The 57,671-nt window shown below is 30.4% G+C and carries 52 protein-coding genes (1 of these 52 running past the window's edge); 27 read left to right on the top strand and 25 right to left on the bottom strand.

The window, feature by feature from the left end:
- The 7 genes from DIS07_RS07460 to DIS07_RS07430 form a co-directional block, all read right to left on the bottom strand.
- On the bottom strand, window positions 1–2,106 hold the 5' portion of the coding sequence (locus tag DIS07_RS07460) for a RelA/SpoT family protein (protein ID WP_109404629.1). 120 nt of this gene lie to the left of the window's left edge; only the first 2,106 of its 2,226 coding nucleotides appear in the window; it begins with the start codon at window positions 2,104–2,106; the stop codon falls past the left edge of the window.
- Window positions 2,107–2,177: 71 nt separating this feature from the next.
- Window positions 2,178–3,410: a M48 family metallopeptidase gene (locus DIS07_RS07455; RefSeq protein ID WP_109404628.1), complete on the bottom strand. Its 1,233-nt coding sequence runs from the start codon at window positions 3,408–3,410 to the stop codon at window positions 2,178–2,180.
- 8 nt (window positions 3,411–3,418) lie between these two features.
- Entirely contained in the window at window positions 3,419–4,165 is a 747-nt protein-coding gene (gene ppgK / locus DIS07_RS07450; RefSeq protein WP_109404627.1) for a polyphosphate--glucose phosphotransferase, read from the bottom strand.
- A gap of 2 nt (window positions 4,166–4,167) precedes the next feature.
- Window positions 4,168–4,965, bottom strand: coding sequence for a TrmH family RNA methyltransferase (locus DIS07_RS07445; protein ID WP_109404626.1), 798 nt, complete (start codon window positions 4,963–4,965; stop codon window positions 4,168–4,170).
- 185 nt (window positions 4,966–5,150) lie between these two features.
- Window positions 5,151–6,446, bottom strand: coding sequence for an amidohydrolase family protein (locus DIS07_RS07440; protein WP_109405046.1), 1,296 nt, complete (start codon window positions 6,444–6,446; stop codon window positions 5,151–5,153).
- A 6-nt stretch (window positions 6,447–6,452) separates the two neighbouring features.
- Complete coding sequence (locus DIS07_RS07435) at window positions 6,453–9,413, bottom strand: amidohydrolase family protein (RefSeq protein WP_109404625.1); 2,961 nt, start codon at window positions 9,411–9,413, stop codon at window positions 6,453–6,455.
- 103 nt (window positions 9,414–9,516) lie between these two features.
- On the bottom strand, window positions 9,517–10,593 hold the full coding sequence (locus DIS07_RS07430; protein ID WP_109404624.1) for a DUF3810 domain-containing protein: 1,077 nt from the start codon (window positions 10,591–10,593) through the stop codon (window positions 9,517–9,519).
- A 138-nt stretch (window positions 10,594–10,731) separates the two neighbouring features.
- Here DIS07_RS07430 and dnaB point away from each other — a divergent pair, with 138 nt between their 5' ends.
- The 4 genes from dnaB to bshA all read left to right on the top strand — a co-directional run bounded on the left by dnaB (window position 10,732) and on the right by bshA (window position 15,914).
- Window positions 10,732–12,255 (top strand): replicative DNA helicase, encoded by a 1,524-nt coding sequence (gene dnaB / locus DIS07_RS07425; protein WP_109404623.1) that lies wholly within the window; start codon window positions 10,732–10,734, stop codon window positions 12,253–12,255.
- A gap of 146 nt (window positions 12,256–12,401) precedes the next feature.
- On the top strand, window positions 12,402–13,586 hold the full coding sequence (locus DIS07_RS07420) for an asparagine synthetase B (RefSeq protein WP_109405045.1): 1,185 nt from the start codon (window positions 12,402–12,404) through the stop codon (window positions 13,584–13,586).
- A gap of 174 nt (window positions 13,587–13,760) precedes the next feature.
- A complete protein-coding gene (locus tag DIS07_RS07415) occupies window positions 13,761–14,606 on the top strand; it encodes a transketolase (protein WP_109404622.1) in 846 nt (281 codons plus the stop codon).
- 174 nt (window positions 14,607–14,780) lie between these two features.
- Window positions 14,781–15,914 (top strand): N-acetyl-alpha-D-glucosaminyl L-malate synthase BshA, encoded by a 1,134-nt coding sequence (gene bshA / locus DIS07_RS07410; protein WP_109404621.1) that lies wholly within the window; start codon window positions 14,781–14,783, stop codon window positions 15,912–15,914.
- Window positions 15,915–15,967: 53 nt separating this feature from the next.
- Here the strand turns inward: bshA and DIS07_RS07405 are convergent, their stop codons facing one another.
- Window positions 15,968–16,606: a DUF937 domain-containing protein gene (locus tag DIS07_RS07405; protein WP_109404620.1), complete on the bottom strand. Its 639-nt coding sequence runs from the start codon at window positions 16,604–16,606 to the stop codon at window positions 15,968–15,970.
- 121 nt (window positions 16,607–16,727) lie between these two features.
- On the opposite strand from DIS07_RS07405, the gene DIS07_RS07400 reads away from it, so the two are divergent.
- From DIS07_RS07400 to DIS07_RS07375, 6 genes are all read left to right on the top strand, one after another.
- The gene (locus DIS07_RS07400) at window positions 16,728–18,053 is read left to right on the top strand and encodes a dicarboxylate/amino acid:cation symporter (RefSeq protein ID WP_109404619.1); all 1,326 of its coding nucleotides are present in this window, start codon (window positions 16,728–16,730) and stop codon (window positions 18,051–18,053) included.
- 85 nt (window positions 18,054–18,138) lie between these two features.
- Window positions 18,139–19,173, top strand: coding sequence for a glutathione synthase (gene gshB, locus DIS07_RS07395; RefSeq protein WP_109404618.1), 1,035 nt, complete (start codon window positions 18,139–18,141; stop codon window positions 19,171–19,173).
- 19 nt (window positions 19,174–19,192) lie between these two features.
- Window positions 19,193–20,035: a sulfurtransferase gene (locus tag DIS07_RS07390; RefSeq protein WP_235869107.1), complete on the top strand. Its 843-nt coding sequence runs from the start codon at window positions 19,193–19,195 to the stop codon at window positions 20,033–20,035.
- Window positions 20,036–20,037: 2 nt separating this feature from the next.
- On the top strand, window positions 20,038–20,364 hold the full coding sequence (locus tag DIS07_RS07385) for a hypothetical protein (protein ID WP_109404616.1): 327 nt from the start codon (window positions 20,038–20,040) through the stop codon (window positions 20,362–20,364).
- Window positions 20,365–20,366: 2 nt separating this feature from the next.
- The gene (locus DIS07_RS07380; RefSeq protein WP_109404615.1) at window positions 20,367–21,197 is read left to right on the top strand and encodes an N-formylglutamate amidohydrolase; all 831 of its coding nucleotides are present in this window, start codon (window positions 20,367–20,369) and stop codon (window positions 21,195–21,197) included.
- A 26-nt stretch (window positions 21,198–21,223) separates the two neighbouring features.
- Complete coding sequence (locus DIS07_RS07375) at window positions 21,224–22,387, top strand: flavohemoglobin expression-modulating QEGLA motif protein (RefSeq protein WP_317045906.1); 1,164 nt, start codon at window positions 21,224–21,226, stop codon at window positions 22,385–22,387.
- A gap of 280 nt (window positions 22,388–22,667) precedes the next feature.
- Here DIS07_RS07375 and DIS07_RS07370 read toward each other — a convergent pair whose 3' ends face one another.
- The 3 genes from DIS07_RS07370 to DIS07_RS07360 all read right to left on the bottom strand — a co-directional run bounded on the left by DIS07_RS07370 (window position 22,668) and on the right by DIS07_RS07360 (window position 25,286).
- A complete protein-coding gene (locus DIS07_RS07370) occupies window positions 22,668–23,966 on the bottom strand; it encodes a right-handed parallel beta-helix repeat-containing protein (RefSeq protein WP_181374565.1) in 1,299 nt (432 codons plus the stop codon).
- Window positions 23,967–24,211: 245 nt separating this feature from the next.
- The gene (locus DIS07_RS07365) at window positions 24,212–24,868 is read right to left on the bottom strand and encodes an HAD family hydrolase (RefSeq protein WP_109404612.1); all 657 of its coding nucleotides are present in this window, start codon (window positions 24,866–24,868) and stop codon (window positions 24,212–24,214) included.
- A 1-nt stretch (window position 24,869) separates the two neighbouring features.
- A complete protein-coding gene (locus tag DIS07_RS07360; protein ID WP_109404611.1) occupies window positions 24,870–25,286 on the bottom strand; it encodes a thiol-disulfide oxidoreductase DCC family protein in 417 nt (138 codons plus the stop codon).
- Window positions 25,287–25,465: 179 nt separating this feature from the next.
- Between DIS07_RS07360 and DIS07_RS07355 the strand changes: the two genes are divergently transcribed.
- The 4 genes from DIS07_RS07355 to DIS07_RS07340 are packed head-to-tail and all read left to right on the top strand — an operon-like array spanning window position 25,466 to window position 29,771.
- Window positions 25,466–26,158 carry an ABC transporter ATP-binding protein gene (locus DIS07_RS07355; protein WP_109404610.1) on the top strand — a complete coding sequence of 231 codons (693 nt, stop codon included), beginning with the start codon at window positions 25,466–25,468 and terminating at the stop codon, window positions 26,156–26,158.
- Between the two features lie 2 nt (window positions 26,159–26,160).
- Complete coding sequence (locus tag DIS07_RS07350) at window positions 26,161–27,396, top strand: ABC transporter permease (RefSeq protein ID WP_109404609.1); 1,236 nt, start codon at window positions 26,161–26,163, stop codon at window positions 27,394–27,396.
- 2 nt (window positions 27,397–27,398) lie between these two features.
- Window positions 27,399–28,643, top strand: coding sequence for an ABC transporter permease (locus tag DIS07_RS07345; protein WP_109404608.1), 1,245 nt, complete (start codon window positions 27,399–27,401; stop codon window positions 28,641–28,643).
- Between the two features lie 15 nt (window positions 28,644–28,658).
- Complete coding sequence (locus DIS07_RS07340) at window positions 28,659–29,771, top strand: efflux RND transporter periplasmic adaptor subunit (protein WP_109404607.1); 1,113 nt, start codon at window positions 28,659–28,661, stop codon at window positions 29,769–29,771.
- A gap of 55 nt (window positions 29,772–29,826) precedes the next feature.
- Here the strand turns inward: DIS07_RS07340 and DIS07_RS07335 are convergent, their stop codons facing one another.
- Window positions 29,827–30,639, bottom strand: a complete 813-nt coding sequence (locus DIS07_RS07335; protein WP_109404606.1) for a DUF1853 family protein — start codon at window positions 30,637–30,639, stop codon at window positions 29,827–29,829.
- Between the two features lie 55 nt (window positions 30,640–30,694).
- On the opposite strand from DIS07_RS07335, the gene DIS07_RS07330 reads away from it, so the two are divergent.
- The 4 genes from DIS07_RS07330 to DIS07_RS07315 are packed head-to-tail and all read left to right on the top strand — an operon-like array spanning window position 30,695 to window position 33,542.
- Entirely contained in the window at window positions 30,695–31,369 is a 675-nt protein-coding gene (locus tag DIS07_RS07330) for a DUF2461 domain-containing protein (protein ID WP_109404605.1), read from the top strand.
- Window positions 31,370–31,765: an acyl-CoA thioesterase gene (locus DIS07_RS07325; RefSeq protein WP_109404604.1), complete on the top strand. Its 396-nt coding sequence runs from the start codon at window positions 31,370–31,372 to the stop codon at window positions 31,763–31,765. It abuts the gene before it with no gap.
- A gap of 30 nt (window positions 31,766–31,795) precedes the next feature.
- A complete protein-coding gene (locus tag DIS07_RS07320; RefSeq protein ID WP_109404603.1) occupies window positions 31,796–32,917 on the top strand; it encodes a DEAD/DEAH box helicase in 1,122 nt (373 codons plus the stop codon).
- A 1-nt stretch (window position 32,918) separates the two neighbouring features.
- On the top strand, window positions 32,919–33,542 hold the full coding sequence (locus tag DIS07_RS07315; protein WP_109404602.1) for a trimeric intracellular cation channel family protein: 624 nt from the start codon (window positions 32,919–32,921) through the stop codon (window positions 33,540–33,542).
- A 50-nt stretch (window positions 33,543–33,592) separates the two neighbouring features.
- On the opposite strand, the gene DIS07_RS07310 is transcribed toward DIS07_RS07315, so the two are convergent.
- Window positions 33,593–36,835, bottom strand: a complete 3,243-nt coding sequence (locus DIS07_RS07310; protein ID WP_109404601.1) for a S41 family peptidase — start codon at window positions 36,833–36,835, stop codon at window positions 33,593–33,595.
- Between the two features lie 82 nt (window positions 36,836–36,917).
- On the opposite strand from DIS07_RS07310, the gene DIS07_RS07305 reads away from it, so the two are divergent.
- The gene (locus DIS07_RS07305; protein ID WP_235869106.1) at window positions 36,918–37,373 is read left to right on the top strand and encodes a MaoC family dehydratase; all 456 of its coding nucleotides are present in this window, start codon (window positions 36,918–36,920) and stop codon (window positions 37,371–37,373) included.
- A gap of 40 nt (window positions 37,374–37,413) precedes the next feature.
- Here DIS07_RS07305 and DIS07_RS07300 read toward each other — a convergent pair whose 3' ends face one another.
- Entirely contained in the window at window positions 37,414–37,845 is a 432-nt protein-coding gene (locus DIS07_RS07300) for a hypothetical protein (RefSeq protein WP_109404599.1), read from the bottom strand.
- 114 nt (window positions 37,846–37,959) lie between these two features.
- Between DIS07_RS07300 and DIS07_RS07295 the strand changes: the two genes are divergently transcribed.
- On the top strand, window positions 37,960–38,403 hold the full coding sequence (locus tag DIS07_RS07295) for a hypothetical protein (RefSeq protein ID WP_109404598.1): 444 nt from the start codon (window positions 37,960–37,962) through the stop codon (window positions 38,401–38,403).
- 1 nt (window position 38,404) lies between these two features.
- Window positions 38,405–38,605, top strand: coding sequence for a helix-turn-helix transcriptional regulator (locus DIS07_RS07290; RefSeq protein ID WP_109404597.1), 201 nt, complete (start codon window positions 38,405–38,407; stop codon window positions 38,603–38,605).
- A 50-nt stretch (window positions 38,606–38,655) separates the two neighbouring features.
- On the opposite strand, the gene DIS07_RS07285 is transcribed toward DIS07_RS07290, so the two are convergent.
- From DIS07_RS07285 to DIS07_RS07270, 4 genes are read right to left on the bottom strand one after another with little or no spacing between them, the layout of a single operon-like run.
- Complete coding sequence (locus DIS07_RS07285) at window positions 38,656–40,056, bottom strand: TolC family protein (protein WP_109404596.1); 1,401 nt, start codon at window positions 40,054–40,056, stop codon at window positions 38,656–38,658.
- Between the two features lie 21 nt (window positions 40,057–40,077).
- Window positions 40,078–41,445 (bottom strand): HlyD family secretion protein, encoded by a 1,368-nt coding sequence (locus tag DIS07_RS07280; RefSeq protein WP_109404595.1) that lies wholly within the window; start codon window positions 41,443–41,445, stop codon window positions 40,078–40,080.
- Window positions 41,446–41,451: 6 nt separating this feature from the next.
- The gene (locus DIS07_RS07275) at window positions 41,452–43,116 is read right to left on the bottom strand and encodes a peptidase domain-containing ABC transporter (RefSeq protein WP_109404594.1); all 1,665 of its coding nucleotides are present in this window, start codon (window positions 43,114–43,116) and stop codon (window positions 41,452–41,454) included.
- A gap of 4 nt (window positions 43,117–43,120) precedes the next feature.
- Window positions 43,121–43,792, bottom strand: coding sequence for a TetR/AcrR family transcriptional regulator (locus DIS07_RS07270; RefSeq protein WP_109404593.1), 672 nt, complete (start codon window positions 43,790–43,792; stop codon window positions 43,121–43,123).
- Between the two features lie 243 nt (window positions 43,793–44,035).
- Here DIS07_RS07270 and DIS07_RS07265 point away from each other — a divergent pair, with 243 nt between their 5' ends.
- A complete protein-coding gene (locus DIS07_RS07265; RefSeq protein WP_109404592.1) occupies window positions 44,036–44,488 on the top strand; it encodes a cold-shock protein in 453 nt (150 codons plus the stop codon).
- Window positions 44,489–44,661: 173 nt separating this feature from the next.
- Window positions 44,662–47,175, top strand: a complete 2,514-nt coding sequence (locus tag DIS07_RS07260; RefSeq protein ID WP_109404591.1) for an outer membrane beta-barrel protein — start codon at window positions 44,662–44,664, stop codon at window positions 47,173–47,175.
- 96 nt (window positions 47,176–47,271) lie between these two features.
- Here the strand turns inward: DIS07_RS07260 and aroB are convergent, their stop codons facing one another.
- Entirely contained in the window at window positions 47,272–48,330 is a 1,059-nt protein-coding gene (gene aroB / locus DIS07_RS07255) for a 3-dehydroquinate synthase (protein WP_109404590.1), read from the bottom strand.
- Between the two features lie 89 nt (window positions 48,331–48,419).
- Here aroB and DIS07_RS07250 point away from each other — a divergent pair, with 89 nt between their 5' ends.
- The 4 genes from DIS07_RS07250 to typA all read left to right on the top strand — a co-directional run bounded on the left by DIS07_RS07250 (window position 48,420) and on the right by typA (window position 53,106).
- Window positions 48,420–49,583 (top strand): proline dehydrogenase family protein, encoded by a 1,164-nt coding sequence (locus DIS07_RS07250; protein WP_109404589.1) that lies wholly within the window; start codon window positions 48,420–48,422, stop codon window positions 49,581–49,583.
- On the top strand, window positions 49,583–49,870 hold the full coding sequence (locus DIS07_RS07245; RefSeq protein ID WP_109404588.1) for an LETM1 domain-containing protein: 288 nt from the start codon (window positions 49,583–49,585) through the stop codon (window positions 49,868–49,870). Before DIS07_RS07250 ends, DIS07_RS07245 begins: the two co-directional genes overlap by 1 nt.
- A gap of 19 nt (window positions 49,871–49,889) precedes the next feature.
- Window positions 49,890–51,233, top strand: coding sequence for a TlpA family protein disulfide reductase (locus DIS07_RS07240; RefSeq protein WP_109404587.1), 1,344 nt, complete (start codon window positions 49,890–49,892; stop codon window positions 51,231–51,233).
- Between the two features lie 100 nt (window positions 51,234–51,333).
- Complete coding sequence (gene typA, locus DIS07_RS07235) at window positions 51,334–53,106, top strand: translational GTPase TypA (RefSeq protein ID WP_109404586.1); 1,773 nt, start codon at window positions 51,334–51,336, stop codon at window positions 53,104–53,106.
- On the opposite strand, the gene DIS07_RS07230 is transcribed toward typA, so the two are convergent.
- The 6 genes from DIS07_RS07230 to DIS07_RS07210 form a co-directional block, all read right to left on the bottom strand.
- The gene (locus DIS07_RS07230; protein ID WP_109404585.1) at window positions 53,096–53,494 is read right to left on the bottom strand and encodes a hypothetical protein; all 399 of its coding nucleotides are present in this window, start codon (window positions 53,492–53,494) and stop codon (window positions 53,096–53,098) included. The two genes, typA and DIS07_RS07230, sit on opposite strands and share 11 nt — an antisense overlap.
- Before the next feature lie 67 nt (window positions 53,495–53,561).
- A complete protein-coding gene (locus DIS07_RS07225) occupies window positions 53,562–54,440 on the bottom strand; it encodes an alpha/beta hydrolase (protein WP_109404584.1) in 879 nt (292 codons plus the stop codon).
- Between the two features lie 242 nt (window positions 54,441–54,682).
- Entirely contained in the window at window positions 54,683–54,838 is a 156-nt protein-coding gene (locus DIS07_RS15075; RefSeq protein ID WP_181374564.1) for a hypothetical protein, read from the bottom strand.
- A 159-nt stretch (window positions 54,839–54,997) separates the two neighbouring features.
- Entirely contained in the window at window positions 54,998–55,996 is a 999-nt protein-coding gene (gene yiaK, locus DIS07_RS07220; protein WP_109404583.1) for a 3-dehydro-L-gulonate 2-dehydrogenase, read from the bottom strand.
- 169 nt (window positions 55,997–56,165) lie between these two features.
- Entirely contained in the window at window positions 56,166–56,639 is a 474-nt protein-coding gene (locus DIS07_RS07215; RefSeq protein ID WP_109404582.1) for a hypothetical protein, read from the bottom strand.
- A gap of 156 nt (window positions 56,640–56,795) precedes the next feature.
- On the bottom strand, window positions 56,796–57,410 hold the full coding sequence (locus DIS07_RS07210; RefSeq protein WP_219930523.1) for a hypothetical protein: 615 nt from the start codon (window positions 57,408–57,410) through the stop codon (window positions 56,796–56,798).
- Between the last annotated feature and the right edge of the window lie 261 nt (window positions 57,411–57,671).

Below are 57,671 nucleotides of genomic sequence, written 5' to 3'. Positions count from 1 at the left end.
TTCATGACCTTTAATGTTTATGCTGTTTATAAAAACCCCCATATTATTAGATATTATTCTAGTAACATCATTTGCCATCCCTTGGTTATCTACACCAGCTAAATGCAAAATTGCTTTAAAATCTTGTTTTGTAGAATCAATCCATTTAGCCAACATAATTCGATATGCATAGTTGGATTGCAATGAAATAGCATTAGGACAGTTTTTTTTATGGACTTTTATGCCATCATTAATAGTTAAAAACCCAAAAACCTTATCACCAGGAATAGGATTACAACATTTAGACAACTTATAATCTAATTTTTCTTCTTCTTTACCAAAAACTAATGCATCGTATTTATTGGTAACTTCATCTTCAAGCTCTACAAATTGTTTCTCAGTGTTTGATGATCTTCTTAATTTTGTTTTAAAGAAATTTAAAATTTTACTATTTCTTTGGGCTACAAACGCTTTTAACTGAGTATTATCGATTGCGCCGTTACCGATTCTATAAAATAAATCAAAACTTGTTCTTAATTTAAAGTAATTAACTAATTCGTTTGTGTTTTTCTCATTGAAAGGTATTTTTAGATGACGCAACTTACGAAGTAAAACTGCTTTACCTTCCTCGGCTATCATTTTCTCTTCTTCTTTTAGAGCTGCTCTAATTTTTGCTTTTGCTCTAGCTGTAATCACAAAATCTAACCATCTGGAATTCGGCTTATTTGTTGCACTTGTAATAACTTCTATTTGGTCGCCGCTTTTTAGTTGATGACTTAAAGGCATTAATTTTCCATTAACTTTTGCGCCTCTACATTTTAAACCAACATCAGTATGAATCGAAAAAGCAAAATCTAAAGCAGTAGCATCTTTTGGAAGTGATTTTAAATCACCTTTAGGTGTAAAAACATAAATTTCTTTGGCATAAAGATTTAATTTAAAGTTTTCTACAAAATCAACAGCATTTAAATTCTGTGTTTCTAAAGTTTCCTTTAATTTATTTAACCAGTTTTCTAAACCTGAATCACCTTCTTCACCTTGTTTGTACTTAAAATGTGCTGCATAACCTTTTTCTGCAATTTCATTCATTCTCTTAGAACGAATCTGTACTTCTACCCACTTGGCATCTGGACCAACAACTGTTATGTGTAATGCTTCATAACCTGTAGATTTTGGCTGAGAAATCCAATCTCTTAATCTAGATGGATTGGGCTTAAAATAATCTGTAACAATGGTATATATTTTCCAAGCATCAAATTTATCATCTTTAGAATTGGGTTCATAGATAATTCGAATTGCATATTTATCATATACTTCATCGAAAGTTACATTCTGGTTAATCATTTTTCTACGAATAGAATAAATAGATTTGAATCGTCCTTTTATTTCATAGTTGAAATTTTCTTTATCAAGACCAGATTTTAAAGTATCTTCAAAACGTTTAAGATATTTTTGTTGATCTTCTTTACTTTCTTTAATTTTACTTAAAATTCCGCTGTAAGCTTCTGGTTCAGTATACTTTAGGCCTAAATCTTCTAATTCGGTTTTTATGTTGTACAAACCCAACCTATGTGCTAATGGGGCGTATATGTATAAAGTTTCTGATGCAATTTTTACTTGTTTATGAGAAGGCATAGCATCCATGGTTTGCATATTATGCAATCGATCTGCTATTTTTATTAAAATTACTCTTACATCATCATTTAATGTTAAGAGCATCTTTCTAAAATTCTCTGCCTGTATGGATGCATCTTGTTCTTTGTTTAAACGAGAAATTTTAGTAAGCCCATTGACAATTTTAGCAATGGTTTTACCAAAAAGATGTTCCATATCTTCTATAGTATATTCAGTATCTTCTACAACATCATGCAATAGTGCAGAGGCAATAGAAGTAGCATCCAAACCAATTTCATATGCTACAATTTTTGCAACAGCAATTGGATGAAAAATGTAAGGCTCTCCTGTTTTTCTTCGCTGTTTAGAGTGAGCATCTACAGCAATATCAAAAGCTTTTCTTATGAGATCTTTATCTTTTTTTGATAACACCTCATAAGTACCTTTTAACAAATCTTTGTAGCGATTTGCGATTTCTTTATTTTCTTCTTCTATGGTTGCTTTATACTCCATAAATTAGCTTAAAAAATAGGGCTATAATTAATAGAGTGAAAGTAGCAATAAGAATTTTAACAAACAAGAAATTAAGATTCTAAATTTTTAATTCTTTTAAGTAAAGTAGGATGTGAGTAATGTGCAATTACATAGGCTGGATGAGGTGTTAGATTGCTCAAACTATTTTTTGATAATTTTTTTAAAGATGAAATTAAAGACGCTGCTTCAAAAGTTTCTTTTGCGAAATTATCTGCTTGATATTCAAATTTTCTAGACATATAATTCATAAATAATCCTGTGATTTCAGAAATAGGAGAATATAAAATTCCGAATGCAATTAAACCAATATGAAAACTAGGAACCGATATTCCTAAAGCTTCTGATAAGACTGGAGAATTTACAAATAATGATAAAATGTATAGTGTAAGACCTGTTAACAATATGGATGAAATTAAGTTAAATATAATATGTTTTCGCTTATAATGCCCTACTTCGTGGGCTAAAACTGCTACAATTTCATCAGTTTCTAAATCGTTAATCAAAGTATCATAAAGTGTAATTCTTTTTTGCGAACCAAAACCAGAAAAGTAGGCGTTTGCTTTAGTTGAACGTTTAGAACCGTCAATAACAAATATATTATTTATTGTAAAACCTACTTTTTGGGCATAAGATTCTATAGCCTCTTTTAATTTTCCATCTTCTAAAGGACTTTGTTTATTAAAAAGAGGAACAATTAATTTTGCATGAAACATATTAATGAACAAAGAAAATAGAGCAACTAATACCCAGGCATAAACCCAGAAGTTTTTACCTGTTAACTGATAAAACCAAATGATTAATGCTAATATTCCACCACCTAAAAGTGCAGAAATAAATAGTCCTTTAATTTTGTCTAACCAAAATGTTTTTTTTGTTGATTTGTTAAAGCCAAACTTTTCTTCGATAACAAAAGTACTGTAATAGGATAGAGGAGTAGAAATAATCTCAGAGCCTAACATTATAATTCCAAAGAAAATTAACGCAATTAAAATAGGATGTTCTGTATAGCTTCTTGCAAAACTGTCTACATACTTAAAACCGTCAAAAAAAAAGAAAACCAAGGTTAAAATAGTTGTAAATAAAGAGGTTATATTAGAAAATTTAGCTGTTGTTTTTTTGTATAACTGTGATTTTTTATATTCATCTTCCTCATAAACATCTTTTAATTTATCTGGTATCTTATCATCAAAATGTTTTTCATTTAACGTATCTAATATTTTATCTACAATAAAATTCAAGATTAATATAAAGATAATGATATAAAAAAGTGTGGTTGGTTGCATTTCGTTATTTACTTTTTATGATTCTTTTCAGCAAAAATAGCAGCACCAATAATGCCTGCGTTATTCTTAAATTTGGCAACTTCAACAGGAACTTCAACCGTTAAGTGCTCTTTAAACCTATCGAACTTTTTACTAATTCCACCACCTAAAATGAATAACGATGGTGTGTGCAAAACTTTAACGTAATTCAAGAAAAAGTCAAATCTTTTTGCCCATTCAGATAATGATAATTCATCTCTTTTTCTTGCTGAATCAGAACAATTCAATTCAATAATTTCTCCATTGGTATGTAGTATTCTTCCTAATTCTACATTCGGTATTAACTTACCATTGTAAAATAATCCAGAACCAATTCCTGTACCAATTGTAACTACAATTACTTTTCCTTTAACTTTCTTCCCTGCTCCAAATTTTATTTCAGAGAAACCAGCTAAATCAGCATCATTACTTACATAAAATGTATTTCCGCACTCTTTCTTAAAGAGTTTGTCTATTTTTACATTTACCCAATCTGAATGTAAATTCCCGGGATGTTTACATACTCCATCAACAACAATAGTGGGAAAACAACATCCAACAGTACCTTTCCAATCAAAATGATTTACCATTTCTTTAATCACCTTAGAAACACTTTTTGGTAAAGCAGGTTTTGGTGTTGGTATTCTATGTCTTTCTGTAATGAGCTCTCCAGTTTTTGTATCTACAATGGCAGCTTTAATTCCAGTTCCACCAATATCTATACCTAATACTTTCATTTTTATGATTTAAATTCTCTTTGTCTTTTAGCTTCAAAGATAACAATTGCAGCAGCAACAGAAACATTCATAGAATCTATTTTACCTTGCATGGGGATATTTATATTTTGAGTTGCATTTTCTCTCCAAACTTCTGATAACCCTGAAGCTTCGGTTCCTACAACTATAGCAGAAGAATTTAAGTAATTCTCTTTATGATATTCGTTTGAGTTTTGAAGTGTTGCAGCATAGATATTTATATGATTTTCTTTTAAAAAAGCAATAATTTCTTTAGAACTACCTATTGCAATCTGGTTGGTAAATATACAGCCAACACTAGAACGAATAATGTTAGGGTTATACAAATCGCTTTTAGGATTAGCAATTAAAACAGCATCGACATTTGCGGCATCAGCAGTACGTAACAAGGCTCCAATATTACCTGGTTTTTCTATTCCTTCTGCAACTAAAACTAGCTGGGTTTTAGTGTTAAATGTAATGTTTTGTAATGAAAAATCTTTTATTTTTACGATAGCTATTATTCCTTCTGTAGAACTTCTATATGCTATTTTTTGATATACTTCCTTTGATATTTTGATGATGGAAACGTTATTTTTAAATTGATTATTTATTTCATCAAATGTAATTAAATCTTCAAAGAACAAAATAGAGTCAAATTCATAATCTGCCTCAATAGCTAAAGAAATTTCACGTTTCCCTTCAATTAAAAACAAACCCTGTTTTTTACGTTCACGAGCCTTTTCTTGAAGTTTAATGAGGTTCTTTATATACTGATTTTGAATACTTGTAATTTCTTTCATTATAGCAAATATACCTAATTGTAGGTATTGTATAAATTCTTATTTTAAACAATATTTGTATAACGATAAATTGAAATTTATTATTTGAATTAAAATTATCTGAAAAGGAAAAAGAAAATTTATTGTTAATTATTTTGAAAAAAAGGCTCGTTAAATGCGAGCCTTTTTTATGATAAAAACAAAAATTATTTTGAAGAAAACTTTTTAGAATAACGTTTCCAAAGCTTAGTTTGATGTGTTTCTAAACTAATATCTCGTCCTTGAATAAATGCTTTCGATATAATATTACTTCTCATATCTAAAGCATCACCATCGGAAATAAATAGTGTAGCATCTTTACCAATTTCTAAAGAACCAACAAAAGCATCTATTCCTAAAATTTTAGCATTATTTAAAGTAATTAAAGACAAAGCTTCTTCTTTTTTTAAACCATGTGCAGAAAAAGTGCCTGCATAAAAAGGTAGATTTCTTGTGTTCATTCTTTCCATCTGACCTTCCATACCTAAACCTACTAAAATACCTTTGTCTAGTAAAGTTTTTGCAATGGTATAGGTATAATCGTAAGCATTATCTTCGCTATCGGGATTTCTATGAGGTCTGTCTAAGATAACTGGAATATTGTGTTTTACGAGCAATTCAGAAACATATTCAGCACCATCACCATGAACAATAACTATATGTTTAATTTCTAGATCTTTAGAAACGATAATAGCATCAGTTATTTCTTTTTGACCACTAGCATGAATATATAATTTTTGAGAACCGTCAAACAAACCACTTGTAGCTTGATAAGGAAGGTGAGTTTTTTCTTTTTTACCTGCTAGATAATTTTTAGCATTGGTTAAATAGTTCTTTATTTTTATTATATTTTTAGTGTAATTTTTGTCAGGTTTTAAAGCAGGATCTTCACCTAGCCACCATCTACCACGAGTAAAACTCCCAGGCCAATTCATATGAATTCCTCCATCTACTTTAATGGCTGCATCTTCCCAATTCCAAGCATCTAATTGTGTAATTGAAGATGTTCCAGAAATTGTGCCACCTCTTGGAGTAATTTGCGCCATTAAAACCCCGTTTGGCCTCATAGATTCTATAACCTTACTTTCTGCATTATAAGCGATTATACTTCTTATGTGTGGGTTATATATGCCAACTTCATCAAAATCTCTAGATGCTTTTACGGCATCAATTTCTGCCAATCCTAGAGAAGCATTAGCAGCTATAAAACCAGGGTAAATATGTTTTCCTTTTGCATTAATGATGTTTCCTTGTCTTGCAATTTTTTGCATTGCACTGCCTACAAAAGTAATTTTACCATTGTTAAACATAATGAGTGAGTTTTCAATCACCTTTCCATTTCCTATATGGGCAGTAGCTCCTTCTATAGAAATTGCAGTTGTTTGTAAATCTGCTGGAGTTTGTTGTGCTAAACTATTTCCTATTAAGAAGAAAAATAGCATACTATATATAAATTTTTTCATCATTTTTTAGCTTTTAAGTTCTTCTAAAGTATCACAGTGAAAATTGCGATCACCTCTTTTTACAGGGACTTGAGTTTTACCTCCACCCATTTTTTCTTTCAACATCATATTAATGAGTTTGCTTTTTTCTTCCTTGATGGCTTGACGCTTTTTGATGTCTTTAGCTCTATCAAAAAATACTTTACCTTCTATAATTGTCTTTTCTGCTTTTGCATAAATGGACATTGGATGATGACTCCATAAAACAACATCAGCATCTTTACCGACTTTAATGCTTCCGACTTTATCATCAATGTGTAATAATTTAGCTGGATTAATAGTAACCATTTTCCAAGCTTCTAACTCAGACACTCCACCATATTTTACTGTTTTGGCTGCTTCTTGGTTTAACCTTCTTGACATTTCTCTATCATCAGAATTAATGGCAACAGTTACTCCAGCATTGTGCATAATTGCTGCATTAAAAGGAATAGCATCATTTACTTCGTATTTATAAGCCCACCAATCTGAGAAAGTAGAACCACCAACTCCGTGTTTTGCCATTTTATCTGCAACTTTATAACCTTCTAAAATATGTGTGAATGTATTAATGTTAAAGTTGAATCTCTCAGCAACTTTCATTAACATATTAATTTCTGATTGTACATATGAATGACAAGAAATAAAACGTTCTTTATTTAAAATTTCGGATAAAGTTTCCATTTCTAAATCCTTTCTGAAGGGTTTTCCACTTTTCTTTAACGCATCGTACTCTTTAGCTCTTGTAAAATAATCTACAAAAACCTGTTCAACTCCCATACGTGTTTGCGGAAAACGAACACCATTTGGACTACGTGATTGTTTTACATTTTCACCTAAAGCAAACTTTATAAATTTTGGGGTGTTTTTGTAAATCATATTGTCTGCATTTTCTCCCCATTTTAGTTTGATAATTGCAGAACGACCACCAATTGGATTTGCAGAGCCATGTAAAATTTGAGCTGATGTAGTTCCTCCAGAAAGATTTCTGTAAATATTAATATCATTAGGATCTACAACATCTTCTATTGTTACTTCTGCAGATGAGTTTTGTGCCCATTCGTTAATTGCTGAAGCTCCTATATGTGTATGTTCATCAACAATACCTGCAGTTAGATGTTTGCCAGTTCCGTCTATTACTGTTGCTCTTCGATCTCTTAAGTTTTTACCAATTTTAGCAATTTTCCCATCTTTTAATAAAACATCAGTGTTTTCTAGAATTCCATCAGATTCACTTGTCCAAACGGTTGTATTTTTAATTAATATAGTTTGAGTTTTTGGTAAAGTATAATTTCCAAAACCAACATTTGGATAAGAAACCGGTAAAACCGTTACAGGTGTATCTTTAGATTTTTTACCTTTTTTCTTAGAATTTTTTGTTTTTGATTTTTTTGTTGCTGTCCAAGTAGTTTTATTTCCTAAACTATCAAAAGCATTACCTTGAATTGTATTAGAATTGGCATCAACTTTTCCTAAAATACGAGTAAAATTACCGTTATCATTCATTGTTATTGTTATCCAATCGTATTTAAATGAAAATTTAGATTTTACTTTTTTGTCATTTAACTTAATACTACCAATTTGTTTTGCACCTTTTCCAGATACTGTTAATTGGTACGTTTTATTATTTACAGACAAATTGTAATTGCCAGTAATATCAGTAATATTCATAATATTGATAATATTTTGATCACCCTGAACCCAATTTTCATAAATTGTAGTTTTTGTGTCAAAAACATCACCAGAAGTAATGATAAAGTTTGCATGACTTCCGGCATTTAAATTCCCGATGGTATTATTTCCAATAATACTTGCAGGGATAGTAGTTAATGCTGCGAGAGCAGTTTTTTTATCCAATCCATAGGTAATAGCTTTTTGCAAATTTTTGTGAAAAGCTGTTATGGATTTTAATTTGTGAGTAGTTAAAGCAAATGTGACTCCATTTTTTGAAAGAACGCTTAAATTAGAAGGTTCTTGATTCCATTTTCGCATATCTCTTAATGAAATATGTTTCGCTAAAAGCGGATTAGAAACATCGTAAGCCATTTGAAAATTAATAGGGATAATAAATTTTGCGTTAGTTGCTTTTATATCATTAATTCTTTCATATTCATCACCGCTTCCGACAATGGTGTATTGAATTCCGAATTCATCTCCAACTTTATCTGCTCTTAGTGCATCGAGATGATTGTCTGTTTCAAAAATTTGAACTAAGTTATTCTTTTTATTTAATGCTTCTAGAGCCAAATCTTTATTTTTCATATTTCCTTTAGCGTACCAGTCTGCATCGTAATATACCTGACGTAATAAAGCCATAGCACCCATTCGTGAGCCCGGGTATAATTGTTTTGATTTGTTACTTTTAGAAAAAGATAAATACTGAGCAGACATATCGTCTAAAACTCTATATGAGTTTGTTTTATTAGGATTTAAGGCAATTAATAAACCATTTCCTCTAATGATCCCGTCGTGTAAATGAGTATTCACCACACCAAAACCAGCATTTAAATAACCTTTTGCTTTTCCTACGTCGAATTTAAATTCGTTTATGGGGTTGGTTTCAGGTCTAATATGATCATTCCAATAATAACCTTCTCGTTCTGCTGCGTATTGCGTACCGCCAAAACCTCCAGATTGTCTTTTAGGTTTTTTGATTCCAAAATCTGAATAAATATCTATAAAAGAAGGATAAATACTTTTTCCAGTTAAATCTATAATTTGAGTTCCAGAAGGAATTCTAACAGATTTTCCAACATCAACAACTTTACCATTTTTTATTAATAAAGTTCCTTTTTTTAATACCTGATTAGGTGTTACATGAATTGTTGCATTTGTAAAAGCAACAACTTCATTTTTAGTAGTTTTTACCCCTTTGTCAGTAGGGAAATAATCTTGTGCTTTTAGGGTACTAAGCGACAAGAAGAAAAGCAATAAAAATAGTTTTCTCATATCTAGTTTGAATTAATTGAATTGACTATAAATTTATAAATACCTTTTTTTAAAATTGTTAAATGTTATTATTTTAACATATTTTAACACATTTTTTAAGGATTTAGAAGTGATTGTCTTTATCGAAATGAGAGATAAGTAAATCTACAACATAATTGTAAGAAGCCAGGCCTTTATCTTGTTTGTTGGCTTTTAAGTATGCATTATACCCTTTTTTGACAAGTGGTTCAAAAGGATTTTTATATTGTTGCCAAAATAGATAACTATCATTAAAATCTTTAATAATTCCTTTGTTTACGATTTTCCAAAGTTGTTTAGATAAGCCTGAATCTCTTTTTCTTATTTCAGAAATACAATATCCAAAAGCCATTCGATAACTTGAATATTTAAAGTATAAATCATCATTATAATTTGCTGCTAAAAAACCGATAAAATTAGCTTCATTTTCAGCAGCAAAACCAATTTGGTGGGCCATTTCGTGACAGGTAGTAGTAGGGTAACTCGTTTTAGGTACTCTGTCATTAACCTGCGCTTCTCCAGTTAAAGGGTTCAAATAACCAGAAGTTCCATTATAGCTTTGTAACAAACTCATTAACGAACTTTTTACAGATTTAAATTGATATTTTAATTGTGGAAAATCTTTGGTTAAATTATCATAACCAGTAACAGCCATAATATACATTTCCTTTTGAGAATATGGATTTTCAACTTTTAAAGTATCATTTTTTGTGATTTTAAGTTGATAAGTATTCAATTGTTGAATAATATGTTCTGTAACCTTTTGAAGCTCTTCGGTTGTATACTTTTTTTGTTGATAATTCAAGTTTTTAGCCAAAGGTTCTCTGTAATAATTTAATCCCCAAAAAAGATAAAAGCAAAAGTAAATCACTGAAAAAATAGCTGTTAAATGAACAAGTTTGGGAATAAGGTTTCTGAATCTTGTTTTTATTAATCGATACAAAAATCGTAGAAAAACAAACAATCCAAATCCTAATAAAATATCACCTATAGAAAAAGGAATCCAACCTAAAATAATTCTAAAAAAAGATGAAATGTATGGATAAATTCCATTTGAATAATAGCTTTCTATCTTTTCAGGATTGTTTTCTGCCCATTGCATAAAAAACATTTGAATTGGTAAGAAAATAGACAGATAAATATGTTTTTTATTCCATTTCATTTGCGTAAAAATAGTAATTCATTTTAGAAGTTGCTTGGTTATTAACAAGATAATAACAATTTAGTTTACAATAATTGTCAACAAATAAAAGAGTAATTTTAACACCAAATTCATAACTAAAAAAGTACATTTGTGCCAATGGAAAAAACAACCCCCGTAGCAGGAAAAAAGATAGATAAATCAAGAATAATTAGTCTTGAAAAAGGTAAAATTCCCCCACAGGCAGTAGAATTAGAAGAAGCTGTCTTGGGTGCAATGATGATTGATAAAAAAGGGATAGATGATGTAATTGATATTTTACATTCTGATGCTTTTTATGATGCAAAACATCAAGAAATTTATGCCGCTATCTATGAATTATTTCAAAATTCACAACCAATTGACTTATTAACCGTTTCTAACTTGTTAAAAAAGAACGGAAAACTAGAAATGATTGGTGGCGATTTTTATTTGATTCGCTTAACACAAAAAGTAGCTTCATCTGCACATATCGAATTTCATGCAAGAATCATTTTACAAAAATACATCCAACGTAAATTAATTACTATTTCATCTGAAATTATAGAAAGTTCTTACGATGAATCTACGGATGTTTTTGATTTATTGGATGAAGCAGAGGGGAAGTTGTTCGAAGTTACGCAAGGAAACTTAAAAAAGAGTTCTGAAGATGCTGGATCTCTTGTAAAACAAGCCTTAAAAAAGATTCAAGAAATTGGAAATCAAGAAGGAATGTCTGGTTTGGCAACTGGTTTTACTAAATTAGACGCTTTAACTTCTGGTTGGCAACCATCCGATTTAATTATTATTGCTGCGCGTCCTGGTATGGGAAAAACAGCATTCGTAATTTCGATGGCAAAAAATATGGCAATCGATTTTAATCACGCTGTTGCTGTATTTTCTTTAGAGATGTCTTCTGTTCAGTTAATCACACGTATGATTTCTTCTGAAACAGGATTAACTTCAGAAAAATTAAGAAAAGGAAATTTAGAGCCACACGAATGGGAGCAGCTAAACGTAAAAGTAAAACGTTTGTCTGATGCGCCTATTTTTATTGATGATACACCATCACTTTCTATTTTCGATTTAAGAGCAAAAGCAAGACGTTTAGTTTCACAACACAACGTAAGAATTATTGTAATTGACTATTTACAGTTGATGACTGCTGGTGGAAATGGAAAAGGAGGAGGAAATCGTGAGCAAGAAATTTCTACAATTTCGAGAAACTTAAAAGCATTAGCAAAAGAATTGTCTGTGCCCGTAATTGCGCTTTCTCAGTTATCGCGTGCTGTGGAAACTCGTGGAGGATCTAAAAGACCCTTATTATCAGATTTACGTGAATCTGGAGCGATTGAACAAGATGCAGATATTGTATCCTTTATTTTCCGTCCAGAATATTATGGAATGACAGAATGGGATGATGACGAGCACACACCTTGTGAAGGACAAGGTGAGTTTATCGTAGCAAAACACAGAAATGGTGGTTTAGACAACATTCGTTTGAAGTTTACGGGTCATTTGGCTAAATTCTCGGATTTAGAAGAAGGTTTTAGTTCAGAATTCCAATCGTCTATGAACAATCCTTTTGATGACGATGATTTCTCACCAAACCAAAGAATTGAGCCAAAAGACGCTTTTGGTGACGATGATGATGTACCATTTTAAATACTAAAGATTTTATAAAATTATAGAATTACACAATTGCTTTGAAGTAATTGTGTATTTTAGTTTTTAATATGAAAAAACTACTTTTTTCTTTGGTTTTTATTTTCCTTTCAATCTCAACTTGGGCATCATTTATATATGTACCAATGAGTCATGATAATCAGAAAAACCACTTAAAAGCTTACGGAATTATCTATTTTTCTTTAGAAGCAGGATTAAAATCAAAATGGTTATTAAACTATGATGGTGGTGCTTTTCTTATTGAAAACAATAAAATTGTCGAGAATGAATGTAAAATTAGAGGCGTTTCTTATCAAGTAATTTCTGATGCCAAATCAAGTTTAATTTTACAAGAAATATCTTCTCCTTCATCAAATCAAGAAGCAGTAACATTAGAAAAAGCACCAAAAATCGCTGTTTATTCACCAAAAGACAAAATGCCTTGGGACGATGCAGTAACTATGGTTTTAACCTATGCAGAAATTCCTTTTGATGTAATTTATGACAAAGAAGTCTTAGAAGATAAATTGTTATTGTATGAATGGTTGCATTTGCACCATGAAGATTTCACAGGTCAATACGGAAGATTTTATGGAGCATTTAGAACTGCCCCTTGGTATATCGACGGAAAAAAAAGAGCCGAAAAACAAGCGAATGAATTGGGTTTTAGCAAAGTGTCTCAAGAAAAATTAGCAGTGGCGAAAAAAATTAGAGATTATGTAATTGGTGGTGGATTTATGTTTGCTATGTGTTCTGCTACAGATAGTTTTGATATCGCTTTATCAGCAGAAGGTGTTGATATTGCCGAAGCTATGTTTGATGGAGATGCATCTGAACCCAATTATCAATCAAAAATAAATTATAATAAAACCTTTGCATTTAAAGATTTTCAGCTGATTAGAAATCCAACAACGTATGAGTTTTCATCAATAGATATGACCAGAAAACGTCGTATTCCAAAAACTTCCGATTATTTTTCTCTAATTGAGTTTTCTGCAAAATGGGATCCAGTACCCACAATGTTAACACAAAATCATACAATTTTAGTGAAAGGCTTCATGGGGCAAACGACTTCTTTTGATAGAAATACAGTAAAATCTAATGTTTTGGTTTTAGGTGAAAACAAAACCAATAGAGAAGCTAGATATATTCACGGAACAAAAGGAAAGGGAATGTTTACGTTTTATGGTGGTCATGATCCTGAAGATTATACTCATAGAGTGGGAGACCCAAAAACAGAACTTGATTTGCATCCAACCTCTCCTGGCTATAGACTCATTTTAAATAATGTCTTATTTCCAGCTGCAAAAAAGAAAAAACAGAAAACATAATTTCTTTGTCATAAAGAATATAGCAAGGCAATCTTTGAATTTGCTTCTACAAATAATATTTTGGTCATTTTATCATTCTTTAAAACATGTGTTAATAAATCTCAAATAAAAAATAAATATTATTAAAACAAGTACAATCACTTTTGTATTTTTGTAACCAACAAATTAATTACAATGCCAACAACACAACAATTACAAGATTTTACACAACAAGTTCGTAGAGATATTTTAAGAATGGTACATAAAGTAAATTCTGGTCACCCAGGAGGATCTTTAGGATGTGCTGAGTTTATTACTTGTTTATATCAAGAAGTAATGGAGTACTCAACAAACTTTACTATGGATGGAGAAAATGAAGATGTATTCTTTCTTTCCAACGGACACATTTCACCTGTTTTTTATAGTGTTTTGGCACATAGTGGATTTTTTCCAGTAGAAGAATTAGCCACTTTTAGATTAATAGACTCTCGTTTACAAGGACATCCAACAACCCATGAAGGTTTACCAGGAGTAAGAATTGCTTCAGGTTCTTTAGGACAAGGTTTGTCGGTAGCTTTAGGAGTAGCTCAAGCTAAAAAATTAAACGGAGATGATAAAATTGTTTACACTTTACATGGTGATGGAGAGTTGCAAGAAGGTCAGAATTGGGAAGCGATTATGTATGCATCTGCAAAAAAAGTAGATAATTTAATTGCAACTGTAGATTTAAACGGAAAACAAATTGACGGTTCTACTGACCAAGTTTTACCTATGGGAAGCATTAAAGATAAATTTGAAGCTTTTGGTTGGGATGTATTGGAAGTAAAAGAAGGTAATGATATTGAAGCAATTTTAGCTGGTTTAGCAGATGCAAAAGCTTTAACAGGAAAAGGAAAACCAGTGTGTATTTTATTATATACAGAAATGGGTAATGGAGTAGATTATATGATGCATACTCATGCATGGCATGGTAAGGCTCCTAATGATGAACAGTTAGAAAATGCCTTGGCTCAAAACCCTGAAACTTTAGGAGATTATTAATACTGAACTAGTTTTAGTATAATGCGTCATTGCGAAAGAAGTGAAGCGATCTTTGTAAATAGATTATTGCCTCATTCTTTCTCGCGATGACGTTTTTTTTATGTTTTTATTTAGAATTTTACTGTAAGAATACCTTTATATTTACCACTAAATAAAAAATCAATCTTTTTATATATGAAAATTGGAATTGTGTGTTATCCAACTTTTGGAGGAAGCGGAGTAGTAGCTACAGAATTAGGAATGGCGCTGGCGGACAAAGGTCATGAAGTTCATTTTATTACTTATAATTTACCCGTTCGTTTAGATTTTTTATCACATCATTTACATTTTCATCAAGTAGATATAGAAGAGTACCCTTTATTTGAATATCAGCCTTATGAGTTGGCTTTATCAAGTAAAATGGTTGAAATTGTAGAGAAGTATCATTTAGAATTTTTGCATGTACATTATGCCATACCGCATGCTTATGCAGCTTTTATGGCCAAACAAATGTTAAAAGAAAAAGGAATTGCTGTAAAAGTAGTAACTACTTTACATGGAACAGATATAACTTTAGTTGGAAGTCATCCCACCTATAAAACTGCAGTAGAATTTAGTATTAATAATTCTGATGTTGTAACAGCGGTTTCAAATGATTTAAAGCAAACCACCAATAAGCTTTTTAATATCAAAAAAGATATTCAAGTAATTTATAATTTTATTGATACAGATAAATATGATAAAGCGCATCAGCAAAAGTGCAAAAGAAATGCCGTAGCTAAACCAGAGGAAAGAATTTTTACACATATAAGTAATTTCAGACCTGTAAAAAGAGTAGCAGACGTTGTAGAGGTGTTTTATCGAGTGCAAAAAGAAATTCCTTCCAAACTATTATTAATAGGTGAGGGGCCTGATAGGTTAAAAGCAGAAAAATTAGTCGCGGAATATAAAATTTCTGATCGGGTATTGTTTTTAGGAAACAGTTCAGAGGTATCTAAAATACTTTGCTACACAGATATTTTTTTATTACCCTCACAGACAGAAAGTTTTGGATTAGCAGCCTTAGAAGCCATGGCAGCAAAATCGGCAGTAATTTCTACCAATACCGGTGGTTTGCCTGAAGTAAACATTAACGGAGTAACAGGATATTTAAGTAGTCTAGGAGATGTAGATGATATGGCAAAAAATGCAATTTCTATTTTAAAAGATGATATAACTTTAGACACTTTTAAAGAAAACGCAAGAAAACATACAAAACGTTTTTCTTTAGAAAACATCTTACCTGTTTATGAAGATGTTTACAAATCTTGCTACAAAACTGAAGTATAATAAAAAAGCTCAAACATTTGTTTGAGCTTTTTATATATAACATAATAGAAATTTTACTTTCCGAAAAGTCCGCCTAATAAACCACCAAGTCCGCCTGATTTTTTATTGCTCCCACCTAAAAGCATTCCTGCTACATCATCAACAACACTCCCATCACCATCTGCATCTAAGATTTGCTCTAAGAAATTTTGCTCATTTTTAGCTTCATTTCCACCTAAAAGCCCCCCAAGTAAACCTGATATATCTCCAGAATTACTTAGATTCTGTTGGCGTTTTTGTTTTCCTAAAACTCCCATTAAAATAGGTGCAGCTACTTTTAAGATATTTCCAACTGAACCAGTATCTAATCCAGATTTTTGACCTATAACTTGTTCAACTCCACTTTGTTTGTTCCCTAAAACATGACCTAAAATTTTGCTTCCGTCATTAACAACATCATCATTTACTCCACCACCAAATAAATCACCTAAATTATCTAAAATACTTCCGTCGTGTTTTTTATCTAAAGCCCCCATTAATCCTTGTGCTCCTTCAGGAGAAGACGCATTTCTTTCCATTGCTTTCATTAGTACGGGTAAAGCCATAGTTAAAACACTACTTGTTTTATTAGAGTCATTCCCAGTAGAGCCTGCAACACCAGATATAATTTGTTTTCCTAAATCACTATTTAATAAGTCTAAAATTCCTGCCATTTTATGTTTTTAATAATTAATAAATGTTTTTTCTAAAAATATGACACAATATACAAATAAAGTCACATGCCTTATTAAATATTTTTTTTACCTTTCAACATTATAACTTTTAGATAAATCGATGAAAAAATTAGCACTTCACTGGAAAATTTTAATAGGAATGATTGTGGGAATCTTTTTTGGGTTATGGATGACTTCGGTAGATGGTGGAGCCAAATTTGTTGGAAACTGGATTAATCCTTTTGGAAATATTTTTGTGAAGTTATTAAAGTTAATTGCAGTTCCTTTAATAATAGCCTCTTTGGTAAAAGGAATTTCTGATTTAAAAGATATTTCAAAATTTAAAAATATAGGATTAAGAACTATTGGTATTTATATTGGAACTACTGTTGTTGCAATTACTATTGGTTTGTTTTTGGTAAATATTGCTCAACCTGGAGAAGGTATATCAGAAGAGACCATCACAAAACTTACAGAAACTTATGCAAATAGCTCTAGTGTACAATCTAAAATTCAAGAAGCTACAAACCAAAAAAATAGTGGTCCCTTACAGTTTTTAGTAGATATGGTTCCAGATAATGCAATGAAAGCTATGAGTAATAATAAAGCCATGTTACAAGTTATTTTCTTTACTATTTTTTTAGGAATATCTATGTTGTTAATTGGTGAAAAAAGAGCGAAACCTTTAAAAGATTTTTTTGACTCTTTAAATGAAGTTGTCTTAAAAATGGTAGATTTAATTATGCTTTTTGCGCCTTATGCAGTTTTTGCATTGTTAGCCAATGTAGTGGTTTCTTCGAATGACCCAGACTTATTGTTAGCATTATTGAAATATGCATTTACCGTTGTTGGTGGTTTACTAATTATGGTTATTTTCTATATGATTTTAGTTAGTGTTTTTACTAAAAAAAATCCACTTTGGTTTTTAAAACAATTAAGTCCAGCTCAATTATTAGCATTCTCTACAAGTTCTAGTGCAGCAACCTTACCAGTTACAATGGAAAGAGTAGAAGAGCATATTGGTGTAGATAAAGAAGTATCGAGTTTTGTGCTACCGGTTGGAGCTACTATTAATATGGACGGAACGTCTTTATATCAGGCAGTAGCAGCCGTTTTTATAGCTCAAGCATTAGGTTTCGACTTAACCTTTGCCAACCAATTAACTATTATTTTAACAGCACTTTTAGCGTCTATTGGTTCGGCTGCTGTTCCTGGAGCTGGTATGGTGATGTTAGTTATAGTATTAGAATCTGTAGGATTTCCAGCAGATAAATTAGCTATAGGATTGGCCTTAATTTTTGCAGTTGATAGACCTTTAGATATGTGTAGAACAGTAATTAATGTTACTGGTGATGCTACTGTTGCATCTTTAGTTGCAAAATCTGTTGGAAAGCTAGGTGAACCTAATCCAAAAGAGTGGGACGATAATTATAATGAAGTAAAATAAAATATCAATAAAAAATAGTATTTTTAGACATCAGTAATTTTTATTATTGATGTTTTTTATTTTCTAACAAACTTAATATATAACTATGAATATTTGCTTTTTAATGTATCCTTGGGAAAGTATAAAATCACCTGAAAATGATACCTCATTAACACTAATTCACGAGTGTTCTAAACGTGGCCATGGTGTTGCTATTTGTACACCTTCAAACTTGACCATTAGAAATAGTGTTACCAATGCATTTTGTACCATTTTAAATAGATTAGAAAAAACTCCAAGTAACATTAAAACTTTTTATAATAAAACCACTACACGTGGAGAAATGCTACCTTTAGCTGGTTTCGATGTAATTTTTATGCGTGCAGAACCACCTTTAGATCCGTTGATGTTAAATTTTTTAGACTCGGTTAAAGATGATGTTTTTATTGTAAATTCTGTTCAAGGAATGCGTGAAGCAAATAATAAATTATATACAGCAGTTTTTGAAGATCCAAATAACGAGATTATTCCGGTTACTCATGTTTCAAAAAATAAAGATTATTTAATTAGAATGATTGAAGAGTCTTCTTCAGATAAAATGATTTTAAAACCATTAAACGGTTTTGGGGGTTCTGGGGTTATTTTGATTGAAAAATCAGCCATGGGAAATATCAATTCTTTGTTAGATTTTTATATTTCTAAAAGTGATGGCGGATCAGATTATGTAATTCTACAAGAATATATTGAGGGAGCAGATAAAGGAGATGTGAGAATATTAATTTTAAACGGTGTGCCAATCGGAGCAATGAAAAGAATTCCTGGAGAAAAAGATCATCGCTCTAATATTTCTGCGGGAGGTACAATAGCAAAACATAAACTGTCTAAAGAAGAAAAGCTTTTATGCACTAAAATTGGTCCGAAGTTGGTAAAAGACGGGCTTTATTTTGTTGGAATTGATGTAATTGGAGGAAAATTAGTAGAAGTTAATGTAATGTCTCCCGGAGGAATCACTTATATGAATAAAGTATATAAAACTAGAATTCAAGAAAAAGTAATCAACTTTATTGAAAGCAAGGTTTTAGAACGTGATGCTGCATTTAGAAGAAAATCTACGTTGAAAAAATTAGTCGATGAAGCTTAAACTTTTTTAATATATATCTATGGTGTTAAAAAGTTCATTGGTTTCTGTTGATTGGTTATATACGCATTTAAATGATAATAATTTAATCCTATTAGATTGCACTATTTCAAAAGTTACTGCCAATAAAAGTCATTCAGTTATAAAAAATAAACAATGTATTAAAGGTGCTGTATTTTTTGATATTAAAAATGTATTTTCTGATATATCTGCTGAATTTCCAAACACTGTTTTGCCTCCAAATGTTTTTGAAAAAAAAGCGCAAAACTTAGGTGTAAATAAGGATAGCTGTATTATTTGTTACGATGATTTAGGGATGTACTCTTCACCTAGAGTTTGGTGGAATTTCAAACTAATGGGATTTGATAACATTGCTGTTTTGGATGGTGGGTTACCAAAATGGAAAGAGAACAATTATCCGATTGAAAAACCTAGAAAACATCAACTAAAGAAAGGAAATTTTATAGCAAGATATCATCCTAAAAAAGTAAAGTTTACTTCAGACGTAATAGAAGCTATACATAATGATAATATTATAATTGCAGATGCACGTTCAAAAGGGCGTTTTTACGGATCAGCAACAGAACCAAGAAAAGGCGTAAAAAGTGGTCACATACCCAATTCTGTGAGTTTGCCATATTCCGAAATTCAAAAAGACGGATTATTATTATCAAAAGAAGAATTAAAATCTATTTTTAATCAAATAATACTAAAAAAAGAAGAATTAATATTTTCTTGTGGAACAGGAATTACCGCATCAGTTTTGGCTTTAGCTGCAGAAATTGCAGGGTTAAAAAACTATGCAGTTTATGATGGTTCTTGGACGGAATGGGGAAGTACAAACAATTTACCAATAGCATTGTAATTATGAGTTTAAATTGGACAAAAAAAGAGTTTTTAGCATATGTATTATTGTATGCAGCACATTGTAATCATTTTGAAACTAAAGAAGAAGAGCATTATATATTATCTTTAATAGATGAAAAAACATTTCATAGAATTCACACAGAAGTAGTGGTAGATTCAGACGAGGAGAATTTAAATAAAATTCAACAGTATTTATCAGAAAATAAATTTAATCAAAACGAAAAAGAAGTACTTTTAAGAGAAGTTAAAAATGTATTTTTTGCGGATGGTTCTGTAGATATTATTGAGAAAAAAGTGTACGGTATATTAAAGAAAATAATTGGTTAGGCATGCAAAGGTTATCTGTTGAAAAAATTATTCTGAAAATAGAAAACGAAGAAACGTTTGAAGCTGTTTCTAAAGATTATTCTTTTACAATTAAAATTGATGAGTACGTGCATTATGCTTGTGGTGCTGTACACGACGGACATCAGTTTCGAAAAGAATTGTGGAACAATTGCATGCATACAGAATACGAACGTTGGTTTGAAGAAGACCCTGAGACCAAAGAAATGGTAAAAAGTCATCCAATTGTAATTGCTGGTTGCGATTCGCGTTTTGAATACGATTTAAACAGGGCTCCCCAAACGGCAATTTATGAAGATGCTTGGGGAAAGCAATTATGGAAAAACCCTTTGCCTAAAGAAATGCATGTAAAAAGTTTAGAAAAACACGCTAATTTTTACAAAGTTGTTCATACATTAATTTCTAAATTAGAAGAAAAGTTTGGTGTCTGTATTGTTTACGATATGCATTCTTACAATTGGAAACGTTGGACAAGAGAAGTACCTACATGGAATTTAGGGACTTCTAATATTGATAATAAAAGGTTTGGAAACGAAGTAGCTTCATGGAGTACCACACTAGGAAAAATGAAACTACCAAACAATATTAAATCGACTTCACTAATCAACGATACTTTTCAAGGAAATGGATATTTCTTAAAATACATCACTCAAAACTTTAATAATACATTAGTGTTAGCAACAGAAATTGCAAAAGTTTATTGTGATGAATTATCGCAAATAATGTATCCAGAAGTAGTAGTGGCTGTTGAAAAATATTTAAGAACAGCGTTAAAAACTCACGCAGATGATTTTTATAAAGCGCATAAATTGTAATTTTGCAGTTCTTAATAGAATATTGAATGATGAAGGATAGCGTTTCTGTAAAAAATCAAAAATTATTTGAGATTGATCAAAAAATTGATGCATTGGTCAAGAAGATAGAGATGCTCAATTATGTGAATCCAAATAATATAGAATCGGAAAAAGAAATCTTTTTTAATTCTAAATATTTAACAGACCCGAAGTTTACTTACCCAAAAAGAGATTTTGATAAATTTTCTTTGCATAAAGAGTTTTTTGCCTTAAAAATTGATGATATCGAAGATGAGCGTTTGCGAGATTTTTATGAAGATATTATTTATTTTTATTCGGGTTTGATTCAATGTATAGAAACCATTGGTAAGGGTAAACGTTTTTATTACAATAGTTTACGTTCTTTTGGAACTCCGACAGAACAAGATGTAGAAAACGCAAAATTTATATTGCATTTTGAGAGTGAAGATGCAAAATCAGAAATATTTCAACCAAAATATACGGCCACAGAATCACATCATTTTTTTAGAGAATATTCTAAAAATTACGATTTTAGTTACAGCATAAAAAATGCTACAGCTATGGGGGCTATAGCTATGGTTTCCAATAGCATTCAAGCTTTGGTATTGAATGAGAATCATACGTTTTCTGATAATGAAATCAACATTTTAACTAATCATGAAATTGGCGTACATATGGTAACTACCATGAACGGAATGTTACATCCTTTAAAGATATTTTCTCATGGTTTCCCTAATAATGAAGAAACACAAGAGGGGTTAGCTGTATTTAGTGAATATATGTCAGGTAATTTAACCATTAAGCGTTTAAAGGAATTGGCATACAGAGTTTTAGCAGTTGATAGTTTAGCCAAAGGATATTCGTTTTCAAGAACATTTAGAATGTTACATAACGGTTACGATTTAGATAGAGAAGAAGCTTTTTATATTTCAGTTCGTGCACATAGAGGAGGAGGTTTTACCAAAGATTACTTGTATTTAACCGGATTAAAAAAGATTTACGATTATCATCAAGAAGGTAAAGATTTAAGTTTGCTGTTAACGGGTAAAGTATCTATTGAGTTTGTAGAAGATATTAAGTATATGATTGCTCACAACCACGCTATTCATGCGAAGCATGTCACAGATTCTTATGCTATAAATAAAAACACCAACAAAACCGTAGATTTTATTTTACATAACTTGAAGTAGTTAGCAAGCATTTACTGTTTATTCGCTAAATTTATTTCCTTAAGTAGTCTAATCTAATTAAATCAGATTTTTCTTTTGTTAAGTAACCCTTTTTATTGGCTACTAAATATATTTCATCACTTATATCTTTTTCACAATTTTAGCTAACGGTTTTGTGTATATTTTAGTTACATGGTTTGAGTACTAAATTTAGCAAATAATTACTGAATGGAAAATCCGTGAGAACTTTCGCACATAAACAATTAGCTAGAAATAAAGTTTATGCTTTGTTAGCATCAGTTTATTTTTTTACGATTTTTTTTATTACAAGCTTTGAATTTAATGTAAAATACCCAAAATAAATTCCAGAAGGAATGCCTGATACATCAATATAATTTTGATAAAAAGAATTGACCTGATAAACAATTCGTCCATTTAAATCTGAAAGACAAAATTTTGCGATCAATGTATTATTTTTTAATTTAAAATAAAGCCTATTTTTTACAGGATTTGGATACAACTGTATGTCATTTGAATATAAATCTAGTAAACCAAGGGATGAGAAATATTCATCAGCACCAACATCATACAGACCATCAGTAGGGCGTTCTTCACCATCTATATCTTTGGTAACTTCGCTAACTTCTACTCCTGCATCTATCGCTGGCGAATCACTTGTTATATGGTAGTTATAATTACTAATATCAACAAATTTTGCATCTGCTACATTTTCAATAACAAGGTTTCCTTCTCCTCCTAATTGATTATTTTCAAAACTACTACCATTTCCAACATAGAAATTGTTCTTATTAGCACCTGTTATATTATTGGACTGAAAACGAACATGCCTTACCTTATTGTTTACAAATGTGTTGTTATAAACTCGAAGATTAGAACCTACTCTTGCGTTGAGGCCATGTTCGAGGTTATCATGAAAAATATTATTTCTGATAACAACATCTTCAGTAGTACCTGCATTTTCAATTTCAATACCATCTATACAATCCGTAAATCTATTGCCTTCTATTATGACATTCTTTGTGCCTAAATGCATCACAAGTCCTTCTCCGGAACTTCCTGTACATCCAAGTTGAGTATCTTTCTCACAAGGTCTAAACCCTTTAAATACATTATTACGAACATAGATTGGACCAATCGTTTGCTTTAAATCGACACCATTTTCACCAGTTCGAGGTTTAGTAACTTCAAAGAGATTGTTTTCAATGGTGATGTTTGTGATGTTACTTCCAGAATGACCACATTGGAATCCATCAGCACCTATGTTTCGAAACGTACAATTACGAACGATTATATCATGTCCCTCGCTACCAATATTAATGGCATGAATATCTCTATCTATAGTATTTCCAGGGGCATCAATAAACTTACAGTTATCAATAATAACATCAGTTGCACCAATTATTGAAATGATTGGTTTTTTATAATTGATAAAGGTACAGTTGGTAATTCGTGAGCCGTTATTATTAGAATCTATTCGAATAGTTCCCGCCCCAGAGTTTGCATCAAAAGTTTTACCAATGTGAATAATGGCTTGTGAATAAACAGCTACTTTTATTGGTAGTAAACAAATAGCAAGCATTATTTTTAATTTTCTTTTCCTGCACTGAGAGATGTAACACATAATGTTTCTACAATTTTTGTAAGTTGATGACGCTGTATTCGAATTATTTTTTTAATTTCTTATTTTACTTTAAACTAGACTCTTAATTTTAAGTAAGTAAATATACTATTTTGGAATGGTTATTTATTCATAAGCATTGTATTATAAATATACTCATGAGAAATTTATCATTCTTATGTTTTTTGCAAAAAAAAACATCTGTTTTAAATATTTAGTCTTAATGTATTAAAGTCATTAATAACCAAATCTGCATTTTCTAATGTTTGGCCTTCTGCCATCGGGTTTTGATACCCAATAACAAAAATATTTGCGCCATTTGCAGCATGTACACCATTGTCTGAGTCTTCAATAACAATACAGTTTTCTTTAGGGGTATTTCCTAAAATGGCTGCTTTTTCAAAAATTTCTGGATGCGGTTTAGAAGCTGTTAAATCGGCACCACTAATTTTAGCTGTAAAAAAGCGGTCTAAATCAAAACGCTTAAAAACTCTATCGATGTTTACCATAGCAGAAGAAGAGGCTAAAACTAAAGTAAATCCTTTATTGTAAAAGTGTTTAATTAAATTTTCAACACCTTTTACCAAATGCAAATTGGGGTCGTTTTCGAAAAAATTTACGTAACGTTTTCTTTTATGCAGTACCAATTCTTCTGGGCTTAAATTTAAATTAAAATGAGCCACTAATTTCTGAAAAGCATTAATGGTAGAAGAACCGGTAAATGTTTTGTATAAATCGTCAGAAACCGTAACTCCAATAGCTTCAAACGTTTGGTAATAGGCCTTCTTATGAATTTCTTCAGAATCTATGATAACGCCATCCATATCAAAAATGATACATTTTATATTTTTTGGTAGGTTCATTTTAATCTAAAAATTTAGCTTTTAATTCAGGTGTTGGTAGCATACAACTTTCTTTTTTACCGAACCATTTGTAACGATTTTTGGCAATAAAATCGTAAACTAAATTTCGAAAACCTTCAGGAAAAATCCAAAAAACTTGAGTAAGTTGCCAGAACCCCCCAAAATCATTCATTACCTTAAGTGCTGCTGTAGATTTTATATCGTAAGAAACTCCTGGTTCATATAAAATTATAGAATCAATTTTAGAGGTATTTATTTTTAAATGATTGATAATCTTTTGTCCAGAATCAGATTGTAGTGCAGTAAATAGAAAAGTATTTTTCCTATCGTTTTTAATCACTTTTAACACAGAATTGTTGCATAAGTTGCAAACTCCATCAAATAGAATTATTTTTTTGTTTTCTGGTAATTCTGTCATTTTTAGGATTAGAAATAATACCAATGCAAAGATAATTTATCTTTTTTTAAATTTAGTGTAACATTTTTTTTATTCACACGTCTTATGGTTGTATTCTATAAAGTAGTTGTTTGATTTAACAAAAAATTAGCAACACCAGTAAAAAGCTTTAGGTACTTTAGTTTAAAATTAACCAACTAATGATTAAAATAGAAAAGCTTCATAAATCTTATCCAATCGGTAAAGATTCACTTCACGTTTTAAAAGGGATTGATTTACATATTAAAGAAGGAGAATTTGTTTCCATTATGGGGTCTTCTGGTTCTGGAAAATCTACTTTATTAAATATCGTAGGTTTGTTAGATATACATGATGAAGGAAGTTATTATTTAAATGGACAATTAATAAAAGATTTAAATGAGAAAAAAGCAGCTATTTTAAGAAACAAATTTTTAGGATTTGTTTTTCAATCATTTAATTTAATATCATACAAAACTGCTTTAGAAAATGTTGCATTGCCTCTGTACTACAAAGGGATGAACAGAAAAGAACGTTTAAAAGTGGCATTAGAATATTTAGATAAAGTTGGTTTAAAAGACTGGGCTAACCATTTACCTAATGAACTTTCTGGAGGACAAAAACAACGTGTTGCCATTGCAAGAGCTTTGGTAACAAAGCCAAAAGTTGTTTTAGCAGATGAGCCAACAGGAGCATTAGATTCTACAACTACAGATTCAGTAATGGATTTGTTAAAAGATATTAACGATGAAGGTATGACCGTTTTTGTGATTACTCACGAAGAAGAAGTTGCAGAACAAACCAAACGAGTTGTGCGTCTAAAGGATGGAGTTATAATTAGTGACGAATTAACCAAAACAGCTAAAGCCGTTTAATCATGTTCGATTTAGATCGTTGGAGAGAAATATTTCAAAGTATTAATAAAAACAGATTACGTTCTGTAATGTCTGGTTTAACAGTTGCTTTTGCTATTTTACTATTTACTTTATTATTTGGAGTAGTTAGTGGATTAAGCAACTCTTTTAAATCTGCATTTGCTGACGATGCTCAAAATATGATGGTGGTTCGTGTTTGGAAAACTTCTAAGCCATACAAGGGTTTACAAACAGGAAGAAGAATTCAACTTAGAAACAACGATTATGATTTTGTTAAAGAAGAATACGAAAAGAATATTCAATACCAAACAGCTAGAATTTACAAAAGTGTAAGCATTAAATATAAAAATAATGCAGACAATTATCGTCTAAGAGCAGTTCATCCAGATCATCAATATTTAGAAAAAACAATTATAGATGAGGGTAGGTATTTAAATGAAAGAGATTTAAAAGAGAAATCTAAAGTTTTAGTGATTGGTAGATTGTTAAAAAAAGATTTGTTTGGTGAAAAACCAGCCTTGAATAAAAGAGTGAACGTGAATGGAAGTTCTTTTTTAATTATTGGTGTTTTTTCTGATGATGGTGGCGATAATGAAGAAAGACAAGCCTATATGCCAGTTACTACTGCTCAAATGATGTATGGTAATAACGATTACATTAGTCAAATAAACTTAGGTTATAATCCAAATTTAAGCTTAGATGCTGCCATTGCATTTGGTAATAAAATGGAGCGCGATTTACGTAAGAGGATGAATATTCACCCAGACGATCAAAGTGCACTCTCTGTTCGTAATATGGCAGAAGCAAATAAAGGTGTGGGGCAATTTATGTTTATATTGTATATCATTGTAATATTTGTAGGTTCAGGAACTTTAATAGCAGGTATTATAGGTATTTCTAATATTATGATTTTTGTGATTAAAGAACGAACTAAAGAGTTTGGTATTCGTAAAGCTTTAGGTGCTAAACCTTCTTCTATTGTAGGTATGGTAGTACAAGAATCTGTATTGATAACCACATTAGCAGGGTATTTAGGTTTATCTTTAGGAACTTATATTCTAAGTTTAGAGTCGCTTCAAGAGGTTTTAGAAAAATATTTTATTAAAGAACCAAGTGTAAGTCCTGGAATTGTAATTGGAGCAACAATTGTATTAATTTTATCTGGATTAATTGCAGGTTATGTGCCTGCAAAAAAAGCCGCAAATATTAAACCTATAGAAGCCTTAAGAGCAGATTAGTTATGAAGTTTTTATTCGATTCAGATACATGGCAAGAAATTTACGGGAGTATTCGTAAAAATAAAATTAGAACTGTAATTACAATTATAGGTGTATTATGGGGTATATTCTTGCTGGTTGTACTTTTAGGTGCAGCTAGGGGAATGGAAAATGGCTTCAAAAAAATATTCGGTGATTTTGCAACCAATAGTGTTTTTGTATGGACACAAAGAACAGATACACCTTTTAAAGGTTTTCAGAAAGGGAGAAGATTTAATCTGAATATGAATGATATTGAGGCTTTAGAATCGGAATATGATGACAAGATTAAATTTTTGGCACCAAGAAATCAGACTAGTAATTTACTTGTTCATGATTTTAAATCAGGAAGCTTTCAAGTAAGTGGAGATTATCCAGTTTTGGATAGAATTCAAAAAAAGAAATTAGTTTACGGAAGATTTATCAATCAGAATGATATTTTATTAACGTCAAAAGTTACTGTAATTTCAGAAGATATGTATAAACAATTGTTTGATAAAGATGAAATGCCAATTGGAGAATACATTAAAATTAATAGTATAAACTATAAAGTTGTCGGGGTTTATGGAGCTTCTAATGGAATTGATTTAGACGGGGATACTGCCTATATTCCTTTTACAACATTTAGAAAAGTATATAACACTGCCGATAATATAGATTGGATGGTAATTACAGCAAATAAAAATGTAGATATCAAACAGATGGAAAGTGATATAAAACTAACCTTAAAAAGTTTACACAAAGTTCATCCTGAAGACAATAGAGCCTTTGGTTCTTTTAATTTAGGAACTGAGTTTGCTAAGTTTACAGATTTTTTAACAGGTATGCAGTTTTTAACTTGGTTTGTTGGTATTGCAACTCTAATTGCTGGAGTTTTTGCCATCGGAAATATTCTGTTAATTACCGTAAAAGAGCGTACAAAAGAAATTGGAATTAGAAGAGCTCTTGGAGCAACACCAAAAAGTATTAGACAGCAAATAATTTTAGAATCTGTTTTTTTAACCACGGTTGCAGGTATGCTAGGTATAGTATTTGGAGGTCTAATATTATTTATTATTGATGCTGCTTTTGGTCAAGGAGATGATGCAGCTTTAATAAATCCAACCGTAAATATTCCTATAATTATTATAGCCTTTACAACATTAATTGTGTTAGGAACCTTAATTGGCTTAATTCCTGCACATATGGCGACCATAGTTAAACCAATAGAAGCCTTAAGAGAAGAATAAATTAATCAACAAATCATGAGTAAAAGAGCAAAGATCATTTTAATTGTAATAGCAATACTATTTGTAGCTGCACTTATTTGGTTCGGTAAAAAGAACAAAAAAAGTATAGTAGAGTACGAAACAGAGAAACCTTTTAAAACTACGATTGTTAAAAAGACAGTTGCTACTGGTAAAGTAACTCCATTAGAAGAAATTGAAATAAAACCTCAAATTACTGGTATTATTGATAAAATTATGCTTTTAGAAGGCTCTAAAGTTAAAAAAGGAGACCTAATCGCAACTGTAAGAGTTGTGCCTAATGAGCAATCTTTAATTAGCGCTAGAGGTAGAGTAGATAATATTAAAATAAGATTAAACAATGCTAAAGTTTCGTATTTAAGGAATAAAACTTTATTCGAAAAAGGAGTTATAGCTAGAGCTGCATATGAAGCGGTTGAGTTAACTTACAGACAAGCGCAACAAGATTTAAAAAATGCACAGAATGATTATTTAATCATTAAAAAAGGATCAGCAGGTTCTGGTGGAGCAGCTAATACAAATATTATAGCTCAAATTTCTGGGACTATATTAGAGATTCCTGTTAAAGAAGGGGATCAAGTAATCCAATCTAATAACTTTAATGCTGGTACTACTATTGCCTCAATAGCAGATATGAGTAAGATGATTTTTGAAGGTAAAGTAGATGAGTCAGAAGTTGGAAAATTGGTAAAAGGTAGTGATATAGAAGTTTCTATCGGTGCTATAGAAGGTAAAAAATTTCCGGCAAAATTAAATTTTGTAGCTCCAAAAGGTACAGAAGAAAACGGTGCAGTTCAGTTTAAAATAAAAGCAGATGTTTCTTTAGATGATAAGTTTTTTATTAGAGCTGGTTACAGTGCAAATGCAGATATTGTTTTAGAGAAAAAAGATAGTGTCTTATCAATAAAAGAAGCGTTATTAAAGTTTGATAAGAAAACTGAAGAGCCTTATGTAGAGGTAAAGCAAGCTGATGGAAAGTTTAAAAAAGTTACCTTGAAATTGGGCACCTCAGACGGTATTAATGTAGAGATTTTAGAGGGAGTTGTTGCAGATGATGAAATTAAAATATGGAACAAAGTTTCTAAAGATGAAAAGAAAAAAGATAATTAATAGAATACATTAAAAATTTAAAAGAGGAACTCATTTTTATGAGTTCCTCTTTTTTTTACCACCAAATCATAAATATTTTTAGAATCACACCATTTTCTTGTTTAAACCAACATAATGGTGAGTATTTTTTGTGATAAAATTCTTTGCAAATATCAGTAAAATCAGGATAATTCATCCAATTCACATTTTTACACGGTTTAATTATCCAATCTTTTTTATTAGGAATATAAAATTTACAATTCGAAAATTGAGATAATTGTTCATGATTCAGGTAATACCCAGAAATGCAATCATTATTTAGTATTTCAAGTGTTATGTTCTTTTTTGAAAAAGGAATAAATAATTGCGCTTTAAAATATACTTGCTGTGCTATTTGTGATGCTTGTAAATTAATAGAATTTAAATATTCTTTACACTCTTTGGTATATAATAGGGGTAGTTGTTTTTCTTTGAGTTTAGTAAGTTTTTCGATTAAAGAATCTTTTCTGTTTGGACCAATAAAATGATCGATTTCAGAAGTGCCAACTGTACAATCATAGAGATAAAATTTATAAATTATTTCTAAATGTATAACTGTATTATCTCTTTTGATGATGCAATCTAACTCACCTAAGGTTCTTTTATTTTGCTGAATTTGGATGTTCTCACAAAGCATATCAATATGGTCTTCTTGTGATAATTGAAAAGAAACCAAACGTTCTATATATTTTCCTAAACGTAGTTTTTTATTAACATCAATAGTTATACGATTAGTTTTTTTTGGGGATTTAAACTGGGTTAAATCAAGTACAGCATTACCTTTCCATAGACTTGGAGTTTTTAAAAAACTTTCGTATCGATTTTGGATGTCTTTGATTTTTTGACGCATGAGAAAACCGAAGTTACAAATCTATTTTGTAAATTGACGTTTTAAATTTATCAAAATGCAAATCGAAAAAAGTACCTACAATTTTTTAAAAGACTTACAAAAAAATAATACTAGAGATTGGTTTGCAGACAATAAACCTTTATATACCAAAGCTTTGAAAAATGCAAAAGATGTTTTTGCAGATATAAACCAAAAGCTACAAGAGCACGACGAGATAGAAAAATCGAAAATGATGCGTATTTATAGAGATGTTCGTTTTTCTAAAGACAAAACACCTTACAAAGCTCATTTTGCAAATTCTTATTCAAGACTTGGTAAAGAGCTAAGAGGAGGTTATTTTTTAAGAATTAGACCTGGAGAATCGTTTTTGGCAGGCGGATTTTGGGAACCAAATAAAGAAGATTTATTTAGAATTCGAAAAGAAATAGAAATGGATGCTTCTGAAATTCGTGGAATTTTAGAAGATAAAAATTACATAAAACATTTTGGTGGTAAATTTGAGAGTTTTGGTGAATTGAAAACTGCACCAAGAGGATTTGATGCAGCACATCCAGATGTAGATTTGTTAAGAAAAAAAGGCTTTATTGCAGTAAAAAACTTTTCTGATAAAGAAGTATTAGCGGTAGATTTTACGGATAAAGTAAATGAAGGTTTTAAGGCTTTACGTCCGTTTTTTAATTTGTTTAGCGATATTTTAACAACAAATTTAAATGGAGAGTCTATTATCTAAATGAGTACAGTTTTTGAATTAAAAATTAAAGTTTCTCTTGATGATATAGATACATTAGATCATGTAAATAATTTGGTGTATGTAAAGTGGATGGACGACATTGCAACCACACATTGGAATTTTTTGACTAAAGACAATCCTTTACCTCAATATGTTTGGGTTGTAATGCGTCATGAAATAGATTATTTAAAGCAAGCAGGATTAGGTGATGAAATTACAGTAAAAACGTGGGTAGGAGAGACTAGAGGAATTACTTCTGTGCGTTTTATGGAGTTTTATAAAAACGAAGATTTGTTGGTAAAAGCCAAAACAACTTGGGTAATGTTAGACGCTAAAACACATAAACCCACTAGAATTAGAGAAAATGTTTTAAAAGTATTACAGCCATCTAAATAAAAGTATCTTTGCATAAAATTTAGATACAAAATGTCCACTTTTTCATCGTTAGGAGTTCAAAAAGAATATATAAAATCTATTAAAGAAATCGGAATTTCTATACCTACAGAAATTCAAGAGAAAACAATCCCTACTTTATTAAAATCTAAAACAGATTTTATTGGTTTGGCACAGACTGGTACTGGGAAAACAGCAGCTTTTGGTTTACCTATTTTGCATCATATTGATGCAGATTCAGAGCATATTCAAGCATTAATTTTATCACCAACTAGAGAATTGGTTCAACAAATAAAAAAACAATTGTTCAAGTTTACTAAATATAGTAACCAAAGAATTTTTGTGGAAGCTGTTTTTGGAGGAGAAAAGATTGACAGACAAATGAATAATTTGAAAAGAACAACTCATATTGTTGTGGCTACTCCTGGTCGGTTAATCGATTTAATAGAAAGGGGCGCTGTAGATATAAGTCATGTTAACACAGTAGTTTTAGACGAGGCTGACGAAATGTTAAGCATGGGTTTTAAACAAGATTTAAATAGAATCTTAAAATTTACAACAACGTCAAACAGAAAAACGTGGTTATTCTCGGCTACTATGCCAGATGAAATTAAACGTATAGTAAAAACTTATATGGATGCTAATGCTCCAAGAGTAGAAATCAATAGAAATGCTTTAGTTAATGCTAATATTCGTCATCAATTTGCTAGAACAACATTAAAAGAAAAGACAGATGATATTGTTACTTTTTTAGAAAAAAGACAAGCTCATAGAGGAATTATTTTTTGCAGGACCAAAGCTGGTGCACAGAATTTATCAAAACAATTGATAGAAGAAGGGTTTTCTGCTGCTGCTTTAGAAGGTGATATGCAACAAAAAGAGCGTGATAAAGTAATGCGTGCTTTTAAAAATGAATCCTTACAGTATTTAATTTCTACAGATGTTTCGGCTAGAGGAATAGATGTTAAAGGTTTAGAGTTTGTGGTTCACCATCAATTACCAGAAAAATTAGAATACTACACTCACAGAAGTGGTAGAACAGCAAGAGCGGGAAAAACAGGAATTTCAATTGCTTTTGTTTTACCATCAGAAATCGAAAAAATTCATCAAATACAAAAAGAATTGAACATTAAATTTACAGAGGTTAACGTTTAAAATGGAACTAATTTATGTGTTAGACATACTGGGTACTTTTGCATTTGCAGTTAGTGGTGCTTTGGTTGCAGCAGATAAAAAATTCGATTTGTTTGGAGTTATTATTATTGCTTTTGTAACTGCTGTTGGAGGTGGTATGTTGCGAGATGTTTTAATAGATGCTCATCCAATAAATTGGATTGGAGATTTAAATTATCTATATACCATTTTTGCGGCTGTATTGTTAACGTTTTTATTTAAAAGCAAAATTTTACCTTTGAGTAAAACACTTTTTTTATTTGATACTATTGGTTTGGGTGTTTTTACCTTATTGGGTTTACAAAAGGGTTTATTTTATCATTTGCATCCGATTATTGCATTAATTATGGGAATGATCTCTGCTGTTTTTGGAGGAGTTTTACGCGATGTCTTAACCAATAAAGTACCATTGATTTTTGAGAAAGAAATTTACGCTTCTGCTTGTTTAGCTGGAGGTGTGACGTATTTAGCGCTAAATCATTTTAATATTTCAGAGAACTTGGTATTTATTATTTCGGCATCTGTTATCGTTATAATTAGAGTTATTGCTGTAAAATTTCATTTGCAATTGCCAAAAATTAAAGATGATCTGTTTGGTAAATCATAAAAAAAGACTTTAAATAATTTTAAAGTCTTTTCTTCTTGAAAACTATTTAATTAATTTACATCTTTCATTAATTCTTTTACAGAACGTATGAGTTGTTGATCAATTCCATTGTCAATTTTACCAGGCATATTTTTAACTTTAATCATAGGTTCCGTTTGGTTGTTTTCCATCCATTCACCAGCTTTATTCTTTGCACTTACTGGTACAACACCCCAGTAAGAACCATTTGGTAAACCTTCCCATCCAGCAAAACTACAAGTTCCAGGAACAGGCATTCCTACAGTTTTTCCAATTTTTAAATCGGTATAACCTTGTGCATAACAATGACCATCAGAATAATTACTTTCATTAAACATTGTTAAAGTTGGTTTTGTCCATCTCGATGTAGGTTCTCCACCTACAACTTTAGCAGCCGTAGCATAAGTAATAAAAGGTACTCCAGTAAAAAACATTGCTAAATCTGCAACTAAATCTCCGCCACCATTAAAACGTGTGTCTACAATTACTCCTTTTTTATCTAAATATTTACCCATCATATCTTGATAAATACTTCTATAAGGTCCATCTCCCATACCGGGAATATGTACATAACCTAATTGTCCGTTACTTAATTTTTCGACTTCTTTTTCGTTGGTTTTTACCCACCTTTTGTACAATAGCCCATATTCAGCACCCAAAGAAATTGGCTTAACAGTAATGTTCTGTGTTTTTTTATCATTAGGATTGTAAATTTCTAGTAACATAAATTTGCCAGATTTTCTATTGAAATACTTAGCAACATCTTGATTTTTATCGATAGTTATGCCATTAATTTTTTTGATAATCATCCCTGAAGAAACTTTAAAGTTTGCCTTGTCTAAAGGACCTCCTTTAATAATTTCTTCAATTCGGATTCCATCATCTTTAAAATTATAATCCATAAAAATACCTAAAGATGCAGTTGCATCTGCGTTAGAGACATTACTGCCTCTGTAGCCAGAACCAGCGTGAGAAACATTTAATTCTCCCAATAATTCAGATAACATTTCAGAAAATTCGTAAGCATTACTAATATGAGGTAAGTATTTTTGATATTCTTTTTTCATTTTATTCCAATTAATACCATGGAAAGTGGGTTCGTAAAATATTGCGTTTGTTCTTATCCAAACATGGTCAAACATTGCTTCTCTTTCTGCATATTCATCTAATTTTATTTCTCCTTTAATTTTAACAGTTTCTCTTTTTTTAGCAGATGGGTTTAATTTTGAAATGCTTCCACCACTTAATAGATATAGGTTTTTCATTTCTTTATCCCATTGTAAACTACCATATCCAACATTTAATTTCATTAACATTTTAGTTTCTCGGGTACGTAAATTTGTACTCCAGAGGTTAGAACGACCTTCAAAACTTGCTAAATAATATAAATAATCTCCTTTTTTAGAAAGCACTGCATCTCCCAACCTAGAAGAATGTATGGTTAGTCTTTTAGTTCTGTCTTTCATGTTGTCCCAATCAAAGGTCAGAAGTTTTACTTTCTTTTTCTTAGTATCTTTTTCTTTTGCTTTTTTGTCTTTTTTCTTGTCGTCTTTTTTATTTTTAGTTTTTTGCTTTTTTTCTTCTTCTTTAACTGCTTGCATTAATTTGTAATCTTCATCACTTAGATTAAAATTATCCCAAGCATCTTGAGAAAAAAACATACTAAACACATCACTCTGAGAACGACCACTTGTAGCGTAAGATTTTAATCCGTTTCTATTACTAAACCAAAGCATTTGTTTTCCATCGTTTACCCATTTTGGTCTCCAATCGTAATAACCACTTTCGTTTAAATTTATTCTTTTAGAGCCATCAGCAGCCATTAATAAGATCTCACTATTACTAAGTGTTTTATTCCAATCTACCAATAACCACTTGCTATCTGGACTCCAGGTAAAATACTTATCTCCATCTCTCATATGGAATAAATCTTTTGGTGTTAACAAAGTCACTTCTTTTTTAGATTCTACATCTTTAATTTTAAGTGTTCTTCTGCCTTCTATAAAAGCAATTTTTTTACCATCGGGAGAGTATTGAGCTAAATAATTATCAACCTTGTTTTTAATTAAAGTTTCTTCTTTAATAAGGGTAGCAGCATAGAAAAAAGGCTCTTCTTTTCTAACTTTTTCAGTTTTAAAAACACTCCATTTTCCGTTTCTTTCGCTACTATATATTACCGATTTTCCTTCTGGTCCCCAAGAAACAAAACGCTCGTTTTGTGGCGTGTTAGTAAGTCTTTTAGTAAAAGATTTATCAACAGATGTTACAAAAACTTCCCCTCTAGCAATAAAAGCAATTTCTTTTCCGTTTGGGGAAACTGCCATTTCATTAATTCCTCCATTAACAGAAATAAATTTTTCTGTGTTTTCTTTATCTTGGGTAATGATATTTACACTGATTTTTTTAGGTTTTTGTCCTTCTCTCATAGTATACAATTCACCATCATATCCAAAGGAAAGAATTCCATTTCCAAAACTTAAAAAACGAACAGGGTGTAATTTAAAAGATGTTATTTGCTGTGATTGAGATGGATTTGATAAAGACAATTTGTGTACATTAAAAGAACCACTTTTTTCACTTAAATAGTAGATCTCTTTTTCATCGCTAGTAAAAATTGGTTGTCTGTCTTCAGCACTATTGGTGGTAATCATTTTATGATCACCTGTTTTGGTGTTATAAGTCCAAATATCTCTAGTTATAGCTGAAGTATGATGTTTTCTCCATTCATTTTCGCCTCCTTTTTTATCATGGTATAACATTGTCTTACCGTCTTTAGAAAATTGAATATCTTCTGCAGGAAGAGTTAACAATTGACTAACTCTACCTGTTTTAACAGGAACACTATATAATTCTGATTGAGATCTGTGTGGATGTTGCCTATGGTTTGCAGCATCTTGTCTTAATGCTCCAAAAACTACATTTTTATCATCTGCTGAAAATGAATAAGGGACTTCGTTATTTGAATGATAAGTTAATCTTCTAGCCTGACCTCCTTTAGAACTCATGACATAAACATCAAAATTACCGTACCTATTAGATGCAAAAGCAATTTTAGAACCATCTTTATTCCAAACCGCTTTGTAATCGTGTGCATTATGATAAGTAAGTTGTTGTGCGGTACCTCCATTAGAACTAACTTTGTATAAATCACCTTTATAAGTAAATACAATTTGAGTTCCATCTGGAGAAATTGATGAATGTCTCATCCATAATGGATTGTTTTGACTAAAAAAAGAAAAGGAAATTAGTGTGAAGAATAAGGTAAGATGTTTCATTGGATAAAAAAATTTGTCTAATTTAATGATTTGGAATTATTTGTAACTTATTATAGTGTTAAAAAAGATAAATATGGAGGCAATGAGTTTTAAAAATTTTGATGATTTTCGTTCTATATTAGGAAAGCAGTTACCAACAGGAAATTGGTATACCATTACTCAAGAAATGATAAACGATTTCGCAAATGCAACTTTAGACAAACAATGGATTCATTTAGATGAAAAAAGAGCTGCTAAAGAAAGTCCTTTTGGTAAAACTATAGCTCATGGGTTTATGTCTGTTGCTATGATTTCCAGATTTTTAGAAGAAATTTTTACTATTAAAAGTATAAAAATGGGCTTAAATTATGGATTGAATAAAGTGCGTTTTCCAAATCCCGTATTAGTTAATAGTGAACTTAGAATAAAATCTTCAGTTAAAGAAATTATAGATATCAATAATAATGGAATTAAGGTGGTTTTTAATTGTAAAATAGAAATTAGAGGAGAAGAAAAACCAGCTTGTGTTGCAGAATTTATTGCTGCATTTTTTGAATAATAAAAGCTGCTTTTAGCAGCTTTTATATGGTATTTGTTTATTATGATAGAATACCATCATCGGCACACTTTTTAGAATACCAGACTAAGAATACACCAATAATAATAACCATTAAAGGCATAATCATACCTCCTGGACCATAAACGTCCATAGCACCACTTATAAAAAAATTATAAATCATTTGAACAATAATTCCAAGAAGTGAAATTACAAAAATTGTTTTAGCTAATTTTTTTCTCATTAAAAGTAAAATACATGCAAAAAGACCGCCCCAAACTGCAATTGCAAAAGCAGCTGTTGCCCAAGCAGGAACATTTTCATATAACGCTTGTTGTTCTTTTGGTAGAGTAGCTTTTATTTCATCAGTCATAAAAGCTTGAGATAAATAAGCCATTACTCCCATAAAATTCCAAATTAGCGCAATAACACTTATTACCCAAAATGATGTTGTTGGTTTTGTAGAATTAGTCATAATTATTTTGTTTTGTTAATAGTTATTAAAAGTACAAAAATATTTGTTTAATTATAAAATGTAAAGTATATTTGTCATTATAATAAATTTGTTTGTCAAATTGTAAAATATATTATGTCAAAATCATCCATTTGCGAAAGAGAAAGAAGTCATTTAGAGAAAATGAATAAATTTCAGTTATCACATAAATTTAAAAATATAGGGATTTATATAGCTATAGGTACTTTTATTTTATTGATAGGAAGAAAGTACATAGAAAACTCTGAATGGATAAGACCAATTTTGCAGGGAGTTTTATTGGTTGGTTTATTGTTAACCTCTTTAGCTAAAGACAAAGAAGAAGATGAGTTTATTGACAGTTTACGATCACAATCTTATCGTTTAGCTTTTTTGCTTGCTATTGTGTATTCATTACTGCAACCTTTGATAAATTATGGTGTAGCTCAATTATTTAATGAAAATGATGAGTTAAAATCGTTCAACTATTTCCAGGTGTTATTTTTTATGTTGGTTGTTCAGTTGTTATTTTTTTGGCAATTAAAAAGAATGAACAACTAAGATGAAAAATACTTTAAAAGTTCAAAGAGCTATTTTAGACTTAACACAAGATGATTTGGCAAAAAAAATAGGGGTTTCTCGTCAAACTATTAATTCTATTGAGAAAAATAGGTATGTGCCTTCTACTGTTTTAGCTTTAAAGTTATCATCAGTTTTTAAAATACCAGTTAATGATTTTTTTACTTTAGAAGAAGATGATTAAACTTATTATTTATTCTTGTTTTGCCTTAATAAAAGCAATTATCAATTTGTTTACTGAGCTATAGAAATTACTGCAGCTTTAAACAATTTGGCTTTGGCTTTAAAGAATGAGTTTTCTAAAGCTATTGCTTTTAATTTAGCATCAATTAATTTTACCTCACGATAATTTACCAAGAATAAAGAACTTTCTCCTAAGAAAAACTTTCTGTCTTCAGCTTTTAATAAGGTTCCATAATCTCTAACAATGTCAGTAGTTAAACTGTTTTGAGTTGTATAAGATTTTAATTCTTGTTGAATGGCATTTACTTTATTTTTTATAGTAATTCTGGCAACTTCGTTTTCGTACTTTGTATCTTGTAATTTAATTTTTGCTAATTTATAATCTCCTCTTTCTTTTCTAAGAAATAAGGGAAGCTTAAAGTTGATTCCTGCTTTAAAATTTTCAGTATTTAGAGAGTTTATTTGATTTCTGTTTTGAGTTAAAAAATTATATTGAACATCTAATTTTGGCAATAAATTGTTCATTTTTAATTTTTTATCAATAGTTAAACTTTTAATCTTAAACTCTAATGATCTAATTTTTGGATGATTATTGATGTCGAAATTTGCATTGTTAAAAAGTGCAATATTAAAAGTAGCATCGATATTATTTAATGTTGTTATATCTGGGATAATATTGTCTTGCAGTTCTACAGGTGTATTGTCATTTAACCATAAAAAATTTGATAATTCTAAAGACGATTTTATTAATTTTATTCTTGCTTTTTCTAAATTAAGTTTTCTGTTGTTTAAAAATATTTTAGCCTCTGTAGTATCTATTGCAGGTTTTTCTCCTTCAAAAAAAGCTCTTTTAGTAGCTTTAAAACGTATGTCTGCATTAATTAAGAATTCTTGGTAAACATTTTTTTCATTATAGGCTTTTAACCAGTAAAAATAAGAAATTGAAGCATTGTAAAGTATTTCATTTACTATTATTTGTTGATCTTCTTTAGCTTGATTTACAAAGAATTTAGCTTGTTTTAAGGAAGCCATTCTTTTATTAATCAATAATCCTTTTAATAATGAAGCTGAGACTCCAGCGCTATAAAGCCCCTCGGTAGGTACATTTGCTTCTGGGTTTAAAAAAAGCCCAGTATTATTTTCAAAATTTGCTTTAAACTCTAATCCATAATAGGTTGGGATTTTAAAAGCTGCGTTTAATTTGTTAAAATATTCTTTATTTTTAAACTGTTTGTTGTCATAATCGATTTCAATTTTGGGATCAAAAGCACCCCTAGATTTTAACAGTTTAGCTTCACTTTTGTTGATGACTAAGTTGGCTTGTTTTACAATTGGATGAAATCGTTTTACATAAGTCAAATATTCAGATAATGTCATAACAGATTCAACTTTATCTTGAGCAGAAAATCCAACACTAAAAAATAAGAATAAGATTAAAATATACTTTTTCATCATAAAATTTCTTAACAAAGATTAAATACTATTTCTTCTTTTTGTCAGATTTCCTTTTTTTTCTACTTCTGGTTGATAATAGTTAGGAGGGAAGCTATTTAATTGTCTCCAAAGCTCAAACCAAATAGGTACATCTTCTAAAAGAGCAATTGTTCTTGCTCCAGAACCAACTCTAATGGCTTTAGGCCACTCATGGTCTGAGTCGTCTGGAGCAAGTAAAATTCTATATTTACCGTTTTCACTAATAAAATTTTCTATAGCTACAACTTTTGCACCGTACGTTCCGTAAGACACATTTGGCCAACCCGAAAATACTATTGCAGGCCAACCATCAAATTGTACGCGAACTTTTTCACCAATGTGTAGTAATGGTAAATCTATAGGTCTTACATAGGTTTCTACAGCTAAATCGTATTTTGTAGGCATTATACCTACCAAATCTTCACCTTCTTTAAAAGTACCTCCAATCCCGCCTTTTATAGCTTTATTAATAATTCCATTTTGCGGAGCGGTAATATATAATAAGCTGTTTCTAACCTTGTAATTACTATTACTATTTTCTAATTTAGAAACCTGAGCTTCAGCATCGAACTGACTAGACTTAGCAGTAAACATGTTACTTTGAGCTTTCGATATTTTATCAGCATAAGTAACCTTTATTTGGTTTAAATCTATTTGAGTATTAATAACATTATTTTTACTTGCCAATAATTTATTTTGCTGAGAAATAAATTTCGCTTTCTTTTCTTGTAACTTTACGCGCTTATCTTCAACATCTTTTACAGCTTTTAAACCTTCTTTTTGAAGCGTTTGTGTTCGATTAAACTGTCTTTTAGCAATGTCTATATTGGTTTTTGCAGCTTCTAAATCAATACTATCACTTTGAACTTTAAGCTTAGATTGCATTAACTTATTTTTTGCTTGTTCTGTCTTTAATTTTTGTTCTGTTTTTAAAGCTGCTATCTGTCTATTTAAGGCATCAACTTTTCCTTTATAAGAAGTTACTGATGATGATTTAGCATTAATTTGTTGATTGGTTCTCTCAATTAGTTTATCATCAAAATAATCACTTTTAATTTCTGATATTCTAAGAATAGTATCTCCTTTTTTTACTCTATCTCCTTCTTGTACAAACCATTGTTCAATTCTTCCAGGAATTTGAGATTGTATTGTTTGTGGTCTTTGGTCTGGATATAGCGTGGTTACCAAACCATTACCAGTTATGTTTTGCGTCCAAGGTAAAAAAAGGGTAATAAACCCTATAATAGCTGCTGCCAATAAAAATTTATTAAAAAACTTATAATAATTTTTATTAAATATTTCTTTTCCAGATTTATAGTTTGATAAATCTACTTTTTTATGTAATTGATTGTTAGATATGTTTAACATGGTTTGTTAATTAATAGATTTAATTTCTCCTTTTTCTAACGTAATTGTTTGACTACATTGCGTTCTCCAACTTTTTTTACTACTTACAACAATTAATGCCCAAGGTCTTTCAGGAGCAGTCAAATATTTTATAATTTCTATAGTTTCTTCTAAGATAAATTGATCTAATGGGTCTTCTAAAATCATCACCTTAGGTTGTTTTATAATAGCTCTTGCCAAAATAATTTTTTTAGCAATAGTGTAAGACATTTGTTTTCCTTCAGGATACAAAACAGTATCCAAACCATTAGGTTGTTCTTTTAAGAATTGAGATAACCCTACAATATCTAAAACTTTAAAAATAGTATCATCGTTAATAGCTGGATTTCCAAAAATTAAGTTGTCTTTTATAGAGCCTTCAAATGGAGTTTCATCTGAGAGAGATAAACCTAATTGAGAGCGGTAATGATTTAAATGTAAACTACTTAAAGATAAATTGTTAACATATATATTGCCAGCAGTTGGTTGAGTTACCCCAGAAATTAATCGTAGTAATGTAGATTTCCCCGCACCACTTTCTCCCATTACTAAAATTCTACTTTTAGGTTCTAGCTTTAAGGAAATATCTTTGATAATATGCTTTTCGCGGTTGTTAACATTGTACGATACGTTATCTAATTCTATGGTTAAACCTTCTTTAAACATAGGTGTTTCTCCCTCTTGTGGCTCTAATTCTTTATCTACAACTTGACCTATTTTTTCAATTGATGTTAAAACATCGTAAAATGATTCTAAACCAATAATTAGCTTCTCTACTGAGGCAATTACCAGAAGAATAATAATTTCTGCGGCTACAAATTGTCCAATGTTCATTTCTTGATTTAATACTAAAGCTCCACCTATTAACAGCAAACTAGCTGTAACAATTACTTTAAACCCTATCATTTGAGTAAATTGCAAAATCAATATTTTAAAATGATTCTCTCTTGCTTCTAAATATTTGCTTACTAATGCATCATTTTTTTTTAAAGCCAAGTTGGTGTTTCCAGATAACTTAAAACTGACAACAGTTCTAGCTACTTCTTGAATCCAATGTGCTACTTTATATTTGTTTTTTGACTCTACGAGGCTGGTTTCTAGACCTTTTTGTGCTGTAAATTTGAATACTACATATATTAACATTAGTAATAATATTCCGAATATTATAAAAAATGGATGATAGAATGATAGCAATATCAATGCAAATACTATTTGTAATAATGCTGTTGGAACGTCTATTAATATTTTTGATAATCCTTTTTGAATTGTTAAAGTATCAAAGAAACGGTTTGCCAATTCTGGAGGATAATAGTTTCTTAATTCAGTCATTTTAATTTTTGGAAAACGATAACTCAATTCAAAAGAAGAACGCATAAAAATCCTTTGTTGAATTGTTTCTATAATTCTTAATTGCATTAATTGTAATGCTCCAGAAAAAATTACCCCTAGCGTAACTACAATAACCAAAACTATCCAAGATGTAGAGATTTGAGCACCCTGAATTAAATTAATAATTGCTTGAATACCAAGAGGTAAAGAAAGTGCAACAACACCACCAAAAATTGCATAGTAAAAGATTTGAAGTATATCTCTTCTTTCAAGTTTTAACAAGCCAACAAAACGTTGCCAAGGGGTTAACTGTTTGTTATTCATATGTTTATTTTAATGAATTATTTGTGAGTTGAATAAAAAATTGAGTAGGTGTTTTTGTATCATTACAATTAGTGATGGACGGAAAATGTTCTTTTAGATAATGCTGATGTAAAGCGCCTTCTATTATTGTGCTAGCCAAACTAAGTGCAAAGTTATAATCATTTTTTACGGCCAAAATCATATCAGCAATTCGTGTAATTACTCTTTTGTAAATTTCGAAATAGCCTTCTTTGTTCTCAGAATCTACTTCTTTTGTTAAGAACGACTTAGAACTCTCATTTACAATTATTTTATATAAAATAGTTTCATTGATATGAGAAAAATTAGAATCTTCTTTTACAGTTCTAGTAACTATAGTAATTCCTTTGTCCAATTTTTCTTTGGCATTAGAAATGCTAAATGTTTCTATAACTAATTGATATTCTAACCAAGCCCAATACCAAGAAGATAAGTATTGTAATAATTTGTGCTTACTTTCAAAATATCTATAGATAGAACTTTCATTAGAACCTATTTTAGTGCCTAATTTTTTAAAAGTAAAGCTTTCAAATCCTATTTGGTTAATAAGTGTAATACTATGTTCTACAATTCGTTTTCCTAAATTTGAAGTTTCTGGATCTTTTATAAATATTTTATCAGGAACAGAAATTTTTAAAACTGATAATAAATCTTTCATTGTTTTTGGTTTGTTTGCAAATATAATAGTATTACTTTCATTAATTGATAGTTTTACTAGAGTTTTAATGTTTTTTTAACATAGAAGTGTTAAAAACATCTCTAAACAATAAAGAAATACTATCTTTGTAAGGTTAAGAAAGAATACTCTCCTCTCATTATAACAGTTAGCTTAGGTTTATTTTGATTTTTTAATTAAGTATTTTGCCTTAACCAGTAATAACTTAATACTCTTATATTTTTAATGGCAAAATCGCAACAAACATTTAGTAAAAGTGAAAAAGAAAAGAAACGTTTAAAAAAGCGCGAAGACAAGCGTAAAAAAATGGAAGCTAGAAAAGCTGCCAAAGAAGAAAGTGGTACATCAGGAATCCAATTTGCTTATGTAGATCATAATGGAAACTTAACTGATTCTCCACCAGATCCAGATTTAAAGGTAGAATATGAGTTAGAAGACATTCAAATTTCTACGACTAAGAAAGAAGATTTACCAGAAGAAGATCCTGTTAGAAAGGGTAAAGTTTCTTTTTTTGATACTTCTAAAGGATTTGGTTTTATTATAGATGCTGTTGATGGAGAAAAATATTTTACACACGTTAGCGGTTTAATTGATCAAATTTCAGAAAACGATAAGGTTTCTTTTGAGTTAGAAAAAGGAATGCGTGGAATGAATGCCGTTAAAGTGACAAAGATTTAATCTTTTTGTACATAAAATTTATAAAATCCTTCTTTTTTGAGAAGGATTTTTATGTTTATCATAGAATTGCTTTTAAAATTAAAACATCCTTATTTTTTAGTTTAAAGACAAGATTATATTTAAATATTAAAGTATTTTCGCAGCAGAAAAACAAACTTTTAACTAAGATACTTATGAAACTTTTTAAACATTTTATAGTTTTATTTTTATTTATTTCAACTTCTTTTATTTCGGCTCAAATTACTGGTAAAGTTATAGAAGCTGCTGATAATAATCCTTTAGAATATGCAACAATTGCTTTGTATCAAACCAATTCTAAAAGTTTAATTACCGGAGTTGTAACCGATAGCAAAGGTCAGTTTTCTATAGCTAATGTAAAATCAGGAAATTATTATATAGAAGTTTCTTTTATAGGTTATAAATCTCAAAGAATTGATGCTGTTATTACTCAAAGAAAAGGAGAAAAAAAAGATGTTGGAATTGTAAAATTATCTTTAAGTACAAATAATCAATTAAGTGAAGTTGTTATTAAAACTGAAAAAAACACGGTTTTGCATAAAATTGACCGACAAGTATTTGATACCAAAAAATACCAAAGCACTATTGGTGGAAATGCAGTAGATGTAGTTAAAAATTTACCTTCTGTAACCATAGATGGTTTAGGAGATATTAGCGTGAGAGGAAGTAAAGGTTTTACAGTTTTAATTAATGGAAAACCAACACAAGGAGATGCAAGTTCAATTTTAGCGCAATTACCAGCAAATGCATTAGAAACTATAGAGTTAATTACTGCTCCTTCTGCAAAATATGATCCTGAAGGAAAAGGAGGTATTTTAAATATTATCACTAAAAAAGGTGCTATTGACGGAACTTTTGCACAAATAAATGTACGTGGAGGATTTCCTTCTATTGAGGATTATGATACAAAAGTAGCAGCAAAAAGATACGGTATTGATGCAACCATCAACAAAAGAACAGGAAAATGGAATTTATCTTTTGGAGCGAGTTATCAAAGAAACGATAAAACAGGTAGAAGAGAAGGAGATATGTTTATTGTGAATACTCCTGACAATAAAACTACTTTTTTGCCTTCTGATGGCGAGCGTAGTTTTGATGAAATTACTTATAACGGACGTTTTAATGTAGATTATACTCCAGATGATAAGAATAGTTTTTCTGTTGGATTTTTTGCAGGAAAACGTACTAAAGAGCGATTAGCAGATATTGTGTATAGCAATCATGCGATTTCTCCAATAGGGAGTAATAATCGTTTGTATGACTTTACTTATTACAATCATAACTTAAGAGTTCGAAAAGGAGATTTTGCCTTAGGTAGTTTCGATTATGCTCATAAATTTGATGATGAATCAAAATTGTCAACTTCATTTTTGTATGAATATACCTTTTTAGGAGGACCTACAGAGAATGATAATTTAGGGGAACCTAATAGAAATATTGTCTATCAACGAGAATTTAATACCAATGATAATCCCTTATATGGAACACGTTTTAACTTAGATTATCAATGGGAACCTTTTTCATTCGGAACGTTAGAAACCGGTTATCAATTTAGAAACTTAGACCATACTGGTAAATTTGTATATGAAAGAGATGGAGTTTTAGTTCCTGAATTTTCAAGTGATGTAAGTTTAAAAAGAATCATTCATTCTGGTTATGCTCAGGTTTCTGGAGCAAAAAACAAATGGGATTACAATGCTGGAGTTCGTTTAGAATCTATGGATCGAGAGTATAAAGAGACTTTAAGAAGCGATGGAAAAGAAAATGTATACGATTTAGATTTTGTAAAGTTGTTTCCATCAGCATCATTGCAGTATAAAGTTAATGATAAAACCAACGTAAAAGCAGCGTATAGTAAAAGAGTAGAAAGAACCACTACTTTTAAGATGAATAGTTTTGCAGAACGCGAACATTCTGAGGTTTTTGAACAAGGAGATAATACTTTGCAACCAGAATTTATTGATTTGCTAGAGTTAGGTATCACTAAAAAGTTAAAAGGAGGAAACTCTGTGTATGCAACCGCTTATTTTAGACATGTTGATAATGTAATTAATCGTGTAAATACCTTAGCGTATCAATCTAATGGTGCTGTTATAGATAGCATTATTAATAGAGTATATTCTAATGTTGGGAAGAGTAATTCTATTGGGTTAGAAATTGGAGCTACTTTAAAACCAACTAAAAATTGGACCAATTTTATTGGCGTAAATGTCTATAATTATGCTATTGATGGTGTTTTAAACTTTAGACATAGAGATGGAGTTGAACGCAATTACCATATTGACACAAATTCTACGATTTATTCTATCAACTTAAACTCAACCTATAATTTTTGGCAAAACGCTTCTGTGCAATTCACGTTTAATTACTTGTCTGATAGAGTTACAGCAATGGGAGAAGATTCTCGTTTTTACTCACCAAATCTTACTTTTAGAAAACGATTTATGGAGGATAAATTAACAGCCACTTTACAATGGCAAAATATTGACATGGGTTTGTTTAAAACCAATGAGCAAAGAATTACGACCTCAAGACCAAATCAGTTTTATACCACTACTAACTACGTGTATGAAGTAGATATGATTACTTTAAACCTGTCTTATACATTTAATGCGGCTAAAAACAAATCGAAGTTTATTGATAGTGAGTTCGGAAAACGCGAGTTCTAACAAAAAATAACAATAAAAAATCCTTCAAATTTTAATTTGAAGGATTTTTTTATGAATTTAAGCCTGTTGCTTTTTTAAAATAATTTTTCTAAAGAATTAGTTATTATAAAAATCCATACTTTCAACTATCAAGTCTTCTGGTACTTTACAATCAATTTTAAAATCTTCGTAATTGTTTAGTAACACAAAGTTTACTTGTCCGTTAACGTTTTTCTTATCGTGTTTTAATAAATCCATAATTTTAGAAAAATCCTCTTGTAACAAATTCGTTTTGTTGTAAATGGATAAAACTACTTCTTTAACTTCATCAACTTTTTCTGAGGGAAAACCTAATAACTTAGAAGATATGTAACTTTCACAAACCATTCCAATAGCAATGGCTTCTCCGTGAGTTAAGTTTTCTTTGTCTTCAGACTCTAGATAAAAAGATTCTATAGCGTGTCCTAAAGTATGTCCAAAATTTAATATTTTGCGTAAACTTTGTTCTTTAGGATCTTGTAATACAACTTCATTTTTTATTTCTATAGATCTAAATATTAAGTCTTTGATTTTTAAGTATTTATTTTGTTTTACTTCATTAAATAGTTTAATGTCGTAGGTTAGCCCATATTTAATGATTTCTGCTGTTCCAGATTTAATTTCTCTTTCTTCTACTGTGCTTAAATATGCATTATCAACAATTACCATTTCTGGATTTGCAAACAAACCAATTTGATTTTTTAATACACCTAAATCTACACCAGTTTTGCCTCCTACAGAAGCATCAACCATTGATAAAAGTGTAGTTGGAATATTTACAAAATCGATTCCACGCTTAAAACACGAAGCTACAAATCCACCTAAATCTGTAATTACACCTCCACCTAATGTAATTAATAGACTTTTTCTGTCGCCACCTAGTTCGGTTATTGCATTCCAGACACCAGTACAAGTTTCTAAGTTTTTATTGATTTCACCAGATTCAATCTCAATGACTTCGATAGGTTTGTCAGTATCAAAATTTGGAATAAATTTTGGGTAACAATGCTCAAAAGTATTCTCATCAACCAAAATAAAGATAGTAGAATAGTTTTTTGTTGTCACTAAATTAGAAAGTGCTGTATAGCCTTTCTCTTGAAAATGAACAGGATATGTAACTGCTTGTATAGATTCCATTACTAAATAATTGAGTTTGCAAATTAAATAGAAATTATTCAATAATTACCATTCAAATGCTATATTTGTTTTTACTAAATCGATGTAGTATGAACCTTTTTGACAACACAGAAGTTGCATTTGCTTTAAAAACGGATTCGCAGTTAGAACGCGCCTATTTTTTATTTAAAATGATACAAAATGAGCCAATGGTAAAAATAGGTTCTGCTGTAACTAATTTTGCTTTAAAAGTCCATTTACCAGTAGAAGGTTTAATTCGCTCAACAGTTTTTGATCATTTTTGTGGTGGTGTAACAGAAGAGGATTGTTTGCCAATTATCGATAATATGTACAATAACGGAAATGTGCACAGTGTTTTAGATTATTCTGTAGAGGGGAAAGACCAAGAAGTTAGTTTTGATGGAGCTTTAGAAAAAATACTTAAGATTGTAAATTTTTGTGAAGAAAAGCAATCTATTCCTTATGCAGTTTTTAAACCTAGTGGATTTGGAAGATTTGCTTTGTATCAAAAAATATCAGAAGGAGCAACTTTATCATCAGAAGAAAAAGCAGAATGGAATAGAGTAGAAGAACGTTACCATAAAGTCTGTAAAGCTGCATTAGAAAAAGATGTTCCTTTATTAATCGATGCAGAAGAAAGTTGGATGCAAAAAGCAGCAGACGAATTGATTGAAGATTTAATGGAAATCTACAACAAAGAAAAAGCGATTGTTTTTAATACACTACAAATGTATAGACACGATCGTCTCGAGTATTTAAAAAAATTACATGCTAAAGCAAAACAGAAAGACTTTTATATAGGGTTAAAAGTAGTTCGTGGTGCTTATATGGAAAAAGAACGTGAAAGAGCAGAAGATAAAGGATATTCATCACCTATTTGTAAAGACAAAGAAACTACAGATATTAATTATAATAAAGCTATTGCTTATATGATGGAGCATCCTAAAATGGCTCTTTTTGCAGGAACTCATAACGAGGAAAGTTCTTATTTATTAATAGATTTGGCAAAAAAATACAATATTAAAAATAACGATATGCGCATGTGGTTTGGACAGTTATTTGGTATGAGCGATCACATTAGTTATAATTTAGCAAATCAAGGCTATAATGTAGCAAAATACTTACCTTTCGGCCCCGTAAGAGATGTAATGCCGTATTTAATTCGAAGAGCGGAAGAAAACACCTCTGTTGCAGGACAAACCAGTAGAGAGTTGAATTTATTAAAAACAGAACGTAAGCGTAGAAAATTATAATGCAAACCGTAGAAGAAATAAAAGCACTATTGCATAGAAATAAGTTAAGATTAATGCAAGAATTGTCTCAAAGTAAAGAGGCTATGCAACTTATTCGAAAATCTACACACACTCATTTAACAGACGAAGAAAAAGAAAAAATAAAAATTCAGCTATTAGATATCTGTAAAGCAATACCAGCTTTGGCAGTATTTTTATTGCCAGGTGGAGCTTTACTATTACCACTTTTAATTAAATTGATTCCAGATATTTTACCATCAGCATTTCAAGAAGATATAGAAGAATAGTTTATAACTAACAACAAACATGAAAAAGAAATTAATACTATTGTTTATCTTACTAAACAATACTTTATTTGCAAAATCAGGTAAAGTATATATAACTGGAAATGTAGAAAATAAGACCATAGAAAATATTACGGTTTCTCATTTGAATCATCGTGTATTAATAACTGCAAAACTAGATGATAATGGAAATTTCGAAATGTCTACTAAACTTGAACAAGGATATTATTTTTTAGAGTATGGAAGAAGTACAGCATATGTATATTTATTTCCAAAGGATAAAATTTACATAAGTTTTGATGCAAATAATTTCGAAAAGACTTTAAATTTTACTGGTACAGGATCTAATAGAAACAATTATTTAGCAATTAAATCAATAGAAGAAAAAGAGTTAACTGATAACTTGGAAGTATTTTACAAAGTTGACGAGAATAGGTATTTGGAAAATATCCAGAAAGTAAAAAATATCCATTTAAAACTACTTGAAGAATATAATGTTGAACACTTTTTTAAGAAGATAGAACTGAAATCTTTAGAATATGAAAGATTATTATCAATAAAAAATTTTGAATCTAATCATAAATTTTATTTAGGAGAAGAAATATCGACGTCTGAAAATTTTAAACAGCCTATCAAAGACTTAGATATTAATAATTTAAAAGAATATAAAAATCAACCATACTATAGATATATCGTAAATTCTTATTGGAGTAAAGAGCTTGATAAAGCTGATAATATAGATGATATGTTTAAAGTATTAAGACGCGTACCTTCGCAAGAAATAGGAATTACTTTAATTAATGGATGTTTTTCAAAACTATCATCAGATAAAGGTGAGATGTATTTAAAATTTTTTAGAAAAGTTGTTACTCACAAACCCTTTTTAGAAGCGGCAGAAAAAAAATTTGAGGAATCTAAAAGTTCGAAAAAAAATGTCAAAGGAGTCATTTCACATAAATTCAGTTATGAAGACAACCAAGGCAAAATAGTAAGTATTGACGATTTTAAAGGGAAATATATTTACATTGATATTTGGGCAACTTGGTGTGCTCCTTGTATAAAACAAGTTCCTTACCTCAAGAAATTAGAGGAAAGATATAGAGATAAGAATATAGTTTTTATTAGTATCTCTGTTGATAAAGAAAAAAAGAAGAAAACTTGGAAAAATTTTATAGAGAAAAAAGAGTTAGGTGGTATTCAGCTTTTTGCTGATAATTCTTTCGATAGTGAGTTTATGAATGCATATAACGTAAAATCAATACCTAGATTTATTTTAATAGACGATAAAGGCAAAATTCTTGACCCAGAGGCTCCAAGACCTTCTTTTCAAAAAACTATTGAATTATTAGATGATATTTTGAAATAACTTCATTTGAAGTTAGTGCTCTTTTTTAAAATCATTATACACAATTTGTTATTAATCTTAAATAAAAGACTACTTTTGCACGAAATTTAAGAAGGCACATATGCAATCCATTAGAAATATCGCAATTATTGCGCACGTTGACCACGGAAAAACAACTTTAGTCGATAAAATAATTGACCAAGCTAAAATCTTAGACGATCGTAAAGAACGTACGGATTTATTGTTAGATAACAACGATTTAGAACGCGAAAGAGGTATTACAATCCTTTCTAAAAACGTTTCTGTAAACTATAAAGATGTTAAAATTAATGTAATTGATACTCCTGGTCACGCCGATTTTGGTGGAGAAGTAGAACGTGTTTTAAAAATGGCAGATGGTGTTTTATTATTAGTAGATGCTTTCGAAGGGCCAATGCCACAAACGCGTTTTGTATTAGGTAAGGCAATCGAGTTAGGTTTAACACCAATTGTGGTTGTAAATAAAGTAGACAAAGAAAACTGTACACCTGATTTAGTTCACGAAAAAGTATTTGATTTAATGTTTGCTTTAGAAGCAACAGAAGAACAGTTAGATTTTACTACCATTTACGGTTCTGCTAAGAACGGTTGGATGAGTGAAGATTGGGAAGCACCAACAGATAATATCATCCCGTTATTAGATGCTGTTTTAGAATCAATTCCAGAAGCACCTTACAGAGAAGGTTCTCCACAAATGCAAATTACATCTTTAGATTTTTCTTCTTTTACAGGAAGAATTGCAATTGGACGTGTGTACAGAGGAGATCTAGAAGAGAATAAAGATTATATGTTGTGTAAGGCAGATGGTTCTACTAGAAAAGTTAGAATTAAAGAATTGCACATTTTTGAGGGAATGGGTAAAGCTAAAGTAGCTAAGGTAAGAAGCGGAGATATTTGTGCAATTACAGGTATTGATGGTTTTGAAATTGGAGATACCATTGCCGATTTAGAAAACCCAGAAGCATTGCCAAGAATTGAAGTAGATCAGCCTACAATGAGTATGTTGTTTACCATTAACAATTCGCCTTTCTTTGGTAAAGAAGGTAAGTTTGTTACTTCTCGTCATTTGCGTGACAGGTTGTTTAAAGAAATGGAAAAGAACTTAGCGTTAAGAGTTGATACAACTGATTCAGAAGATAAATTTAATGTTTTTGGACGTGGAGTTTTACACTTATCAGTATTGATAGAAACCATGCGTAGAGAAGGGTATGAGTTACAAGTTGGTAGACCACAAGTAATTATTAAAGAAATTGATGGTGTAAAATCTGAACCTTACGAAACGTTATCTATAGATGTTCCTGAAGATGTAGCTTCTAAAGCGATTAACTTAGTTTCTTTACGTAAGGGAGATTTGTTAGTAATGGAGCCTAAAGGAGATTTACAACACTTAGAGTTTACAATTCCATCTAGAGGATTAATTGGTTTACGTAATAAAATTTTAACAGCTACCGCAGGTACAGCAATTATTAATCATAGATTTAGTGAATACGGACCATTTAAAGGAGAGTTTACTGAAGATATTAAAGGTGCTATTGTTTCATCTGCTGCTGGTAAAGCAACTGCATATGCTATTGACAGGTTACAAGATAGAGGTCGTTTCTTTATCGATCCGAATGAAGATATTTACATTGGTCAAGTAGTTGGAGAAAACAGTAAAGATACTGATATGGGAGTGAATCTAATTAAAGGAAAAAAATTAACTAATGTTCGTTCTTCGGGTACAGATGATAGTGTTAAGATTGCTCCAAAAATTGATTTCTCTTTAGAAGAATGTATGGAATATATTAAAGTAGATGAGTACTTAGAAGTAACTCCAGCAAGTTTACGTATGCGTAAAATTAACTTTAGACCGTAGTTTTACTATTGTATAATAAACAATTAAAAAAATAAAAAAAGCTCAAGTTATAAACTTGAGCTTTTTTATTGGAATTTACAGTTTTTTCATCAATTAATTCCCATTTAAAATTTGTTAATGCATGAGTATTGTTATTTTGTAGAATAAGATCTGCTCCAGTTTTGTCTGGTTGAAATTGAATAGCATAATAACCACCAACTCTTATTCTAATATCTTTTTGTTCATTTTCAATTTGTTCTTCCATGTAAAAAAAACCAACAAGTCCATCATCCATCCTTTCAATCAATTCATATCGATCAAAAAGCCAAATATTACGTTCGTTAACTAAAAACTCTTCTGTTATTGATTGAGGTTTATTATTATCTTCTAACGAACGAGAGATAAACATAAATCCGATTAAGATGATGTAAATAATTTTATTTTTTTCATTAGTACCATTCTTTTTTTTTATTCTACTATTTTTCTTCTTTTAAATTGTTTTTTATAAAGTCTAAAGCATCTAACATCGAATCATCTACACATGCTTTGTTATGCTTTCCGTTTGTAACCCTAAATTCATGTTCAATTTTCTTTTGATGAAATAAGATATGTAATTCTGCATTAGGAAGTGAGTGGAAATCGTCATCACAGGTTTGGATATACCATTTTTTACTTTTCAGAATTTTCACATCTAGTTTTTCGGCGATATAGAGAGCGTTGTTATTCACATAAACTTCATTTATTCTTTCTTTTGGGCTCAGGTTTTTTCCGTACAAATGGGCATGAAAGCGTTGATAATATTTCTCTAAATCTTCAATCATTTGTTTCTTTGTACTTATTGCACCCATAAAACTTACACAAATTCCAAACTCTTCAGGATTTAACATGGTAAATCGTAATGCTCCAAACCCTCCCATTGACAATCCCATAACAACTGTTTTTTGAGAAGATTTTGTTAGTGCGTACTTTTTTTTCATTTCAGGAATAAATTCTGATATAAACATTGTTGCGAATTTCTCTTTACCAGCATGGTCGTCTATATACCAAGATTTGCCTCCATTAGGGGAAATTATAATTGTTTCTGGAAAACGCCCTTTTACAACTAATGAATCAATTAGTTTGAAAACACCTTTAGTATGGAGACTATTATTATTTCCTCCAAATCCATGTAAGAAATAGATTGTTGGATATGTTTTTTTAGTATCATAATTCGGAGGCAAATAAATGTTGTATTTAACTCCTCTGTTCAAAACTTCACTTTGAACAATTTGATTTTCAAAAACTTTCCCTTTTTGACCAAAAATAGAGGTCTTTATTAAAAGGATAAAAAGTATTAAAAAGTATTTTTTCTTCATATCGTAATATATTGATGCCCAACTTTTTTTGTATAATAGGTTGCGGCTTTTCAACGAGGAATTTTCGGAGAAAAATCAGTAGTAGCAAAAAATGCCACTAAATTCTTTAAGCACTATTTCGCAATTTTTTATACATGCTATCAGTTGGTGTTATTGTTTTTTCATTCCCATTATCATTTCAAAATTTTTATTTTTTTATTGAAATAATTAATTTGTTCTTTGAGACAGAAATTTATTTTTGTTCAGCTATTCCGTTTAAATTTTTCGTTTTTATTATTCTTTTTTTTGTCAAATTCCCATTTCCCGAAATATTTTTGACTGTTTTCCATCCCTTCCTGTTTTCCGCCTTTGTGAAATAATACCCAATTCAATTTTCGCATTTCTAAAGGTAAATCCATTTTTTTCCACCCATTCCCATATATTCAATATGCTATCTTCCAGATGAAATTAAATCTTTCTCATTTTTTTCTTGAGAATTAATTGCTTGAAATGAAGAAATGATTAAGATTGTTAGAAGCACAAGTTTTTTCATATTATTTGTTTGTCTGTTTATTTTTTTATAATGCCATAATCTTTCCCCAAATATTTTCGTTGACTAAAACCCCTTCTTTTAAGTTTTTGGCTCTGGTTTGTGAACTTCGTTCTCCTGGATAGTAAATACTGTCTCCAGGAATTATCGGTTCTACGTCATGGGTAAAATCAATAATTTCTTCTATTAGTTTTTGTTGTAGCCCTTTATCATTAAAAACTTCAGGATAGATGCAGATATAAACTTGAGAAATGGCAGTCTCAATTTCTTTTGAACTTATTTTGCAGGTAGAGTTTCCTGCAGATAGTATAGTGGCCAGCATATCTAGTATAATAGAAAGTGCAGACCCTTTCCAGTAGCCGATTGGTAATCCGCGTTCTTTTAATAAAATTTTATCAGGATCATTAGAGAGTTCATTGTTGTCATCCCAACCTCCATGGTAGGGCAACTTTTGACCTTTTAATTTATAATCGTTAATCTTACCGAATGCAAATTGTGAAATTGCCATGTCTAATACGATATGCCCTTTTTTTCTTGGTATAGATACCACAAAGGGGTTATTACCTATTCTGCTGTCTTTTCCACCCCAAGGCGGCATGTTTGGTTTAGTATTTGTAAAAAGAATTGAAATACAATTGGCATTAGCTGCTTGTTTACCATATGTTCCACCTCTCATCCAGTGATTGGTGTTGCGCAATGCAACCATTCCCATTCCATGTTGTTTTGCTAATTCTATAGCTCTTTTTGTACATTTTGTTGCATTGACAATACCTGGACCTAGATTACCATCCCAACGTTCTATGTTGCCAAAAGTAGCCACTTTTTCTGCTTCTGCATCAATTTTAATTACTCCTTTTTTAACATATTCAATAAAAAGAGGCACACGATTGATTCCATGAGAACTCACACCATCTATTGTGCTTTCAGTAAAAACATTAGCAAGCAATTGAGCTTTTTCTAAAGAGAATTTGTACTTAACGAAAAGTTCTAAAAGAACTTTTTGAATGTTTTCGGGAGAAATTCGCATGAATACTTCTGTCTTATTTAATTGTTTAAAACGTGTTTGTGTAAGATTTGTTGCGTGTTTTAAGCGCTAAAGTTAGCAAATAAACACAAATAGAAAGTCCGCGAGGGCTTTCGTAAGTAGGCTTTAACTAGCAATGAATTATAAACATTGTTGGCGTGTCGTTTTTATTTTACCAACTCAAACAGAAACTATTTTCTCCATCTTCTCTTTCAATTTCCATCGAACCTGCTTCCGCTCCATAAGTCCAATGTCCAGCAAAATTCAGTTTAATTGGGTCAGTGTTTTTGGTTATTGTTACGTTGCTGATTTTCCAAATTCGAGTTGATTCATAGCCTTTTGTATTTCGAGTGTCAGTGTCCAAAGTCCATTTCACAATTCCATTTTCTTTTAAAGTCAAAGTAGGCGAGAGCGAGTCAGTTCGATTGTCCAAAATCAGTATTCCGTTATTTTTCAATTCAAACTTTTCCGAGTTTTCCGATATTATAGTTTGGTCAATTAACACAGCGTTAAATGGTCCGTCATCCATTCCGCAACCACTCGCAAAAGTGTACATCACATAGCCAACAAAACCTATATATCCAATAATTCCGATTCCAATAATCGAAAATGTCCAAATCAGTATTTTTTTAGTGGTTTTATTCATTTCTCAAATGCACGCCAACGTTCTCGTATAACCGTCAGTTACGGATAAATATACAATATCCTTTCGATTTAAGCACCAGATTTAGCAATTACAGAGTGGATTCGGACGTAGTCGAATCCGCCGTAATTGCGGTTATACATTGTTGTAAACTGGCTTTTATGCAACTCTTTCAATTCGGCAATTTTCACATTCAGGATGAGTTTTTACAAAATCAGCAATTGATTCATTGATTTTTTCAAATGATTCTCCGTAAAAATATAATCCAGTTTCTGCATTCCCTTGCCAATATCGAAGTACGTTGTCTTTAATATTCGCTAATTTTCTTATTTCTACAGCCAAAGCTTCAGAGTCAGAATTTTTATAAACTTCGTCTGACAGATTTATTCCATCAAGATAAATTCCTAAACCTTCCTTTTTTCCGAACTCTATTTTTTCTTCTGTTTTTTCTATTGTCAGTTTAGAACCCTTTGGTGCACCAAGTTCTTCCAGTTTTTCAATGATTAATTTGATATGATTCTCATTTATCTCGTCAGAATTTAATTGGATTTCTACATCACAATACTCCAATTCCCCAGATTCTAACTGCATAGTTCCTCCTCCAGTAACTTCTCCAATTCCATTAGTTTGTATAAATTCGTCTAAAGGGTCTTCATAAATTTCTCCTCTATCGATTGGCATTACTTTATCGTTTAGAGTTGCGACAATAAAATTTCCAGAGTATTCTTCTTCCTCTTTTTTATTTATTCCGAAAAGTTTTTTAATGAAGTTCATATGTTGGTTTAGCTTGTTTACAACGTGTTTGTGTATGATTTCGTTGCGTGTTTCAGCAACTAAATTAGCAAATACAAACCGAATAGAAAATCCGCGAGGATTTTCGTAAGTAGGCGAGTACTAGCAATTAATTTTACACGTCTTAAGTTTGTCTTTTACTAATTTTGATATATAATCAGAAAGAATAAAAGAGAGAATTAAGGTTAATATACACGGTGAAGCTTTAGACTTCGACAACATTGGTAATCCTCTCTCTTTTCT

The organism is Polaribacter aquimarinus (genome assembly GCF_003129485.1).
In the GTDB taxonomy this organism is placed as follows: domain Bacteria; phylum Bacteroidota; class Bacteroidia; order Flavobacteriales; family Flavobacteriaceae; genus Polaribacter; species Polaribacter aquimarinus.
This window is presented reverse-complemented; position numbering and strand designations above follow the sequence as displayed.

Bases quoted from the DNA above. Each gene is read 5' to 3' on its own strand.
- DIS07_RS15075 (WP_181374564.1), bottom strand. From the start codon at position 54,838: ATGGATTTACCTTTAGAAATGCGAAAATTGAATTGGGTATTATTTCAC.
- DIS07_RS07335 (WP_109404606.1), bottom strand. From the start codon at position 30,639: ATGCGTCAAAAAATCAAAGACATCCAAAATCGATACGAAAGTTTTTTA.
- typA (WP_109404586.1), top strand. From the start codon at position 51,334: ATGCAATCCATTAGAAATATCGCAATTATTGCGCACGTTGACCACGGA.
- DIS07_RS07290 (WP_109404597.1), top strand. From the start codon at position 38,405: ATGAAAAATACTTTAAAAGTTCAAAGAGCTATTTTAGACTTAACACAA.
- DIS07_RS07225 (WP_109404584.1), bottom strand. From the start codon at position 54,440: ATGAAGAAAAAATACTTTTTAATACTTTTTATCCTTTTAATAAAGACC.
- DIS07_RS07420 (WP_109405045.1), top strand. From the start codon at position 12,402: ATGAGTCATGATAATCAGAAAAACCACTTAAAAGCTTACGGAATTATC.
- yiaK (WP_109404583.1), bottom strand. From the start codon at position 55,996: ATGCGAATTTCTCCCGAAAACATTCAAAAAGTTCTTTTAGAACTTTTC.
- DIS07_RS07360 (WP_109404611.1), bottom strand. From the start codon at position 25,286: ATGACAGAATTACCAGAAAACAAAAAAATAATTCTATTTGATGGAGTT.
- DIS07_RS07345 (WP_109404608.1), top strand. From the start codon at position 27,399: ATGAAGTTTTTATTCGATTCAGATACATGGCAAGAAATTTACGGGAGT.
- bshA (WP_109404621.1), top strand. From the start codon at position 14,781: ATGAAAATTGGAATTGTGTGTTATCCAACTTTTGGAGGAAGCGGAGTA.
- DIS07_RS07245 (WP_109404588.1), top strand. From the start codon at position 49,583: ATGCAAACCGTAGAAGAAATAAAAGCACTATTGCATAGAAATAAGTTA.
- DIS07_RS07415 (WP_109404622.1), top strand. From the start codon at position 13,761: ATGCCAACAACACAACAATTACAAGATTTTACACAACAAGTTCGTAGA.
- DIS07_RS07230 (WP_109404585.1), bottom strand. From the start codon at position 53,494: ATGTTTATCTCTCGTTCGTTAGAAGATAATAATAAACCTCAATCAATA.
- DIS07_RS07310 (WP_109404601.1), bottom strand. From the start codon at position 36,835: ATGAAACATCTTACCTTATTCTTCACACTAATTTCCTTTTCTTTTTTT.
- aroB (WP_109404590.1), bottom strand. From the start codon at position 48,330: ATGGAATCTATACAAGCAGTTACATATCCTGTTCATTTTCAAGAGAAA.
- DIS07_RS07260 (WP_109404591.1), top strand. From the start codon at position 44,662: ATGAAACTTTTTAAACATTTTATAGTTTTATTTTTATTTATTTCAACT.
- DIS07_RS07305 (WP_235869106.1), top strand. From the start codon at position 36,918: ATGAGTTTTAAAAATTTTGATGATTTTCGTTCTATATTAGGAAAGCAG.
- DIS07_RS07320 (WP_109404603.1), top strand. From the start codon at position 31,796: ATGTCCACTTTTTCATCGTTAGGAGTTCAAAAAGAATATATAAAATCT.
- DIS07_RS07445 (WP_109404626.1), bottom strand. From the start codon at position 4,965: ATGAAAGAAATTACAAGTATTCAAAATCAGTATATAAAGAACCTCATT.
- DIS07_RS07365 (WP_109404612.1), bottom strand. From the start codon at position 24,868: ATGAACCTACCAAAAAATATAAAATGTATCATTTTTGATATGGATGGC.
- DIS07_RS07390 (WP_235869107.1), top strand. From the start codon at position 19,193: ATGGTGTTAAAAAGTTCATTGGTTTCTGTTGATTGGTTATATACGCAT.
- DIS07_RS07405 (WP_109404620.1), bottom strand. From the start codon at position 16,606: ATGGCAGGAATTTTAGACTTATTAAATAGTGATTTAGGAAAACAAATT.
- DIS07_RS07240 (WP_109404587.1), top strand. From the start codon at position 49,890: ATGAAAAAGAAATTAATACTATTGTTTATCTTACTAAACAATACTTTA.
- DIS07_RS07265 (WP_109404592.1), top strand. From the start codon at position 44,036: ATGGCAAAATCGCAACAAACATTTAGTAAAAGTGAAAAAGAAAAGAAA.
- DIS07_RS07330 (WP_109404605.1), top strand. From the start codon at position 30,695: ATGCAAATCGAAAAAAGTACCTACAATTTTTTAAAAGACTTACAAAAA.
- DIS07_RS07270 (WP_109404593.1), bottom strand. From the start codon at position 43,792: ATGAAAGATTTATTATCAGTTTTAAAAATTTCTGTTCCTGATAAAATA.
- DIS07_RS07295 (WP_109404598.1), top strand. From the start codon at position 37,960: ATGTCAAAATCATCCATTTGCGAAAGAGAAAGAAGTCATTTAGAGAAA.
- DIS07_RS07400 (WP_109404619.1), top strand. From the start codon at position 16,728: ATGAAAAAATTAGCACTTCACTGGAAAATTTTAATAGGAATGATTGTG.
- gshB (WP_109404618.1), top strand. From the start codon at position 18,139: ATGAATATTTGCTTTTTAATGTATCCTTGGGAAAGTATAAAATCACCT.
- DIS07_RS07325 (WP_109404604.1), top strand. From the start codon at position 31,370: ATGAGTACAGTTTTTGAATTAAAAATTAAAGTTTCTCTTGATGATATA.
- dnaB (WP_109404623.1), top strand. From the start codon at position 10,732: ATGGAAAAAACAACCCCCGTAGCAGGAAAAAAGATAGATAAATCAAGA.
- DIS07_RS07215 (WP_109404582.1), bottom strand. From the start codon at position 56,639: ATGAATAAAACCACTAAAAAAATACTGATTTGGACATTTTCGATTATT.
- DIS07_RS07340 (WP_109404607.1), top strand. From the start codon at position 28,659: ATGAGTAAAAGAGCAAAGATCATTTTAATTGTAATAGCAATACTATTT.
- DIS07_RS07435 (WP_109404625.1), bottom strand. From the start codon at position 9,413: ATGAGAAAACTATTTTTATTGCTTTTCTTCTTGTCGCTTAGTACCCTA.
- DIS07_RS07315 (WP_109404602.1), top strand. From the start codon at position 32,919: ATGGAACTAATTTATGTGTTAGACATACTGGGTACTTTTGCATTTGCA.
- DIS07_RS07385 (WP_109404616.1), top strand. From the start codon at position 20,038: ATGAGTTTAAATTGGACAAAAAAAGAGTTTTTAGCATATGTATTATTG.
- DIS07_RS07350 (WP_109404609.1), top strand. From the start codon at position 26,161: ATGTTCGATTTAGATCGTTGGAGAGAAATATTTCAAAGTATTAATAAA.
- DIS07_RS07300 (WP_109404599.1), bottom strand. From the start codon at position 37,845: ATGACTAATTCTACAAAACCAACAACATCATTTTGGGTAATAAGTGTT.
- DIS07_RS07210 (WP_219930523.1), bottom strand. From the start codon at position 57,410: ATGAACTTCATTAAAAAACTTTTCGGAATAAATAAAAAAGAGGAAGAA.
- DIS07_RS07375 (WP_317045906.1), top strand. From the start codon at position 21,224: ATGATGAAGGATAGCGTTTCTGTAAAAAATCAAAAATTATTTGAGATT.
- DIS07_RS07455 (WP_109404628.1), bottom strand. From the start codon at position 3,410: ATGCAACCAACCACACTTTTTTATATCATTATCTTTATATTAATCTTG.
- DIS07_RS07250 (WP_109404589.1), top strand. From the start codon at position 48,420: ATGAACCTTTTTGACAACACAGAAGTTGCATTTGCTTTAAAAACGGAT.
- DIS07_RS07355 (WP_109404610.1), top strand. From the start codon at position 25,466: ATGATTAAAATAGAAAAGCTTCATAAATCTTATCCAATCGGTAAAGAT.
- DIS07_RS07430 (WP_109404624.1), bottom strand. From the start codon at position 10,593: ATGAAATGGAATAAAAAACATATTTATCTGTCTATTTTCTTACCAATT.
- DIS07_RS07370 (WP_181374565.1), bottom strand. From the start codon at position 23,966: ATGCTTGCTATTTGTTTACTACCAATAAAAGTAGCTGTTTATTCACAA.
- DIS07_RS07280 (WP_109404595.1), bottom strand. From the start codon at position 41,445: ATGTTAAACATATCTAACAATCAATTACATAAAAAAGTAGATTTATCA.
- DIS07_RS07440 (WP_109405046.1), bottom strand. From the start codon at position 6,446: ATGAAAAAATTTATATATAGTATGCTATTTTTCTTCTTAATAGGAAAT.
- DIS07_RS07380 (WP_109404615.1), top strand. From the start codon at position 20,367: ATGCAAAGGTTATCTGTTGAAAAAATTATTCTGAAAATAGAAAACGAA.
- ppgK (WP_109404627.1), bottom strand. From the start codon at position 4,165: ATGAAAGTATTAGGTATAGATATTGGTGGAACTGGAATTAAAGCTGCC.
- DIS07_RS07275 (WP_109404594.1), bottom strand. From the start codon at position 43,116: ATGAATAACAAACAGTTAACCCCTTGGCAACGTTTTGTTGGCTTGTTA.
- DIS07_RS07285 (WP_109404596.1), bottom strand. From the start codon at position 40,056: ATGAAAAAGTATATTTTAATCTTATTCTTATTTTTTAGTGTTGGATTT.